Annotated in this window: 52 protein-coding genes (1 of these 52 running past the window's edge); 30 read left to right on the top strand and 22 right to left on the bottom strand. The window is 64.0% G+C overall.

Going from position 1 to position 57,671, the window contains the following annotated elements; all coding sequences use genetic code 11:
• Positions 1–228: 228 nt before the first annotated feature.
• The 4 genes from AC1DMS_RS08450 to hpaI are packed head-to-tail and all read left to right on the top strand — an operon-like array spanning position 229 to position 5,076.
• A complete protein-coding gene (locus tag AC1DMS_RS08450; protein WP_436289133.1) occupies positions 229–1,224 on the top strand; it encodes a tripartite tricarboxylate transporter substrate binding protein in 996 nt (331 codons plus the stop codon).
• Positions 1,224–2,747 (top strand): UxaA family hydrolase, encoded by a 1,524-nt coding sequence (locus tag AC1DMS_RS08455; protein WP_436289132.1) that lies wholly within the window; start codon positions 1,224–1,226, stop codon positions 2,745–2,747. Before AC1DMS_RS08450 ends, AC1DMS_RS08455 begins: the two co-directional genes overlap by 1 nt.
• Positions 2,748–2,769: 22 nt before the next feature.
• A complete protein-coding gene (locus AC1DMS_RS08460) occupies positions 2,770–4,239 on the top strand; it encodes an NAD-dependent succinate-semialdehyde dehydrogenase (RefSeq protein WP_478180846.1) in 1,470 nt (489 codons plus the stop codon).
• A gap of 33 nt (positions 4,240–4,272) precedes the next feature.
• Entirely contained in the window at positions 4,273–5,076 is an 804-nt protein-coding gene (hpaI, locus tag AC1DMS_RS08465) for a 4-hydroxy-2-oxoheptanedioate aldolase (RefSeq protein ID WP_478180847.1), read from the top strand.
• A 25-nt stretch (positions 5,077–5,101) separates the two neighbouring features.
• Here the strand turns inward: hpaI and AC1DMS_RS08470 are convergent, their stop codons facing one another.
• Positions 5,102–6,151: a LacI family DNA-binding transcriptional regulator gene (locus AC1DMS_RS08470; protein WP_478180848.1), complete on the bottom strand. Its 1,050-nt coding sequence runs from the start codon at positions 6,149–6,151 to the stop codon at positions 5,102–5,104.
• A 125-nt stretch (positions 6,152–6,276) separates the two neighbouring features.
• Between AC1DMS_RS08470 and AC1DMS_RS08475 the strand changes: the two genes are divergently transcribed.
• The 10 genes from AC1DMS_RS08475 to AC1DMS_RS08520 all read left to right on the top strand — a co-directional run bounded on the left by AC1DMS_RS08475 (position 6,277) and on the right by AC1DMS_RS08520 (position 19,466).
• The gene (locus tag AC1DMS_RS08475) at positions 6,277–7,305 is read left to right on the top strand and encodes a TRAP transporter substrate-binding protein (RefSeq protein ID WP_478180849.1); all 1,029 of its coding nucleotides are present in this window, start codon (positions 6,277–6,279) and stop codon (positions 7,303–7,305) included.
• Positions 7,306–7,311: 6 nt separating this feature from the next.
• Complete coding sequence (locus tag AC1DMS_RS08480; protein ID WP_436299848.1) at positions 7,312–9,207, top strand: TRAP transporter large permease; 1,896 nt, start codon at positions 7,312–7,314, stop codon at positions 9,205–9,207.
• Positions 9,208–9,244: 37 nt separating this feature from the next.
• On the top strand, positions 9,245–9,784 hold the full coding sequence (locus AC1DMS_RS08485; protein ID WP_436299847.1) for a VOC family protein: 540 nt from the start codon (positions 9,245–9,247) through the stop codon (positions 9,782–9,784).
• Complete coding sequence (locus AC1DMS_RS08490; RefSeq protein WP_436299846.1) at positions 9,781–11,052, top strand: ribulose-bisphosphate carboxylase large subunit family protein; 1,272 nt, start codon at positions 9,781–9,783, stop codon at positions 11,050–11,052. Before AC1DMS_RS08485 ends, AC1DMS_RS08490 begins: the two co-directional genes overlap by 4 nt.
• Positions 11,052–12,416 carry a four-carbon acid sugar kinase family protein gene (locus AC1DMS_RS08495; RefSeq protein WP_436299845.1) on the top strand — a complete coding sequence of 455 codons (1,365 nt, stop codon included), beginning with the start codon at positions 11,052–11,054 and terminating at the stop codon, positions 12,414–12,416. Before AC1DMS_RS08490 ends, AC1DMS_RS08495 begins: the two co-directional genes overlap by 1 nt.
• A gap of 299 nt (positions 12,417–12,715) precedes the next feature.
• Positions 12,716–12,994 (top strand): hypothetical protein, encoded by a 279-nt coding sequence (locus AC1DMS_RS08500; protein WP_478180850.1) that lies wholly within the window; start codon positions 12,716–12,718, stop codon positions 12,992–12,994.
• 131 nt (positions 12,995–13,125) lie between these two features.
• On the top strand, positions 13,126–13,764 hold the full coding sequence (locus AC1DMS_RS08505; RefSeq protein ID WP_478180851.1) for a YjbF family lipoprotein: 639 nt from the start codon (positions 13,126–13,128) through the stop codon (positions 13,762–13,764).
• Entirely contained in the window at positions 13,761–16,739 is a 2,979-nt protein-coding gene (locus AC1DMS_RS08510; RefSeq protein WP_478180852.1) for a YjbH domain-containing protein, read from the top strand. The genes AC1DMS_RS08505 and AC1DMS_RS08510 overlap by 4 nt, the downstream gene beginning before the upstream one ends.
• Positions 16,740–16,770: 31 nt before the next feature.
• A complete protein-coding gene (locus AC1DMS_RS08515; RefSeq protein WP_478180853.1) occupies positions 16,771–17,205 on the top strand; it encodes a low molecular weight protein-tyrosine-phosphatase in 435 nt (144 codons plus the stop codon).
• Positions 17,202–19,466 (top strand): polysaccharide biosynthesis tyrosine autokinase, encoded by a 2,265-nt coding sequence (locus AC1DMS_RS08520; RefSeq protein ID WP_478180854.1) that lies wholly within the window; start codon positions 17,202–17,204, stop codon positions 19,464–19,466. The genes AC1DMS_RS08515 and AC1DMS_RS08520 overlap by 4 nt, the downstream gene beginning before the upstream one ends.
• Positions 19,467–19,522: 56 nt before the next feature.
• On the opposite strand, the gene AC1DMS_RS08525 is transcribed toward AC1DMS_RS08520, so the two are convergent.
• The 18 genes from AC1DMS_RS08525 to AC1DMS_RS08610 form a co-directional block, all read right to left on the bottom strand.
• Complete coding sequence (locus tag AC1DMS_RS08525; protein WP_478180855.1) at positions 19,523–21,517, bottom strand: polysaccharide biosynthesis protein; 1,995 nt, start codon at positions 21,515–21,517, stop codon at positions 19,523–19,525.
• Positions 21,514–21,918 (bottom strand): VanZ family protein, encoded by a 405-nt coding sequence (locus AC1DMS_RS08530; protein ID WP_478180856.1) that lies wholly within the window; start codon positions 21,916–21,918, stop codon positions 21,514–21,516. Before AC1DMS_RS08530 ends, AC1DMS_RS08525 begins: the two co-directional genes overlap by 4 nt.
• A complete protein-coding gene (locus AC1DMS_RS08535) occupies positions 21,915–23,093 on the bottom strand; it encodes a DegT/DnrJ/EryC1/StrS family aminotransferase (protein ID WP_478180857.1) in 1,179 nt (392 codons plus the stop codon). Before AC1DMS_RS08535 ends, AC1DMS_RS08530 begins: the two co-directional genes overlap by 4 nt.
• Positions 23,094–23,095: 2 nt before the next feature.
• A complete protein-coding gene (locus AC1DMS_RS08540; protein WP_478180858.1) occupies positions 23,096–23,758 on the bottom strand; it encodes an acetyltransferase in 663 nt (220 codons plus the stop codon).
• Positions 23,755–24,375, bottom strand: coding sequence for a sugar transferase (locus AC1DMS_RS08545; protein ID WP_478180859.1), 621 nt, complete (start codon positions 24,373–24,375; stop codon positions 23,755–23,757). The genes AC1DMS_RS08540 and AC1DMS_RS08545 overlap by 4 nt, the downstream gene beginning before the upstream one ends.
• A 53-nt stretch (positions 24,376–24,428) precedes the next feature.
• Positions 24,429–25,298, bottom strand: coding sequence for a hypothetical protein (locus tag AC1DMS_RS08550; RefSeq protein ID WP_478180860.1), 870 nt, complete (start codon positions 25,296–25,298; stop codon positions 24,429–24,431).
• A complete protein-coding gene (locus tag AC1DMS_RS08555; RefSeq protein WP_478180861.1) occupies positions 25,283–25,918 on the bottom strand; it encodes a PIG-L deacetylase family protein in 636 nt (211 codons plus the stop codon). The genes AC1DMS_RS08550 and AC1DMS_RS08555 overlap by 16 nt, the downstream gene beginning before the upstream one ends.
• On the bottom strand, positions 25,915–27,162 hold the full coding sequence (locus AC1DMS_RS08560) for a glycosyltransferase family 4 protein (protein WP_478180862.1): 1,248 nt from the start codon (positions 27,160–27,162) through the stop codon (positions 25,915–25,917). The genes AC1DMS_RS08555 and AC1DMS_RS08560 overlap by 4 nt, the downstream gene beginning before the upstream one ends.
• Before the next feature lie 94 nt (positions 27,163–27,256).
• The gene (locus AC1DMS_RS08565; protein WP_478180863.1) at positions 27,257–28,330 is read right to left on the bottom strand and encodes a glycosyltransferase; all 1,074 of its coding nucleotides are present in this window, start codon (positions 28,328–28,330) and stop codon (positions 27,257–27,259) included.
• A 1-nt stretch (position 28,331) separates the two neighbouring features.
• Positions 28,332–29,495, bottom strand: coding sequence for an O-antigen ligase family protein (locus tag AC1DMS_RS08570; protein ID WP_478180864.1), 1,164 nt, complete (start codon positions 29,493–29,495; stop codon positions 28,332–28,334).
• Positions 29,492–30,061 (bottom strand): acyltransferase, encoded by a 570-nt coding sequence (locus tag AC1DMS_RS08575; protein WP_478180865.1) that lies wholly within the window; start codon positions 30,059–30,061, stop codon positions 29,492–29,494. The genes AC1DMS_RS08570 and AC1DMS_RS08575 overlap by 4 nt, the downstream gene beginning before the upstream one ends.
• Positions 30,058–31,287, bottom strand: a complete 1,230-nt coding sequence (locus AC1DMS_RS08580) for an MATE family efflux transporter (protein ID WP_478180866.1) — start codon at positions 31,285–31,287, stop codon at positions 30,058–30,060. Before AC1DMS_RS08580 ends, AC1DMS_RS08575 begins: the two co-directional genes overlap by 4 nt.
• A 2-nt stretch (positions 31,288–31,289) precedes the next feature.
• Positions 31,290–32,387 (bottom strand): DegT/DnrJ/EryC1/StrS family aminotransferase, encoded by a 1,098-nt coding sequence (locus AC1DMS_RS08585; RefSeq protein ID WP_478180867.1) that lies wholly within the window; start codon positions 32,385–32,387, stop codon positions 31,290–31,292.
• Complete coding sequence (locus AC1DMS_RS08590; protein WP_478180868.1) at positions 32,384–32,974, bottom strand: acyltransferase; 591 nt, start codon at positions 32,972–32,974, stop codon at positions 32,384–32,386. Before AC1DMS_RS08590 ends, AC1DMS_RS08585 begins: the two co-directional genes overlap by 4 nt.
• Positions 32,975–32,985: 11 nt before the next feature.
• Positions 32,986–33,933, bottom strand: a complete 948-nt coding sequence (locus AC1DMS_RS08595; RefSeq protein ID WP_478180869.1) for a Gfo/Idh/MocA family oxidoreductase — start codon at positions 33,931–33,933, stop codon at positions 32,986–32,988.
• A 16-nt stretch (positions 33,934–33,949) separates the two neighbouring features.
• Positions 33,950–35,245, bottom strand: coding sequence for a nucleotide sugar dehydrogenase (locus tag AC1DMS_RS08600; protein ID WP_478180870.1), 1,296 nt, complete (start codon positions 35,243–35,245; stop codon positions 33,950–33,952).
• A 158-nt stretch (positions 35,246–35,403) separates the two neighbouring features.
• Entirely contained in the window at positions 35,404–36,477 is a 1,074-nt protein-coding gene (locus AC1DMS_RS08605; RefSeq protein ID WP_478180871.1) for a polysaccharide biosynthesis/export family protein, read from the bottom strand.
• A gap of 432 nt (positions 36,478–36,909) precedes the next feature.
• A complete protein-coding gene (locus tag AC1DMS_RS08610) occupies positions 36,910–37,038 on the bottom strand; it encodes a hypothetical protein (RefSeq protein WP_478181067.1) in 129 nt (42 codons plus the stop codon).
• A gap of 642 nt (positions 37,039–37,680) precedes the next feature.
• Between AC1DMS_RS08610 and AC1DMS_RS08615 the strand changes: the two genes are divergently transcribed.
• The 7 genes from AC1DMS_RS08615 (at position 37,681) to AC1DMS_RS08645 (ending at position 44,355) form a co-directional block, all read left to right on the top strand.
• On the top strand, positions 37,681–38,187 hold the full coding sequence (locus AC1DMS_RS08615) for a Csu type fimbrial protein (RefSeq protein ID WP_369664382.1): 507 nt from the start codon (positions 37,681–37,683) through the stop codon (positions 38,185–38,187).
• A 25-nt stretch (positions 38,188–38,212) separates the two neighbouring features.
• Positions 38,213–38,941, top strand: a complete 729-nt coding sequence (locus tag AC1DMS_RS08620) for a fimbrial biogenesis chaperone (RefSeq protein WP_436299828.1) — start codon at positions 38,213–38,215, stop codon at positions 38,939–38,941.
• A gap of 85 nt (positions 38,942–39,026) precedes the next feature.
• On the top strand, positions 39,027–41,303 hold the full coding sequence (locus AC1DMS_RS08625; RefSeq protein ID WP_244883355.1) for a fimbria/pilus outer membrane usher protein: 2,277 nt from the start codon (positions 39,027–39,029) through the stop codon (positions 41,301–41,303).
• On the top strand, positions 41,300–42,328 hold the full coding sequence (locus tag AC1DMS_RS08630) for a Csu type fimbrial protein (protein WP_062362023.1): 1,029 nt from the start codon (positions 41,300–41,302) through the stop codon (positions 42,326–42,328). Before AC1DMS_RS08625 ends, AC1DMS_RS08630 begins: the two co-directional genes overlap by 4 nt.
• Before the next feature lie 133 nt (positions 42,329–42,461).
• Complete coding sequence (locus AC1DMS_RS08635) at positions 42,462–42,935, top strand: hypothetical protein (protein WP_062362026.1); 474 nt, start codon at positions 42,462–42,464, stop codon at positions 42,933–42,935.
• Positions 42,936–43,187: 252 nt separating this feature from the next.
• A complete protein-coding gene (locus tag AC1DMS_RS08640) occupies positions 43,188–43,784 on the top strand; it encodes a DUF6088 family protein (RefSeq protein ID WP_012747051.1) in 597 nt (198 codons plus the stop codon).
• On the top strand, positions 43,777–44,355 hold the full coding sequence (locus tag AC1DMS_RS08645) for a nucleotidyl transferase AbiEii/AbiGii toxin family protein (protein WP_436299826.1): 579 nt from the start codon (positions 43,777–43,779) through the stop codon (positions 44,353–44,355). Before AC1DMS_RS08640 ends, AC1DMS_RS08645 begins: the two co-directional genes overlap by 8 nt.
• 26 nt (positions 44,356–44,381) lie before the next feature.
• Here the strand turns inward: AC1DMS_RS08645 and AC1DMS_RS08650 are convergent, their stop codons facing one another.
• Complete coding sequence (locus AC1DMS_RS08650; protein ID WP_012747050.1) at positions 44,382–45,035, bottom strand: hydrolase; 654 nt, start codon at positions 45,033–45,035, stop codon at positions 44,382–44,384.
• A 127-nt stretch (positions 45,036–45,162) separates the two neighbouring features.
• Between AC1DMS_RS08650 and AC1DMS_RS08655 the strand changes: the two genes are divergently transcribed.
• The 9 genes from AC1DMS_RS08655 to AC1DMS_RS08695 all read left to right on the top strand — a co-directional run bounded on the left by AC1DMS_RS08655 (position 45,163) and on the right by AC1DMS_RS08695 (position 55,850).
• On the top strand, positions 45,163–46,059 hold the full coding sequence (locus AC1DMS_RS08655; protein ID WP_062362028.1) for a LysR family transcriptional regulator: 897 nt from the start codon (positions 45,163–45,165) through the stop codon (positions 46,057–46,059).
• Positions 46,060–46,136: 77 nt separating this feature from the next.
• The gene (locus AC1DMS_RS08660; RefSeq protein WP_027729922.1) at positions 46,137–47,690 is read left to right on the top strand and encodes a sensor histidine kinase; all 1,554 of its coding nucleotides are present in this window, start codon (positions 46,137–46,139) and stop codon (positions 47,688–47,690) included.
• Between the two features lie 164 nt (positions 47,691–47,854).
• Complete coding sequence (locus AC1DMS_RS08665; protein ID WP_062362031.1) at positions 47,855–49,372, top strand: amidohydrolase family protein; 1,518 nt, start codon at positions 47,855–47,857, stop codon at positions 49,370–49,372.
• A gap of 50 nt (positions 49,373–49,422) precedes the next feature.
• Positions 49,423–50,481 carry an ABC transporter substrate-binding protein gene (locus tag AC1DMS_RS08670; protein ID WP_244883480.1) on the top strand — a complete coding sequence of 353 codons (1,059 nt, stop codon included), beginning with the start codon at positions 49,423–49,425 and terminating at the stop codon, positions 50,479–50,481.
• Between the two features lie 136 nt (positions 50,482–50,617).
• Positions 50,618–51,484, top strand: coding sequence for an ABC transporter permease (locus AC1DMS_RS08675; RefSeq protein ID WP_062362034.1), 867 nt, complete (start codon positions 50,618–50,620; stop codon positions 51,482–51,484).
• Positions 51,481–52,293 carry an ABC transporter permease gene (locus AC1DMS_RS08680; RefSeq protein ID WP_027729406.1) on the top strand — a complete coding sequence of 271 codons (813 nt, stop codon included), beginning with the start codon at positions 51,481–51,483 and terminating at the stop codon, positions 52,291–52,293. The genes AC1DMS_RS08675 and AC1DMS_RS08680 overlap by 4 nt, the downstream gene beginning before the upstream one ends.
• A 29-nt stretch (positions 52,294–52,322) precedes the next feature.
• Positions 52,323–53,183: an ABC transporter ATP-binding protein gene (locus AC1DMS_RS08685; protein WP_027729407.1), complete on the top strand. Its 861-nt coding sequence runs from the start codon at positions 52,323–52,325 to the stop codon at positions 53,181–53,183.
• 37 nt (positions 53,184–53,220) lie between these two features.
• A complete protein-coding gene (locus AC1DMS_RS08690; RefSeq protein ID WP_027729408.1) occupies positions 53,221–54,594 on the top strand; it encodes an LLM class flavin-dependent oxidoreductase in 1,374 nt (457 codons plus the stop codon).
• Positions 54,595–54,629: 35 nt separating this feature from the next.
• Positions 54,630–55,850 (top strand): acyl-CoA dehydrogenase family protein, encoded by a 1,221-nt coding sequence (locus AC1DMS_RS08695; protein ID WP_478180872.1) that lies wholly within the window; start codon positions 54,630–54,632, stop codon positions 55,848–55,850.
• On the opposite strand, the gene AC1DMS_RS08700 is transcribed toward AC1DMS_RS08695, so the two are convergent.
• Both AC1DMS_RS08700 and AC1DMS_RS08705 read right to left on the bottom strand, forming a co-directional pair.
• On the bottom strand, positions 55,851–57,224 hold the full coding sequence (locus tag AC1DMS_RS08700; protein WP_027729410.1) for an LLM class flavin-dependent oxidoreductase: 1,374 nt from the start codon (positions 57,222–57,224) through the stop codon (positions 55,851–55,853).
• 1 nt (position 57,225) lies between these two features.
• Positions 57,226–57,671 carry the 3' portion of a MetQ/NlpA family ABC transporter substrate-binding protein gene (locus tag AC1DMS_RS08705; protein WP_027729411.1) on the bottom strand. It continues 418 nt past the right edge of the window, so the window shows 446 of its 864 coding nt (coding positions 419–864); its start codon lies beyond the right edge, outside the window — the gene reads right to left on this strand; it ends in the stop codon at positions 57,226–57,228.

Here is a 57,671-nt window from a genome sequence, read left to right on the forward strand (position 1 = left end):
TGCCACATTCCGGGGTGCTCGCAGGACTGCGGGTCCAACTACTGAACGGGTTCGCAACACCAAGCAAACGCCGACCTCGTCAGCAGTGCCGAGCTCCATCCTATGACCATGCGTCATCGATCGCCAGCCACGACCCACGCTTCATGCCCAGGGGTCGGGCCTGCCCGATGACAAACTACTGAAGAATGCGCCCAGCTTTCTCGAACAACAATCGTCGGAGACACACGCATGACCTTGCATCGCACCCTGCAGCGGCGCCAACTGGTGCTGGGCGGCCTTGGCGCCGCCGCGCTCGCCACCGCCACCGGCCGCGCCTTCGCGGCCGACTACCCGGAACGCCCCATCACCTTCATCTGCCCGTGGCCCGCCGGCGGCACGGCCGATCGCTCGATGCGCGCCATTTGCCAGATTGCGGCGCGCGAGCTCGGCCAGCCCATTGCGCTGGAGAACCGCGCGGGCGCCTCGGGAATGATCGGCACCAAGGCGCTGGCCTCGGCCCGGCCGGACGGCTACACCATCGGGCAGATCCCCATCTCGGTGACGCGCTTCGCGCAGATCGGCACCGTGCAGATCGATCCGCTCAAGGACCTGAGCTACCTCGCGCGCACCTCGGGCCAGACCTTCGGCATCGCGGTGCCGGCCAGTTCGCCCTTCAAGTCGCTGCGCGACATGGTGGCGCAGGCCAAGGCCAAGCCGGGCGTCGTCAGCTACGCGCATGCCGGCGTGGGCGGCGCCACCCACGTGGGCATGGAGCAGTTCGCGCAGGCGGCCGGCGTCAAGTTCAACGCCATTGCCTACAAGGGCGGCTCGGCCGCGCTGCAGGACGTGCTGGGCGAACAGGTCGACATGCTGGCCGACAGCAGCTCCTGGGCGCCGCATGTCGAAAGCGGCAAGCTGCGGCTGCTCGCGACCTGGGGCGAGGCGCGCACGCCGCGCTTCAAGGACACGCCCACGCTCAAGGAGCTGGGCTACGACGTGGTGGTGGAAGCACCCAACGGCATCGGCGCGCCGCGCGGGCTGCCGCCGGCGGTGGAAAAGAAGCTGCGCGATGCGTTCCGCGTGGCCGTTGCCAGCGAGGAATTCAAGAAGGTGGCCGACAGCATCGACGCGCCGGTCATGTACCAGGACGGCCCCGAGTACCGCAGGTACGTCGAAGCCGTCTACCGCCAGGAGACCGAGCTGATCCGCAAGCTCAATCTCAAGGAACTGATGGAGAAAGGTTGATGGCCGACAGCCCCCTGCTTCGCCTGCACCCGCACGACAACGTGCTGGTTGCCAAGACACCCATCGCCCTCGGCGAAACGATTGCCGAATTCGGCGTGCGGGCGCGCGCGCAGATTCCCGCGGGACACAAGATCGCGTCGCGCGCCATTGCGGCCGGCGAGCAGGTGAAGAAGTACGACACGGTCATTGGCGTGGCCTCGCGCGACCTGGAGGCGGGCGACTACGTGCACAGCCACAACCTCACGCTGGTCGACTCCTACCGCGACCCGGCCTTCTGCCAGGACCTGCGGCCGGTGGCCTACGTGCCCGAGGCCGAGCGCGCCACCTTCATGGGCTTTGTGCGGGCCGACGGCCGCGTGGGCACGCGCAACTTCATCGGCATTTTGTCGTCGGTCAACTGCTCGGCCACCGTCATCAAGCGCATCGCGGCGCACTTCACGCCCGAGCGCCTGGCGGCCTTTCCCAACGTGGACGGCGTGGCCGCCTTCGCGCAGACCAGCGGCTGCGGCATGTCGTCCCCGAGCGAGCACTTCGACGTGCTGCGGCGCACCTTGGCCGGCTATGCGCGCCATCCCAACCTGGCCGGCGTGCTGATCGTGGGCCTGGGCTGCGAGCGCAACCAGGTCGATGCGCTGGTCGACTCGCAGGGCCTGCAGCAGGGCCGCCTGATGCGCACGATGGTCATGCAGGACGTGGGCGGCACGCGCCAGACCATCGAGGCCGGCATCCGCGCCGTGGAAGAAATGCTGCCCGAGGCCAACGCGGCCGAGCGCACCCGCGTGGGCGCCAACCACCTGAAGATCGGCCTGGAGTGCGGCGGCTCCGACGGCTTCTCGGGCATCACGGCCAACCCGGCATTGGGCGCGGCCATGGACGTGCTGGTGCGCCACGGCGGCACCGCCATTCTTTCGGAAACACCCGAGATCCACGGCGTCGAATTCATGCTCACGCGGCGCGCCGCCACGCCCGAGGTCGGCCAGAAGCTGCTCGACCGGCTGGCCTGGTGGGAGCGCTATGCGGCGGGCCAGAACGCGCAGTTCAACGGCGTGGTGGGGCACGGCAACCAGGCCGGCGGGCTGGCCAACATCTTCGAGAAATCGCTGGGCTCGGCCATGAAGGGCGGCACCACGCCGCTGCAGGCCGTGTACGAATACGCCGAGCCCATCGACCAGGCCGGCTTCGTCTTCATGGATTCGCCGGGCTACGACCCGGTGGCCGTGACCGGGCAGATCGCGAGCGGCGCGCAGCTGATCTGCTTCACCACCGGGCGCGGCTCGATGTTCGGCAGCAAGCCCGCGCCGACCATCAAGCTGGCCAGCAACACGCCGATGTTCAAGCGCCTCGAGGAGGACATGGACATCAACTGCGGCGTGGTGCTCGACGGAGAGCTCTCGGTGCCCGAGCTGGGCCAGCGGATCTTCGAGCAGATATTGCGCCATGCCTCCGGCGAGCGGACACGCAGCGAAGCGCTGGGCCTGGGCGACCATGAATTCGTGCCATGGCACCTGGGCATCGTGAGTTGACTTTCTTTTGATACCGACGGACATGCCTCTCAATCTCACCCGCCCCGACCTGCAGCGCACCGCCAACTTCATCGCCGGCGAATGGTGCGCGGCCGCCGGCCGCACGCTCGACGTGACCGATCCCGCCACCGGCGCGCTCATCGCGCAGGTGCCCGACTCCGGCGCCGATGCCGCGCGTGCCGCCGCCGATGCCGCGCACGCCGCCTTCCCCGCGTGGCGCCGCACGCCGGCCAAGCAGCGCGCGCAGATCCTCAAGCGCTGGAACGACCTGGTGCTCGCGCATCAGGAAGACCTGGGCCGCCTGATCTCGCGCGAACAGGGCAAGCCGCTGGCCGAAGGCATCGGCGAGGTCGCCTACGCCGCCAGCTACATCGAGTGGTTTGCCGAAGAGGCCACGCGCGCCAATGGCGACGTGATTCCCGCGCCTGTTCCGGGCCGGCGCATGTTCGCCATCAAGGAGCCGGTGGGCGTGGTGGCCGCGATCACGCCCTGGAATTTTCCGGCCGCGATGATCGCGCGCAAGATCGCGCCGGCGCTGGCCGCGGGCTGCACCGTGGTGTGTAAGCCGGCCGAGGACACGCCGCTCACCTCGCTCGCGCTGGTGGCGCTGGCCGCGCAGGCCGGCGTGCCCGCGGGCGTGCTCAACATCGTGACGGCCTCGCGCGAGCGCACGCCCGAGGTGGTCGACGCCTGGCTGGACGATGCCCGCGTGCGCAAGATCACCTTCACCGGATCGACGCCGGTCGGCAAGCACCTGGCGCGCCGCTCGGCCGACACGCTCAAGAAGCTGTCGCTCGAACTCGGCGGCAATGCGCCCTTCATCGTGTTCGAGGATGCCGACCTGCACGCCGCGGTCGACGGCCTGATGGCCGCCAAGTTCCGCAACGGCGGCCAGACCTGCGTGTGTCCGAACCGCGTGTTCGTGCACGAGGCCGTGCATGACGAGTTTGCGGGGCTGCTCGCGGCACGTGTCGGATCGCTGCGCGTCGGCCCGGCCAGCGACCCGGCCTCACAGATCGGCCCGATGATCAATGCGCGCGCCATCGAGAAGATCGAGCGCCATGTGCAGGACGCCGTTTCGCGCGGCGCACGCGTGCTCGCGGGCGGCACGCGGCTGCCCGCGCTCGGGCCGAACTACTTCGCGCCCACCGTGCTGGTCAACGCCGACGCCGCCATGGCCTGCGCCTGCGAAGAAACCTTCGGCCCCGTTGTTCCGCTGACGCGCTTCGCCAGCGAAGCCGAGGTGGTGGCCCAGGCCAACGACACGCCCTTCGGCCTGGCCGCGTACTTCTACTCGCGCGACGTGCGCCGCATCTGGCGCGTGGCGGATGCGCTCGAAGCCGGCATCGTCGGCATCAACGAAGGCGCGCTGGCCGCGGAGGCCGCGCCTTTCGGCGGCGTGAAGGATTCGGGCTACGGCCGCGAAGGCTCGGTCCATGGCCTGGACGACTACCTGCATACCAAATACGTCTGCCAGGGCCAGCTGGACTGACCCACCCTGCACATCCAACGGAAAAGAAAAAACATGCCCGCCCTCAACGCCTTCAAGACAGCCCTGGCCGCCAAACAGCCGCAGATCGGCCTCTGGCTCTCGATGGCCGACCCCTACATGGCCGAGGTGAGCGCCACCGCCGGCTTCGACTGGCTGCTGATCGACGGCGAGCACGCGCCCAACGACCTGCGCTCCACGCTGGCCGCCTTGCAGGCCGTGGCGCCCCACCGCGCCCAGCCGGTGGTGCGCGCGGTGCAGGGCGACACGGCGCTCATCAAGCAGCTGCTCGACATCGGCGCCAAGAACCTGCTGGTGCCCATGGTCGACACGGCCGAACAGGCGCGCGCACTGGTGTCGGCCACGCGCTATCCGCCGCTGGGCATCCGCGGCGTCGGCAGCGCGGTGGGACGCGCCTCGCAGTGGAGTGCACGCACCGACTACCTCGACATCGCCGATGCGGAGGTCTGCCTGCTGGTGCAGGCCGAAACCGTGGCGGCACTCTCCAACCTGCCGCAGATCTGCGCGGTGGACGGTATCGACGGCGTCTTCATCGGCCCGGCCGACCTGGCCGCGTCGATGGGCCACCGCGGCCGGCCCGGCCATCCCGAAGTGCAGGCCGCCATCGAGGCCGCCATGCGCACCATCGTGGCCTCGGGCAAGGCCGCGGGCACGCTGACTTCCGACCCGAAGCTGGCGCGGCGCTACCTGGAGCTGGGCTGCAGCTTTGTTGCGGTGGGTGTCGACGTGCTGCTGTTCGCGGGCGCGGCTCGCAAGCTCGCGGCCGACTTCAGCGGCGCACCGGCGGCCGAAGAGCCCGCGCCGCGCGCGGCCTACTGATCGAAGGCCTCGGCGCGAGAAAATCCTAGGGCAGGTTCTCGCGGAAGATCACCTGGCTGCGCGTGGTTTCCACGCCGCTGAGCGCCTCGCGCCCGTCGCGCAGGTTGGCGAAGATGCGCACGCAGCTCATCAGCGTGGTGTGCGGGCTCTGCGTGATCACCGCGTCCATGCTGCCGTCGATCAGCAGCGTGCGCGTGTCGGGCGTGAGCCCGTGCCCGATGAACACCACCTTCTGCTCGCGCCCCGCTTCCTTCAGCGCGCGCGCCACGCCGTCGGACGCACCGCCAATGTTGTAGATGCCGCCCATGTCGGGGTATTGCTCCAGCAGCGCGCGTGTCTGCCGGTAGTTCTTGCCGGCGTCGTCCTGCCCTTCGCGCAGGCCCACCACCTCGAGCCGCGGAAACATCTCGTCGATCACGTGCAGGAAGCCGGCCTCGCGCTCTTCATGCGCCTTGTAGCTCAGGCTGCCCGCGATGAGCGCCACCTTTGCCGCGCGCGCACCGATGAAGCGGCCGATGAGGTAGCCCGCGGTGCGGCCGGCCGCGCGGTTGTCGAGCCCCACGAAGGCCGCGCGCTCGGAGTTCGACAGGTCCGAGATCAGCGTGACCACCGGCAGCCCGCGCGCCGCCAGCGCCGCCACCGCCTCGCGCACCGCGGGGTGCTCCAGCGCCATCATCGCGATGCCGTCGCAGCGCTGGCCGTGGCGCCGCAGCGCATCCGCCAGCTCGTGCGGATTGAAGCTCTCGATGAACACCGTGCGGCACTGCACGTTGAACGGCGCCCAGTGCTCCTGCGAATAGCCCACCATGTCGCCCAGCATGCGGATGAAGCGGTTGGTGCCGGCGGGCAGCAGGAACACCAGCCGCAAAGGCGGCGGCGTGAGCGCGGCATAGAGCTCGGGGCCCGGCAGGTAGTCGAGCTCGCCCGCGGCCTTGAGCACGCGCTGCACCGTGGCGTCGCGCACGCCGGGGCGGCGGTTGAGCACGCGGTCGACGGTGGCGGTCGACACCTGCGCGGCCCGCGCGATGTCGACCACGCGCGCGCGCCGCGCATCGGTTGAAGGGTTATCCCGCATACATCAAAAACCATCAAGATCGAGTTTGACCCGGATCATGCATGCTTTTATCTTCGCTGTGGCTCGAATCCAATGGTGCATCAGATTGCATCAACCGCATTCCGAAGATCCTGGAGACAAAAGACATGACCTCGCTCACTCGCCTGACCCGCCGCGGTGCCTTGCGCACGCTTTCCGCCCTCCCCGCCGCCGGCATCGTGTCGGCCGTGCCGCGCATCGCGCGCGCCGCGGAGTTCTCGTACAAGTACGGCAACAACCTGCCGCTCAGCCATCCGCTGAACATCCGCGCGCAAGAGGCGGCCGACCGCATCGCCAAGGAAAGCAAGGGCCGGGTCGAGATCAAGATCTTCCCCAACAACCAGCTCGGCGGCGACACCGACATGCTGGCGCAGGTGCGCTCGGGCGGCATCGACTTCTTCACGCCCTCGGCGCTGGTGATTGCCACGCTGGTGCCGGTGGCCGCCATCAACGCGGTGGGCTTTGCGTTCAACGACTACGGCCAGGTGTGGGGCGCCATGGACGGCAAGCTCGGCGCCCATGTGCGCGGCGCCATTGCCAAGTCGCGCCTCTACGCCTTCGAGAAGATGTGGGACAACGGCTTTCGCCAGACCACCAGCAGCAAGGCGCCGGTCACCAGCGCCAAGGACATGGACGGCCTGAAGATCCGCGTGCCCGTGAGCCCGCTGTCGATCTCGATGTTCAAGGGCCTGGGCGCCGCGCCCGCGAGCCTGCAGTTCAGCGAGGTGTACTCGGCCCTGCAGACCAAGATCGTCGATGCGCAGGAAAACCCGCTCCCCATCATCCAGGTGGCCAAGCTGTTCGAGGTGCAGAAGTTCTGCTCGCTCACCAACCACATCTGGGACGGCTACTGGTTCATTGCCAACGGCCGCGCCTGGGAGGCACTGCCCGACGACCTCAAGACCATCGTCGCGCGCGCCATCAACGACGCCGGCATGCAGCAGCGTGAAGACATCAAGAAGCTCAACGAATCGGTGGTGGGAGACCTGCAGGCCAAGGGCCTCAGCATCAACCGCCCGGTGGCCGAGAGCTTTCGCGCCAAGCTGCGCGAATCGGGCTTCTACGGCGAGTGGAAGGGCCGCTTCGGCCCCGAGGCGTGGGCGCTGCTCGAAGGCGCCGTCGGCAAGCTGGCCTGAGCGGCCATGGTGCATGAATCCACTTTCGAGGCGGCCCCGTTCGTAGGCGCCGGGCCGTCCGCCAACGCACTGAGCGGCATGGCCGGCCGCGCCGACCGCGTGCTCGGCGGCCTGGTCGAGGCCGTGGCCGCGCTGCTGGTGCTGGCCGAGATCTGCGTGCTGTTCGCGGGCGTGGTGTCGCGCTATGTGTTCCATGCGCCGCTGGTGTGGTCGGACGAGCTCGCGTCCATCCTCTTCCTGTGGCTCTCGATGCTGGGCGCGGTGGTGGCGCTGCGGCGCGGCGAGCACATGCGCATGACGGCGCTGCTGCAGAAGGTGCAGCCCTCGACGCGCGCCATGCTCGACGCCTTTGCCATCGCGGCATCGATCGCGTTCCTGGTGCTGATCGTCTGGCCCTCGGTCGACTATGCGCACGAAGAATCGTTCATCGTCACGCCCGCATTGGAGATCAGCAACGCCTGGCGCGCCGCGGCCATTCCGGCGGGCATCGCCATCATGCTGGCAATGGCGCTGCTGCGGCTCGTGCGCGTGTGCACCGGGCGGCAAATTGCCGTCGCGGTGCTCGGCATGGCAGCGCTGGTGGCGGCCTTCTGGCTGGCGGCGCCGCTCTTTGCCACGCTCGGCAAGTTCAACCTGGTGATCTTCTTCGTGGTGGTGGTGGCGGCCACCGTGCTCTCTGGCGTGCCCATCGCTTTCTCTTTCGCGCTGGCCACCTTCGGCTACCTGGCGCTCACCACGCGCACGCCGCTCCTGGTGATGGTGGGGCGGCTCGACGAAGGCATGTCGCACCTGATCCTGCTCGCGGTGCCGCTCTTCATCTTCCTGGGTGCGCTGATCGAAATGACGGGCATGGCGCGCGCCATGATCCAGTTTCTTGCGAGCCTGCTGGGCCATGTGCGCGGCGGCCTCTCGTATGTGCTGATTGGCGCGATGTACCTGGTGTCGGGCATCTCGGGCTCCAAGATCGCCGACATGGCGGCCATTGCGCCGGTGCTGTTCCCCGAGATGGTCAAGCGCGGCGCCAAGCCCGGCGACCTGGTGGCGCTGCTGTCGGCCACGGGCGCGCAGACCGAGACCATTCCGCCATCGATCGTGCTCATCACCATCGGCTCGGTCACGGGCATTTCGATTGCCGCGCTGTTCACGGGCGGCCTGCTGCCGGCCGTGGTGCTGGGCGCCGCGCTGTGCGTGGTGGTGTGGTGGCGCTACCGGCGCGAAGACCTGAGCGGTGTGCAGCGCCACAGCAAGCGCGAGATCGGCAAGCTGCTGCTGGTGGCGCTGCCCGCGGTGCTGCTGCCCTTCGTGATCCGCGCCGCCGTGGTCGAGGGCGTGGCCACGGCCACCGAGGTGTCGACCATCGGCATCGTCTACTCGGCCATCGTCGGGCTGCTGGTGTACCGGCAGTTCGACTGGAAGCGGCTCAAGCCGATGCTGGTCGACACGGCCTCGCTCTCGGGCGCGATCATCTTCATCGTTGGCTGCGCCACGGCCATGGCCTGGGGCCTCACGCAGTCGGGCTTCTCGCAGGACCTGGCACGCGTCATGGGCGCGCTGCCGGGCGGCGCCTACGGCTTCCTGGCCGTGTCGATCGTCGCCTTCATCGTGCTGGGCAGCGTGCTCGAGGGCATTCCGGCCATCGTGCTGTTCGGGCCGCTGCTCTTTCCCATTGCCAAGGCCGCGGGCGTGCATGAAGTGCACTACGCCATGGTGGTGATCTTTGCGATGGGCATCGGCCTGTTCGCGCCGCCCTTCGGCGTGGGCTACTACGGCGCCTGCGCCGTCAGCAAGGTCAGCCCCGACGAAGGCATCAAGCACATCTGGGGCTACATCGCCGCGATGCTGGCGGGCCTGGCGATCGTGGCCGCGTTCCCGTGGTTCTCGACCGGTTTTCTCAAGTTCTGACCACAACAACACACTCACATCAACGGAGCCAACCGCAATGAGTCGATTCCTCGGCGAGATTCGCCAGCTGGGCTATGTCGTGCACGACATCGAGGCCGCCATGGACTACTGGAGCACCACGCTGGGCGTGGGCCCCTGGTTCTACAACCCCAAGGTGCCGATCAAGAACTACCGCTACAACGGCCAGGTGCACGAGCCCCACAACTCGGTGGCGCTGGCCAATTCGGGCTATGTGCAGGTCGAGCTGATCCAGACGCGCAACGACGTGCCCTCGATGTACCGCGACTTCCTCCAGGCCGGCCGCACCGGGCTGCAGCACGTCGCCTACTGGACGGCCGACTACGACGCCGACCTGGCGCGCCTCACCGCGCAGGGCTTCAAGCCCGTGATGAGCGGCGAGGTGGGCGAGCGCGGCCGCTTCATCTACTTCGACACCGAATACCACCCGGGCACGGTGATCGAGCTGTCCGAAGTGGCGGGGCCCAAGGGCAAGATGTTCGACCTGATCCGCAGCGCCTCCGAAGGCTGGGACGGCAGCGAGCCGGTGCGGCCCTTCCCTGACCTGAGCAAGCTGTGACCGTGGCCGAACGCATCCGCGCGCGCTACCTCGTCGAGACGCCGCTGGACCCGGCCGCGGTGGCCGAGGTGATGGCCGGCGAACAATCGTGCGGCACCTTCACGCGCGTCGAGGGAGAGACCGATGCGCTGCGCGAACGTGCGCGCGCCACGGTCGAGGCCATCACCGAGCTCGCACCGGCCGAGGCGCCGAGCCTGCCCAACGCACTGCTGGAGCGCAAAGGCGCGCGCGGCCCATGGCGCCGTGCGCACATCGACATCTCGTTTCCGGTGGCGAACATCGGCGCCAACCTGCCGACGCTCGCAGCCACCGTGTCGGGCAACCTCTACGACTTGGGCGAAGTAACGGGCCTGCGGCTCGAATCGCTGCAGCTGCCGGCCGCGTACCGCGCGCAGTTCGAGATGCCGCGCGCCGGCATCGCGGGCACGCGGCGCATCACCGTCGTGGCGAGCGGCGCGCTGGTCGGCACCATCATCAAGCCCAACGTGGGGCTGTCCGCCGGCGAGACCGCCGAACTCGTCGCCAGGCTCTGCGCCGCGGGCGTCGACTTCATCAAGGACGACGAGGTCTGCGCCAACCCCGCGCACGCCCCGCTCGCCGAGCGCGTGCCCGCCGTGATGGCCGTGGTGCGCGCCCACCAGGAGCGCACCGGCAAGCACGTGATGGTGGCCTTCAACATCACCGACGAAACCGATGCGATGAAGCGGCATGCCGACCTCGTCGAGCGCGAAGGCGGATCGTGCGTCATGGCCAGCCTCAACTGGTGCGGCCATTCGGGCATGCAGACGCTGCGCCGCCACACCGGCCTGGCGCTGCACGGCCACCGCAACGGCTACGGCGCGCTGTCGCGCCATCCGCTCCTGGGCATCTCGTTCCAGGCCTACCAGACGCTCTGGCGGTTGGCAGGCGTCGACCACATGCACGTGCACGGCCTGCAGGGCAAGTTCTCGCAGCCCGACAGCGAAGTCATCGAATCGGCGCGCGACTGCTTCACGCCCCTGACCGATGCCACTGACGACCGCGTGATGCCGGCCTTTTCGTCAGGCCAGTGGGCCGGCACCGTGCCCGCCACCTGGGCCGCCATCGGCAGCGACGATCTGCTCTTCATGGCCGGCGGCGGCATCCTCGCGCATCCCGATGGCGCGGCGGCCGGCGTCACCAGCATCCGCCAGGCCTGGTCGGCCGCGCGCGCCGGCACCGCGCTGCAAGAAGCCGCCCGCAGCGCGCCCGAGCTGGCTCGCGCGCTGGCCTTCTTCGGCAAGCCGTGATGCCGGCCACGCAAGCGCCGGCCATCGTCTACTACGGCGACGACTTCACCGGCGCCACCGACACCCTCGGCACCGCCGCGCGCGCAGGCCTGCGTGCCCTGCTGTTCCTGAAGACGCCCGACGCCGCGCGGCTCGCGCAGGCCGGGCCGCTCGACGTGCTGGGCATCGCGGGCGCCGCGCGCGCCATGGCGCCCGAAGCCATGCAGGCCGAACTGGCCCCGGTCGCCGCGCTGTTCCGCTCGCTGGGCGCACGCGTGCTGCACTACAAGACCTGCTCCACCTTCGACAGCGCACCGCACATCGGCTCCATCGGCGGGGCCGTGCGCACGCTGCGCGGCGCCGTCGAACAGCCCTGGACCGCGATCGTCGGCGGCCAGCCCAACATCGGCCGGCACTGCCTGTTCGGCAACCTGTTCGCCGCGGCCGGCGCGGGCGGCGAGGTGTTCCGCATCGACCGCCACCCGACGATGAGCCGGCATCCGGTCACGCCGATGCATGAGGCGGACCTGAGGCTGCACCTGGCCAAGCAGGGCCTGGCCGGCGTGCGCTCCATTCCTTTCACGGCCGCGTCGCAGGGACCGGTGGCGCTCGGCGAGGCACTCCAACGCGCGCTGCGCACGGACGCCGGCAACACCGCCGAAGCCGTGCTGTTCGATGTGGCCGATACCCCGCAGCTCGCCGCCATCGGCCAGGTGCTGTGGGCCGAAGCCCGGCGCGCCACGCTGCTGGCCGTGGGCCCGAGCAGCGTGGTCGATGCACTGGCCGGCACACTCGGCACGCGAGCCGATGCGCAAGCGGACCCACGCCGTACGGGCCCAGCGCGCGGCCCCGTGCTGGTGCTTGCCGGCAGCCTCTCGCCCGTCACCGCGCGCCAGGTGGCGGCGGCGCACTCATTCGACACCGTGTGGCTCGACGCGCCGCGCCTTGCGCAGCGCGACGCGGCCACGCTGGAGCGGCATGCGCGCGAGATCGCGCAGGGCCTCGCCCGCGGCCGCAACGTGCTGGCCTGCACCCGGCCCGCCAACGAAGCGCCCACCGAGGCTGACAACAAGGTCGATGCCCAGGCCCTTTCGCGCGCCGGCGGCAACCTGCTCGCCAGGGTGCTGGCCATGGCGCCGCTCCAACGCGTCGGCATTGCCGGCGGCGACACCTCGAGCCACGCCGTGCAGGCGCTCGACGCGTGGGGCCTCTCTTACGTGGCCGACATGGGCGCCGGCGCGTCGCTGTGCCGCGTGCACAGCGACGATGCCGCGCTGGATGGCATGGAGATCATGCTCAAGGGGGGCCAGATGGGCTCGGAGGATGTGTTCGAGCGGCTGGTGCATGGCGATGCAGGCAGCGCCGTCTCGTCACGCAATTGTTGAAACAAAACAATTCAATGGTAATAACCGATTTACAGCAACCAAGTTGCAATTGTCAAACATTTTGAAATTGCAGAGCAAAAGTTCTAATTCCGGGCTAAGTTTCTGCCTGTAACACCAAAATAGCCTCGGTACAGCGGCCCGCCACCTGCCCCGCCTCCCCTGTTTTAGGTACCTGTTTCCCTCTGTGCAGTGGTAAGATCGGCCCCGTTGACTAGGGTAACAATGCGCAATCGCCGGTTACTATCGGTTGTCGACGCTGTCGCTCACTTCCAAGCTTCATCCGAACGGGGAAAAACTCAATGAAACATAGTCACCTGATCGCAGCCATGGCTCTTGCAGCCCTGGCCTCTGCGCCGGCCCTTGCACAACAACTGCCTGTGCCCCCGACAACCGCCGCTGATGCCGTGCGCGCAGCCGGCGGTGGCGGCCTGACCACCCAGCAAATCGGTGCGGCAGCTGGCGGCGGCGTGCTGTTGGCAGCGGCTCTCGGCGGTGGCGGCGGCGGCGGTGGTGGCGGTTTCATCCTCCCCGGTGGCCCTGGCGGCACCGGCACCACCGGTACCACCGGCACCAGGTAATGATCGGAGCCCTCCGCAAGGGGGGGTTCCCAGCGAGATTCCAAAGCACCGCCAGCGCGGTGCAAAAACTAGGATGTTGCGTACTCGCATCATCCTTTTTTTTGGGCGGATGCTCCTCGGGCTCCTCGGCAATGCTTGCCACGGCCCGGCACCTCTACAACAACAACGCCTCGCCGTCGGACTCCCACACATTCCGTCCGGAATTCAGCTATTTGCGTGCCACCTTCGAAGGCCGCACCGTGTTTCTTGTGCTCGGATACGTCGACCCCCATCCCGAAGGTCCTACAGAGGTCTGGTACAGCGCCTCGGGTGAAACGGTGCGCCTGCGCCACGGGCGCCTGGTGGCCACCGCCGGCCTCACGACCGACTGGCGCGCCGTGCGCCTTGTCAACGCGCCCGCCTGGCCCTCCGCCACCGCCGCCGAAAGCACGACGACAGCAACAACACGCTTCCAGCGCGAGCGCGACCTGATGCCCGGCTACCGCTCCGGCATACGCGACGACATCGAGCAGCGTCAAATCGCGCCGCCCACCGACAGCATGCTCGCCGGCCGGCCCGCGAGCTCGCTGCGCTGGATCGAGGAGCGCAGCAGCACGCGCCCGGCCTCCGCCTCGCTGCCGCCGGCCCGCTTCGGCCTCGCCCAGGTGGGCGACAAGCTCGAGGCGGTGTATTCCGAGCAGTGCCTTTCCCGTGATCTGTGCTTGAGCTTCGAGCGGTGGAATCCCTCTGTGCCAGCCAACGTTGCCTCGACAAGCGCAGCTGGTTCATGAGCCCCCCGCCCCCGCCCGGCCCCGTCACCAACCCCTTCCGCCTCAGCCTGTTGGCCGCAGCGATCGTGTTGATGACTCCCTCCGCCCATGCCGCAGCCACCGACCGCCCTGTTGGCGACGCTGCGCAAGTGCGCCCGGGCGAGCGGCTCAGCGACTGGCTGCTGCGCCAACCCGAAGATGCAGCCGGCCCCGGCCTTGCATGGCAGGTGCCGCAGGAGCTGCTCGCACAGCAGTACCTGAAAGAGTCGCTGCTGGTGCGGGTGGAAGCGGCCGTTCGATCGGCCTCGCCTGAAGAACGGGCTTCGCGCGAGCAGCTCTTGTCCGTGCTGCAGAGCCTGCCGGCCACCGGCCGCGTGGCGCTGGGCATTGTCGATCCGCGCTGGCTGCAGGCGAACCCCGGGCAAGACCCGGTGCTGCGCGAAGGCCAGCGGCTCGCGGTGCCGCCCGCTCCGCTGCGCTCGGTCACTGTGGTGCAGCCCGACGGCAGCTTTTGCCAGGTGGCGCACGAAGGCGGCCGCTCCGCGCTCGACTATCTGAGCGCCTGCGGTCTGGGCAGCGGCGCCGACTGGGCCTGGATCGCCCAGCCCGACGGCCGCACCGCGCGCGCCGGCATCGGCGCCTGGAACGCCGAGCCCGCCGACGAGCCCGCGCCCGGCGCCTGGATCTGGGCCCCGCCGCGCCGCATGGCCGCCCTGGCGGACCTGTCGGAAGGCCTCATCAAGTTTCTTGCCGTGCAAGGCCCGTCGCCGCAGGAACCCACCACCAACACCACCGCTCCCCCGGCCGCCAACGCACCCGTGTTCGCCGCCCCCACCGTCGCCGCCACGCTGCCCGAGGCCGTGGCCTCGCAGCCGCGGCCGCTCGACATCAGCGGCAACGACTGGGGCGAAACCGGCCTGCTGCAAACGCCATCGGCCCGCATGGGCGTGGCCGGCGACACGCGCGCATCGCTCACGTCGATCTGGCCCTACACGCGGCTGAACGTCATGTTCCAGCCCCTCGACTGGATGGAGGCGGGCTTTCGCTACACCTCCATTTCCAACCGCGCGTACGAAGCCAGCAACACCGGCCAGTCGAACAAGGACAAGAGCATCGACATCAAGTTTCGGCTGCTCAAGGAAACCCCCCTCGTGCCCGAGCTTGCGCTGGGCTTTCGCGACTTGGGCGGTACCGGCCTGTTCTCCGGCGAATACCTGGTGGCAAGCAAGCGCTGGTACGACCTCGACTTCAGCCTTGGCATCGGCTGGGGCTACCTGGGCGCGAGCGGCAACATCAGCAACCCCTTCAAGCTGCTGGGCAGCCGCTTCGACACCCGCGCCAATTCGAGCACCAGCCAAGGCAGGTTCGGCTCCTACTTTCGTGGCCCGGCCGCCCTCTTTGGCGGCGTGCAGTGGCGCACCCCGTGGGACCCGCTCACGCTCAAGCTCGAATACGAAGGCAACGACTACCAGAGCGAGCCGCAGAACAACAACCAGCGCCAGCGCTCGCCCATCAACATCGGCCTGTCTTACCAGGTGTCACCCAAGGTCACGCTGTCTGCCGGCTTCGAGCGCGGGGACAAGTTCATGATTGGCCTCACGCTGTCGAGCAACCTGGCCGCGTCGCAGTCGCCCAAGCCGCTCGACCGGCCGCTGCCGGAATTCAGGCCAGAGGCCGCCCCGCGCTCCCCCGGCTGGGCCACCACCGCGGCCGAGATCGAGGCGCAGACCGAATGGATCGTCGAGCGCATTGCGCCCAAGGACGACGTGCTGCACGTGTGGGTGACCGACAGCAACACCGTCTACCGCACCGCGCGCGTCGAAAAAGCCATTGCGGTGCTCCACCACGATGCGCCGGACGCCATCAAGAGCTTTGTCTTTCACTATTCGGAGCGCGGACTTGCAGTGCATGCACAGGCCATCGACCGCGCCGAATGGGCGGCCGCGCGCATCGAGGCCTTGCCGCCGCATGCCGCGCGGGCCGTGTCCAAGCGCGACTACGAACCCGAGCTGGCCCGCCCCGACGACACGCGCAGCAGCCCCGCCCAGAACACCGCCGCCACCGAGGCCGCCGCTCCTAAAACAAACGCCCCCTGGGTGCGCCCGCGCGACAAGTTCACCTTTGGCATTGCACCCAGCTACGGCCAGATCGTCGGCGGGCCCGACGCCTTCCTGCTCTACCAGCTTGGCATCCAGGCCACCGCCGAATACCGCTTTACCCAGCGCACCTGGCTCAGCGGCGCAGTCAACCTGCGGCTGGCCGACAACTACGACAAGTTCACCTACACCGCGCCCAGCGAGCTGCCGCGCGTGCGCACCTACCAGCGCGAGTACGTCACCTCCAGCCGCTTCACCATTCCATCGCTGCAGCTCACGCACGTGGGGCAGCTGTCGAGCAATCACTACTACAGCATGTACGGCGGCCTGCTCGAATCCATGTTTGCGGGCGTGGGCGCCGAATGGCTGTACCGGCCCGCGCGCTCGCCGGTGGCCTTTGGCGTGGACATCAACCGCGTGCGCCAGCGCGACTTCAACCAGGACTTTGGCCTGCGCGACTACAAGGTGACCACCGGCCACGCCACCCTTTACTGGGACACCGGCTGGAACGGCGTCATGGCCAAGATCAGCGCGGGCCAGTACCTTGCGGGCGACCGCGGCGTGACGCTCGAAGTCATCCGCCGCTTCGACAACGGCTTTGTGCTGGGCGCCTACGCCACCAAGACCAATGTCTCGTCAAAGCAGTTTGGCGAAGGCGACTTCGACAAGGGCATCTACCTTTCGATTCCGCTCGATGCGCTGCTGCCGCGGTCCAGCAAGTTTGCGCTGGGCTTTGCGTGGTCGCCGCTCACGCGCGACGGCGGCGCGCGCCTGGCCCGCAGCAACACCCTTTATGAACTGACCTCCGTGCGCGACCAGGGCGCATTCAACTTTGCGGCCCCGCCAGACAACACGCCGCGTGCCGGAGACAACCTCTTGAATTTCGATCGCAGCCCATGAGCGTTTTTTCCTTCAAAGAAAGGCGAACCCGTTGAAATCCGTTCTTGTCGTTTGCATTGGCAACATCTGCCGAAGCCCGATGGCGCATGTCCTGCTGGCCGATGCGCTGCCGGAGATCACCGTTTCGTCAGCCGGCACCGGTGCATTGATCGGCCACCCCGCAGACCCCATTGCCCAGGAATTGATGGCCGCGCGCGGCCTTGACCTGAGCGCCCACCGCGCGCGCCAGATCACCCAGCCCATGTGTGTGCAGGCCGACCTGATCCTCACCATGGACGAGGGGCAGCGCCGCCACATCGAAAACACCTACCCGCTCACGCGCGGCAGGGTCTTTCGGCTTGCCGAAACCGCCAAGCTGAACATCCCCGACCCCTACCGCATGGGCCAGGAAGCCTTCGAGCACGCACTTCAACTCATCGACGCCGGCGTCAAGACATGGGCCGAACGGATTCGGCAATTCAAATGAACACTCCTGCTGTGACTACTTCCAATGCTGCGCGGGCTGGCCAGGCTGCTGCGACTTCAGCCACGAGGCCGGAAGATGATGAGATCAACTTGTCGGAGTACGTCGACATCCTGCTCGATCGCAAGTGGTTCGTTGCCGCTGTCACCGTACTGGCTTTGATAGTAGGCGTGGCTTACGCACTGCTATCCACTCCGGTCTATCAGTCCAACCTGCTGATCCAGGTCGAAGATGCGGCCCCCGATGCCAAGGGCTTCCTCGGCGAAACCTCCAGTCTTTTCGATGTGAAGACACCTGCCACCGGCGAGATCCAGGTTATCCGTTCGCGGATGGTGCTTGGTGCCGCCGTAGATCAAACGCGCGCATATATTGACGCCAAGCCGCGCTACCTGCCGGTACTCGGCACCTGGCTGGCGCGGCGGGCCGACGGGCTTTCGGAGCCCGGTTTCCTCGGCATTGGTGGTTATGTCAACGGCAAGGAACGCATCAGCATTGCCCGTTTCGATGTGCCATCAGAGCTTGAAGATGAAACGCCGTTCTTGGTCACAGCTCTGGGCGAAGGCAAATACAACCTGAAACACGACGCGCTGGACCAGCCGCTGACCGGCACTGTTGGCCAGCCGCTGCACCATGTGCTGGAAGACGGCGCAATCGATCTGCTGATCGACAAACTCGAAGGAAAGCCGGGCGCGCAATTCGTCGTATCGCGCGCCTCGCAGCTACGCACCATTGAGGATCTGCAAAAACGCCTGCAACTCGCTGAACAGGGCAAGCAATCGAACGTGATCAGCGCAGCGCTGGAAGACAACGACCGCGATCGACTCTCACGCATTCTCAATGCCATTGGCGAACAATATGTACAACAGAATGTCGAACGCAAGGCCGCGGAGGCGCAGAAAACACTGCAATTCCTGGACGAGCAGTTGCCTGTTTTCAAGCGCCAGCTCGAAGCCTCTGAAGACACTTACACGCGCTTTCGGAACAAGAACGGCACCATAGCCTTTGATGAAGAAGCCAAGGGCGTGCTCGCCCAGACCATCGAACTGCAGACCAAGCTGCTCGAGACCCAGCAGAAGCGCCGCGAGGTGGCGGCGCGATTCACCGATGCCAATTCGCGCGTGAAGATCATCGATGGGCAAATTGTCGCTATCGAGAAGGAGATCGGTGGGCTCAATGCGCGCGTAAGCCGCATGCCCACGCTGCAACAGGATGCGCTGCGCCTCGAGCGCGACGTGCGGGTGAATAGTGGCCTCTATCAGTCGCTTCAGAACAATGCGCTGCAACTACGCTTGGTGAAGGAAGGCAAAACCGGCAACGTGCGCCTGCTCGACAAGGCCGTGAAGACAAAGGAGCCAATCAAGCCGCAGAAGCCGCTGATTGTCGCGATTTCGCTGGTGCTGGGCCTGCTGGCTGGCGCGGCGCTGGCCATTATGCGCAGCAGCTTCTTTGCGGGCATCAAGGATCCACAAGAGATTGAGGCCCATACCGGCCTCTCGGTGTACTCGGTTGTGCCCTTTACACCCGAACAGACGACCCTGGACCAGAGCGTTGCGGCCGGCGCCAAGGGCATCCAGCTGCTGGCAGTGACTCATCCAGACAGCCCCCCCATCGAGGCGCTACGCAGCCTGCGGATCGCATTGCAATTCGCCACACTCGAAGCCGGCAACAACCGTGTGCTGATCACGGGCGCGACTCCTGGCATCGGCAAGAGCTTTGTTTCGGGCAACTTCGCGGCCATCATGGCGCATGCCGGCAAGCGCGTGCTGCTGATCGACGCTGACATGCGCAAGGGCCACCTGAACAAGCAGTTTGGTCTGCCGCGTGACGGCGGCCTTTCGGAACTGCTGGCTGGCGAGCTTTCGGCGCAACAAGTCATCCGTTCGCAGGTGCTACCCAACCTCGACGTGCTGACCACCGGCAAGCTGCCGACCAATCCGGCCGACATGCTGATGTCGGAAACCTTCGTGCGCTTGCTCGACGTGCTCTCGGCGCAGTACGAACTGGTCATCATCGATACGCCGCCGGTACTGGTGGCCGCCGACACGGCCGCGGTTGCACCCTACATGGGCGCAGTGCTGCTGGTGGCCCGCGCGGACCAGACCCAGCTCGGCGAACTCAACGAAAGTGCTAAGCGCCTTGCGCACGCGGGCAAGGCGGTCAGCGGCGTCATCTTTAACGGCATCGACCTGACGCGGCGCCACTACGGCAGCCATGGCTACCGCTACGGTGGCTACAGGTACACCACGTACAAGTACAACGAGTAGGCCCGCGCTTCGGGCGAGTGCGATGCTGGGGCACGGCCCAGCACCGCAACAAGAGATCAGACGGAAGCGAGCACCGGCGGGGGCACTGCAACGCCGGAGGCGACGGAATCAGGTGCAACCGATACCGGGGCGGGCAGCAGGTCATTCTGGCGTTCAAGCTCCATATACACCCAGTCGACCACCTCTGCGTGCGGGCGGTAGCCACCCAAAAGCTGCTGCAGCTTGCACTTGATTGCAGGCACGTCGTTGAGCTCCAGCAGCGCGCCCAACTCATCGATCTGCCGGGTCAGCTCTTGCCAGGGCGGGCAGGCCTCATGCGCCTTCATCACGCGCGGATGGGCGGTGGGCATCGCGTTGTCGCCAATCAGCAGCTCTTCATAAAGCTTTTCACCGGGCCGCAGCCCGGTGATCAGCAGCTCGATGTCGCCTTCGGGGTTTTGCGCGTCGCATACGGTGCGGCCTGACAGTTCTACCAGGCGACGCGCCAGGTCGATGATGCGCACGGGCTCACCCATTTCCAGCACAAACACGTCTCCGCCCTCAGCCATGGCGCCAGCCTGGATCACCAATTGCGCCGCTTCAGGAATGGTCATGAAGTAGCGCGTGATGTCTTCGTGCGTGAGCGTAATCGGCCCGCCCGCTTCGATCTGCTGGCGGAACAGCGGCACCACCGAACCGCTGGAGCCCAGCACATTGCCAAAGCGCACCATCGAAAAACAGGTGCCCGGCTTCTGCTGGGCCAGGCCCTGGAGCGTCATTTCGGCCAGGCGCTTGCTGGCGCCCATGATGTTGGTCGGCCGCACTGCCTTGTCGGTGCTCACCAGCACAAACTGGCCTACGCCATGGTCACGCGCCGCCAAGGCCGCGGTGAGCGTACCCAGCGTGTTGTTGATCAGGCCTTCCACAGGGTTGTGCTCCACCAGCGGCACATGCTTATAGGCGGCCGCGTGGTAGACCGTGTGGGGCCGCCACACGCCCATGATCTGGCGCATGCGCGCACCATCGCATACGGAGGCCAGCAGCGGCACCACGCTCAGCGCGGGCGCCTTCTGCTCGAGCTCGCGATGAATGGCATACAGCGCGTACTCGCTCCATTCGACCAGCAACAGCACCGAAGGCTTCAGCTGTGCGATCTGGCGGCACAGCTCGCTGCCAATGGAGCCGCCCGCACCCGTCACCAGCACCACCTTGCCGCGCACATGGCGGTGGAGCAGATGGTCGACTGGCGCCACCGGATCGCGGCCCAGCAGGTCTTCGATGTCGACCTCCATCAGGTCTTTGACCTGCACCCTTCCCTGCGCCAGGTCGGCCATGCCAGGGAGCGTACGCACGTGCAGGCGCAGCGACAAGAGTTCGTTCAGAATTTGCGCCCGGCGCCCTTGCGAAACTGAAGGCAGCGCCAGCAGCACATCCGTAATGCCCTGCGCGACGGCATTGGCCTTGAGCCACGATGGCGCGTAGATCGGCAGCCCGTTCAGGGTGCGGCCCTGCAGATGCGGCGAATCGTCGACAAAGCTATGCACCACCATCTCGGGGCTGTGCGCGAGCGCCGCAGCCAGCTGGCGCCCGGCCTTGCCGGCGCCGTAGATCACCACCTGCGGCAGCGTCTTGCTCCGCAGCAGCTGCGAATACAAGCCGCCCAGCCAGTAGCGCGCAGCCAGCCGCGAAGCGCCCACGGTGAACAACAGCAGCGCAGGCACCAACAGGCCCACAGTGCGCGGAATGCCCTCCACGCCGACCAAGGTGAACATCATGACGTAGCCCACGCTGAACAAGGAGCAGGCGCGCCCAATCGCCATCAACGCCGCACTGCCGGCGTACCGGAAAATTGCTCGGTAAAGGCCCGTGATCACGAACAACGGCAGCGCCAGCATGACCGCGCCCGCTACCGCCAGCCAGTGCACGCCCGCCAGCTCTACACATCTGTCGTAGCGCAGGCTGAGTGCTATCCACACGCACAACACGCACAGGCCAGCGTCCACCGACAAGGCCAACACCCGCTTCAAAGGCCGTGGCATTGCCAACACAGGTTGGGCCAGACGATCGATCATGTGGACTCCCTCGATAAGTTCTTGTCGCTACGCCGGCGCTCCAGCAAGAAGGCCAGGCCCGCGCCCAGCAGCAGCCCCACCCAATCCGCCAACAGATCGGTAGCCTCGGCAACACGATCAGGCGTCAACGATTGCAGCAGCTCGATGAGCCCGCCATAGGCCAGCAATGTGGTCAAGACGATGGCCGTGCGCCCCGGCCAAGCCAACTGGCCCAGCAGCCCCAGCACCGCAAAACCCAAGGCGTGATTGCTTTTGTCCCAACCAGTCGAAGGCAAGGCAGAAGCTACCGAGGCTGGGGCCAGGCTCAACACCAGCAGCGCGAGCATTGCCAAAGCCAGCAGCCAGCTCCATACCGCGGCACCGGGCCGGGGCCACCAACTGGGCGCCGCATGGAAGTTCATGTGGCGCTCGCTTCTTGCAGCACTTGCCCAACGGCCGCGCAGCTGGCGTCCATTTCCGCCGCTGTGAGCGTTGGGTGCACCAGGAACATGACGCTGGTTTCGCCCAGGGCGCGCGCCACCGGCAAGCGCTCCGCCGGCCGCCAGCCGGTGCCATCGAAAGCCTTCTCCAAGTAGACCTCCGAGCAGGAACCTTGGTAGCAGGGCACGCCCAGCGCCTGGACGGCGTTCACGATACGGTCACGGTTCCAGCCGGGGGCCAGCCGCTCGGGCTGAACGTAGGCATAGCACTTGTAGTGCGCATGCACGCTGCCTTCGGGCAGAGTCGGCACGCGAACCGCCGCGTGTGGGCGGCAGGCCGCCCACAGCGCCTGTGCATGGCGCGTGCGCAGCGCGGTCCAGTCGGCCATGCGGCGCAGCTGGATACGGCCGATCACGGCCTGCATCTCCAACATGCGCCAGTTGGTGCCGAAGCTTTCATGCAGCCAACGGAAGCCGGGCGGATGCTCGCGCTTGAACACCGCATCGTGGCTCTTGCCGTGGTCCTTGAATTCCCACATGGCGCGCCAGAGCGACTCGTCGTTGGTGGTGACCATGCCGCCCTCTCCGCCAGTGGTCATGATCTTGTCCTGGCAGAAGGACCAGGCGCCCACATGCCCGATGGAGCCGACCGCCCGCCCCTTGTAGTGCGCACCATGCGCCTGGGCGCAGTCTTCGATGACCTTGAAGCCATGCTGCTCGGCCAACGCCATGATCGGATCCATGTCGCAAGGCCAGCCGCCCAGGTGCACGCAGACGACCGCGCGCGTGCGCGGCGTGAGCACCCGCGCAATGGTGGCTGCAGAAAGATTGCCACTGTCGGCCTCCACATCCGCAAACACCGGCGTGGCACCTGCATTGACCACGCAAGAAACGCTTGCCATGAAGGTGCGCGGCGTCACCACCACTTCATCGTCCGTGCCGATGCCCAGCGCCTTCAAGGCCACGTCCAACGCCAATGTGCCATTGGCTAGCGCCACGGCATGCGCGGTGCCCGTCCACGAGGCAAACTCCTTTTCGAACTCGCGGCATTCCTGCCCAGTCCAGTAGTTGACCTTGTTGGAGAGCAGCACGCGCTGCACGGCTTCGGCCTCTTCAGCAGTGAAACTGGGCCAGGGAGAGAACGAGGTATTCAGCACAATCAACCTTTGGAAGAAAAGAGACGGGCCGGATTGCCGACCACCGTGGCGCCGGCCGGCACATCTCGCGTGACCACAGCGCCCATTCCGACCACCGCGCCGCGCCCTATGAGTAATGGCTTTCCCGGACGGCCTTGCTTGATGACCGCACCCGAGCCGATGTATGCGTGGTCTTCGATGACCACATTGCCGTTGCACTTGGCGCCCGGCGCAAAGGTGACAAAGTCGCCGATCACGCAGTCATGCTCGACGTAGCTATAAAGGTTGGCGTGAAAATGTCGGCCAATACGGATGTTGGACGTGAGCGTGACGAAGGGGCTCAGGGCCGCGCCCTCGCCCAGTTCCACGTCGTCCATGCGCACCACGTTGCTCGCGCTCACCGTCCAGGCGTGCACGCCGTCCGCCTTGCAGCGCTCAGCCAATTGCTCGCGCACCTTGCTGTTGGCAATGGCCAGAACGACATGGCGCTCGCTCGCTTCTTGCTGCAGGAATTCCGCATAGCGCAGCACCCGCTGGCCATTGACCACAGGTTCAGCGGGTTGGTCATCTATGAAAACAAGCCGCGTTCCAGCAATGCATTGCCCCACCAGCTGCGCACGCGCCAGCGGCATCACGCCACGGCCGCAGCCGCTCGCGCCGTAGACCGCGAACAAGGGTTGCGTCATGACTCGCCTCCGTGCGAAGTGGCGGCGGAAGAGCCGGTGAAGCGGGACATGGTGGCCTCGCCCGCCGCAGAGATTCCGTCGCGCACCAGCACCTTGCGCACTGTGAGCCACAGGATCTTGATGTCGAGCCACAGCGTGCGGTTGTCGACATACCAGACGTCGAGCTTGAACTTCTCTTCCCAGCTCAGCGCGTTGCGGCCATTGACCTGCGCCCAGCCGGTGATGCCGGGGCGTACGTTGTGGCGCCGAGATTGCTCGGCGGAGTACAGAGGCAGATAGTCCATCAGCAACGGACGGGGCCCGACCAAGCTCATGTCGCCCTTGATCACGTTCCAAAGTTCGGGCAACTCGTCGAGGCTACTGGCGCGGAGCAAACGGCTGAACGGGGTCAACCGATCTGCGTCAGCCAATAGCTGTCCATCCGGGCCGCGTGCGTCGGTCATGGTGCGAAACTTGACCATGTCAAATGGTTGCCCACTCAATCCGGGTCGTGTCTGGCGAAAAAAAACTGGACTGCCCAATTTGGACCGCACTTGCCATATCAAAATTAATAGTGGAAAACCAACAATTAATAATGCAATAGCAGCCAAAATGAGATCGAAAATCCGCTTTATCAATCGAAGCCTCTTTTTCTGCTTTCCCGTCGCCGTTTTATCAAGATGCTCAAAGATTACCCTGCACGCCGCAGAACTCGCGCCGGATTACCCGCAACAACAAATCCATCAGAGACTGACTTAGTCACATTAGAGCCAATGCCAACGAACGCATGACTCCCCACGCTCACCTTTTGGATAATAGATGTGTTAGGGCCGATCCATGAAAATTCACCTATATCAACTCCGCCACTGATTTCTGCACAGGCAGTCACCATCGCCCCGCGCCGAATGCGACAGTTATGAGCGACATGAACGTGATCATCTATCTTTGAATCACTTTCGATAATCGTTGAACCAAGTGTAGCTCTACATACCGTGGTGAAGCTTCCAATTTCAACTCGATCGCCAATTACCACTGCACCCAAATGCAGCATTCGTACCGGGATTCCATTTTCATCTCGTTCAAATCCAAAGCCCGACTCCCCAATAACCGCTTGCGATTTGACATGGCAATCAGCACCAATTGTGACACCGTCGGCAATCACCACATGGTGACCAATTACAGTACGAGAACCAATGCGAACATCCCGTCCGATCACAGCCGTCGGGCTAACTATTGCATCAGGAGCAATGACAGCGGGTAATAAGGGCTCGTCGAAGCCGGGATTGACAGCCATGACATGCAAAGCTCTTGCAAATGTCAATCTTGGGTTACTTGCCTCAATTACCGCGCCGATACCCGGCTCCGTGCCGAGCGGTGCAATCAACACCGCTGGAATCTTCAAAAATTCAGGCGGAACAATTTTTGCAAAACACAGCGCGCCCGCGTCAATCGTAGAAAACGGCTTAATTTGCGTAATGGCCACATCTCGGCCGTGCCAAGCGAGGCCAAGTGCTTCTGCCAGCAAGCATGCTGACAGGGGACTTTTTAACTGATGACCCATCTCACCACCTCAAATGCTTCCGCATATCGCTTGCCAATTTGCACTCCCCGGGTCAATGCCAAGCTGCGGATAAATTCGGCGTTAGCATAAGTGCGATGTCTTTGAGACTCATACATGCCGATCGCTCGGATCTTTTTTTCCAGATGTTTGTCACCGATATCAAAAAAACAACTCGTACGAAAATCCAGGTTATTCCATGGCACCTCATAGCCCAGCATGGTAGTCCGCTTAAAAGCTCGAAATCCTTCTTGCGCGATAGTTTGATGATCCTGATGGGTATCGTTGGCACTGGGTAGAAACACCATGTCGGGATTAAATTCCCGATTTAATTCAATCATCTTGTCCAAGATCTGTTGGCGCAACTCTGGGAAGCGGCGAACCTCAAAATCGAGAACCAAGCAATCCTCACCGGCTACTCCCAACTCAGCAGTGGCCTGACGTACTTCAGTTCTCAAAATATTACTCGGCAGGTGCGGTAGGACCGATTGTTCAGCTGCAGAGAACGCCACGTAGATGGCACGAGCGCCTTCTGACACATAGCGCGCAATTGTTCCGCCACACCCAAACTCTCCATCGTCGGTATGGGGTGCAAGAATCAGTATGGTCGTTGGCGATTTCATTTTTTGAAGTTAAATTGCAACTCGGAAACCTCGTTCAGCATCACGGCCAATCGACTTGCTAGCTGCCGAAAATCATGATTTTTTTCCACGTATTCCCGGCCCGCACGTCCCATGCGCTTGCGCTCTTCTTGCGGCATCAACGCCATTTTTAGAATAGCGTCTGCGAGTGCGATTGGCCGCCCCGCAACTACGGACAACCCTGCACCAGCATCCGCGACCGGATTATCTGCGGCTCCCGTCGCGATAATAATCGGACGCTCCGCAGCCAAATAATCAAAAAGTTTATTTGGACTAATTCCGTATCGATAGAGCTTTGGCAAATCAGGTACAGGAATAACAAACGCGTCCGCTTCAGAAGCCAACTTCGGAATTTGACTCTTAGGCACCGGGGGTTCAAAACTTACGTTGTCCAGGCCCAGTCGCTGCGCCTGCGCCGTCAAAACTGCCTTTAGCGGGCCATCTCCAATCATGCGCAAACGAATGTGCGGGTTCTGCTGTCGATCCCTTACAAGCTTCATCGCCTCTAACACGTTGTCCAAAGCATTGGCCTGCCCATGCGCACCAAAATACATGAGCGTAAACGGCTCAGATGATCTTCGAGCAGGGAGTTCGGACGGCGGAAACAACGACAGATCAACGCCATTGGGTATCCAAATAATGCGTTCTTTTGGAATGCCGAGCGGGGCGATGTACTCCCAAGCACGCGGCAACAGCACCACAATGTTTGCCGCGCGACGGTAGAGCCATAACTCCAGTTTGCGTAGCGCCCAAGTCATGAAAGCGCGTTCACGCAACCGCCCCATATCCACGAGGGTCTGCGGCCAAAGATCGCGTACCTCAAACACAAATGGCACCTTAAACCGGCGCGCCAACAGTACACCCGCCACCGCAGCAAAGGGATGGACGCTAGAGCCGAATACGACGTCAGGTCTCGGCAACTGTCGAGTCGTTTTTTTCAAGATTGCTTGCCACATATAGGCCAGCATGTTTCGCATGCGGCCACCGCCATTGCCTCGATACTCGGGCGTACGTACCCACAAAAACGGAATGCCATCAATGCGCTCATACCGCAGTGCCTCACCGGGCTGCAGCCGTTGACGACCGCTATTGAGCTCAACGCTAGCAGCGATCAGCGTGGCTTGCCAGCCCAGCGCCTCCAAATATTTAGCAAAATGGAAATGGCGGGTGCCACCCGCACCTCCCGGTTCTTGAGCGTAGTGGTTAAGAATCCAAACCTGTTTCATGTTCAGAGAGTAGTGCATTCACGCGCCGCAAGAGCGGCGTAGATAACTTAAATTGAGTGCTGCATCCAAGGATGCATGAAGATCCATATCAGAATTATTTTTTTGATCCTGATACTTCCTCGTATGCCTGCAGCATAAGATCAACAGATCTCTTCCAACTGTAATTCTTAAGCACATGAGCACGCCCTGCACGCCCCATGGCGATCCGCAAGTCGGCATTACGGACCAATTTTGAAATAGCCTTAGCTGCAGCAATGGGATCGTCTTTTTTTACGATCAATCCTGTCGTCTCGTGAATAGTTACCTCGGCTGGTCCGTCCGCATCGGAAACCACCACGGGTTTTCCGCACGCGCCCGCCTCCAAAATCGCGACTCCGAAGCTTTCCGATCGACTGAGTGCCACGTAGATGTCAAGCCTTTCTAGCATTGCCGGGACTTTCGAATGAGGCACTTGGCCGTGAAAAGTCACCCTATTGGCAATTCCCAGTTCCCCTGCCAATATTTTTAAGTTATCTAGTTCCACTCCGGCGCCGGTAACCTCCAAATACAAAGAAGCATCGCCGCCCAGATCCTTCAGCAAAATAGAGAACGCATTAATTAGAGTATCAATTCCATACTCATGTTTTAAGGATTTGACGGTTCCGACTACCACCGCAGAGCCTCTACACCCAATTTTCGGGGGCGTGAAATCATCTTCATCAATTCCAAACGGCGTTATGAATATCGACCCGCGTCGAAAGTTCTCGCGCACCGCCCTCGACATGCATAAACTTGTAGAAGCCACCGCAGATGCCGCATTCAAATTTCCGCGCAACAAAGCTCGATGAAAAATCGATTTTTTCGGGAACAGATAAACATCGCTGCCCCACACGGAGAGCAGCAATGGCTTAAACCTAGATAATCGAGCCAAAAAACCGTAACCGGTGGCGTAATGAGCATTTAGAACATCGGGATGAATTACCCTAAGCAAACTTCTCAGTTCAAATACTGCCCCAACATAGCCAAGCGGTGCTTTTCTTTGAAGCTCATGCAAAACAACGCGCCGATCAAACCCGCCAATCCCCTTATGCGCACTGATCACGTGCACTGACAGGCCTCGCTCCACTAATCCGTTGGCCCAGCGAATTATGTGAATGCTCGCCGCATTTCCCAGAATGACAATCTTCATTTTATTTTCTTGGATCGCGATTGAGCGAGACAGATGAGAGCGTTGCAATGGACCACAACGACAAACCTGCGCCAAAGTGGTTTTGCGTCATTACGACTTCAAACATCTCCAAGACAATAGCGCCCAAGAGTATTGCAACACTTGCTCCTGCGTCATCTCGACGATGCATTCTTTTTATTAAAAATGCAAAAGTGAGAACGTAGATAGCAAACCCCCAGACACCAAATTGATAGAAGATCTRAAAAAAGCCGTTGTGAGCCGACAGGCCGTCATTCACCCCGTTCTGCAAATCGCCAGGCATGCTTCCAAGTCCAAAGCCAGCAAACCCGTTGGAACTTACGCTGACATAAATAGAAGACCATATTGCATCTCGACCCGAAAGAGCATGCTTCTCACCGATTGCTGGAATTAATTCCGTCGCGGAGCCTATTGCGTCAGAGTCAACATTGAGCAATAAAACAATTGGCGCGCAAATCACTAACATGGCGCCGATCGAGCGAATCCCCTTCAAAACCGGCAATCTGCCGACCTCAATCCAAGCAATCATGACAAAAATCGCGGCCAAAGATGATCTACTGCCCGAAGCGAGAGCTGTTACAAACGGGACGACGAGCAGCGCGATCAGCCGCGCGCGGCCAATACGGCCGTTGCAGGAAATGCGATTTTTAATCGTTATCGCACCCCAGCAAAACGCTGCGACCCCATAAAGGTTTGGATTGGCGGACAAAACTTCCAATCCGTAAATTAGATCGACAAGTGCAAAAACGGATAGCGCAAGACAGAGTTTGGTTGAAAATTTAGCCGCTCGATTTGTGTACGCCAAGCTGGGCCCCTGCCAAATTATCAACGCAATAAGGATAATTTGTAGGGTTTGCACGAGCGCTTGACTGTCAAGCGATGACGCACTGATCACCCCGATTGGAAGCAAACTGAGAAAGAACAAATGAACCAACTCAAATTCATTACGTCGTTGGCGGCGAAGAGGCGCTCTAATTAAGACTAGGAATGCTGCAAACAAACCGACGTAGCCCAGCCACTTGACACCTATACCGCCGGATAGCATTGGCAAAAGTGGCAAGGCAATCAATAAGAGGCTTCCGTTATAAATGCTGATATTTCCAGCAGCGGACGAATATGGCCGCTGATTAATAGGATTTGCCTTCATGTGGAACTCACCATTGACTCGGGAAAACCGAAATTTACATCACGAATTCTTCTGGCTGGCACGCCACCCCATAATTCATTAGGAGGTATTGTTGTCGTAACAACCGCTCCAGCCGCCACTACCGAATGGTCTCCGATGGCAACTCCGCGAAGTATTACTACCTTCGCCCCAATCCATACACCATCGCCGATTGTTGGGGGTGGGACATTTCGAATAGTTATTCCCGCATCTTCTCCTCGATCTTGAGCCTCGTACGGAGATGTCGTCCAATAATCAAGCCGATGCTCAGTCGGCCCGATGAATACATCGGGTCCAACTGAACAATACCGGCCTATGCGTCCGGACTGAAGAACGCCCGAACTGATGTAAGTTCCGGCACCAATCACGACATCGCGCCCAATTTCTGCATTCCCGATGGCGCGAACCCCGTGGAGAATAGCCTTCGGGCTGATCCGGGCACGCCAATCAACGTGCTGAACACCAACGATGCATGCCCTAAAAAAACCCACCCTATAGTAAAACCACGTTGCGAGTGCCTTCACTATATTAAGGAAAAGTCGAATCATATTCTTATGCCGTTGGTCAAAGCGTTTCGAACATGATTTACTCTATAGCTAATGACAATTGCAGCCAACACCTCCACGACAACCCAGCATACGGCCGCAATAGTGGCTGGCTGACCACCATTTAGTTGCAACCCTGCAAGATAGAGCAAACAAATTAGCAAAAAGCTTCGCGCGACCACTATAAATGAATTGAATCTAAATTGCCCAACTGCCACGAGCCTCAAACTTGCCAACCGAAACACCAAGAGAGGCATGATTGCCAAGAGCATAATTTGAATTGCAGGCACTGCGTGAGCGAAACTCGGCCCCAAGATTTGAACAGCGGCCAATGGGGTAACCAAAATCGACGCAATTGAAATCAGCGCCACAAATAGAATAGCCTTCCTCATCTCCTTAGCCCCGGAATGCAAGGCTTGTCGATCACCTTGTTTGCTCCATCTATTAAGTATCATGGGCGCGATAGATTGCAGAGGAAATCCAAATGCATTCAGTGCAACAAGGGCCATACTAAAATAGCCAACTGATGCAAGTCCATCAACATGCCTCAGCCAGGCAAAACAAAAATAAATCTGGAGCGTATTTGAAAGGCCTTGTATGAAAACGTCACCTCCATTGACAATTAATTGCCAAAAATTGATGGGTTTACCACTCAATTTTTTAACCATCCGCCAAGGGAAAATTAGATATCCAAAGCCAAGCGTTATCAACCCGCACGCGACATAAAAATAGGGAAGACTTGTTTTGAGCGAAAGCCCCCAGCTAAGTCCCACCGCAACAACAGCAACTAACATCGTAGTCGGCAGGGCGGTAATTAAATGAAAACGAAACCCATCTTCGATAGTTAACAATATTCCGCGCCAGATGTTGACCAGCACAATGCAAGCTATTCCAATCACCACGACGAAAATCTCAACGAATGGAAGATTTTTGGTGGCACCAAAAAAATAGCAAATCGCGATAAAAATTGGGACGAACATCGCGGCATAGACTGGTGTCGCAACATACAAACTTTTTTCAGCAGAGTCGTGCCGGTTGATGGCAATAATTACACTTTGCGGGAAACCAAAGCAGCCTATTGCAATAAGCACATCCGCCCAAGATTTCAGGGAAATGAAAATTCCTTGTTCTAGAGGGCCAAAAAATCTAGAAATTGACACGGACAGCGCCAAGAGCAGAAGGGGTCCGCATGATTGGAGGGCGATCGCCTGAATCAGACGTTTTTTCACGGTCAAATCTGCGGAGCAAATTGCTTCAATTTTCGCACGATCAATTGCTGCGTAGGGGCCTCAAGATACGGGCCCATCGGAAGGCTCAGTACAAGATCTGCCAATTCATTTCCGACAGGCAGATGTGCAGTTTTATTTTGGACCGCGGGCTGTCGATTGAGTGGGATTGGGTAATGAACGGCGGTAGGTATACCGCTCTGGGTCATCTGGGTTTGCAGTTCGTTTCGATTGGACACCTGCACCGTGTATTGAGCCCAAACGCTTGAATTGTGCGGTTCAATATATGGAAGCGTCGCGACGCCGGATTTGATTAGTAAATTCCCGTAGTTGATGGCTACAGTTTGACGTGCTGCGATTTCGTCATCGAATATCTCGAGCTTCGCCAACAGAATTGCCGCCTGCAACGTATCCAGCCGGCTATTCACACCCACCCGGATATGGTGGTACCGCCGATCCTGCCCATGTCGTGCAATCTGACGCATCACCTTGGCTAGTTCGTCGTCGTTGGTGAAGATGGCGCCGCCATCGCCATAGCAGCCCAACGGCTTACTGGGGAAGAAACTAGCGCACGCAATGGTGCTGAGGTTGCAGCTCTTGCGGCCCTTATAGGTGGCGCCAAAGCTCTGCGCTGCATCTTCGATCACGGGAATTCCGTGCCTCGCGGCAATGGCATTGATGGCGTCGAAGTCGGCGCACTGGCCATACAGGCTCACCGGAACAATGGCCTTGGTCCGCGGGGTGATTGCAGCCTCCAGCAGCGCTGGGTCCAGGTTGTAGGTGCGCGGATCGATGTCCACATACACTGGCTTGGCGCCCAACAGCGCTACGGTTTCGGCGGTAGCGATGTAGGTAAAGCCAGGGGTAATGACTTCATCGCCCGGCCCGATGCCGAGCGCCATTTGCGCAATCTGCAATGCGTCCGTGCCATTGGCCACGGTAATGCAATGCCTGGCGCCCGTATAGGCGGCCAGCTTCTCTTCCAGCTCGGCAACTTCGGGGCCGAGGATGTATTGCCCATGTGCCAGCACGCGCTGAATAGCCGCACCGATCTGGTCCTTGATGCGCGCTTGCTGGGCTTTGAGGTCGATGAATTCGATCATGGCGTCTTGGCTTCCAGCTTGATTACGGCGTTGCCGTCGAGCAAGTAGCGCGCTCCGGTGTGTTCACAAACCGCTTCTGCCCTGCCCTGCAGCGGTAGTAGGAGCTGCTCGCCAAACTCGCTCATCCAGCCGATCTGTTTGGCTGGCACTCCGACCATGAGCGCGTAGGCCGGCACGTTTCTGTTGACTACGGCGCCAGCACCAATGAAGGCGTATTCGCCCACGGTGCTGCCGCAAACGATGGTGCAGTTGGCGCCCAGCGTGGCGCCCCGCTTCACGAGGGTCCGGCGATATTCGTCCTTGCGCGCGACGGCCGAACGCGGGTTGTAGACGTTGGTAAAGACCATGCTCGGCCCGCAGAACACGTCGTCTTCCAAGGTGACCGCGTCATAAACGCTGACGTTGTTCTGGATCTTGACGTTGTGGCCAATGGTCACGTCGTTGCCAACGTAGACGTTCTGGCCGAGGGAGCAACCCTCGCCAATGGTCGCCTGTGCGCTGACATGCACCCAGTGCCAGATGCGCGTGCCGTCGCCAATGCGAGCACCTTCATCGACGATTGCCGTGGGGTGAGCCTTGTAGGTCATTCCAATCTCACTCAAGCCAGGTGCCGCACGAAGGGATGCACTTCGCCTTGTTCGCCTTTGATGGGAACAGCGCTGCGAATGACATTCACGGTTTCGATGCATTGGCGTGCATCGGCCAACCCATAGCCGCGGCCAGCAAGAATTTCCTGGTAGCTCACGGTGTGCAGGTCGGTAAAGCCTTCAGAAAATTCGAGCTTTTCGCCGCGAACGTCGATATTGCGGAACGTCGTCTTCTTGCCTTTGACATCGGCCGGAAGATCGTCAGCGTCAATGGAGAGAAACCACCGCACGCGCGCACGTTCGTATTCAAGGTAACCGGCGGCCTTTGCAACGCCGCTGTAATGCACCACGTTGCGCTGCAGCTTGCCGAAGATGAAGTGCAGCATGTCGTAGAAATGCACGCCGATATTGGTCGCAACGCCAAAGGACTTGCGGTTGTCGCCCTTCCAGCTTTCGGCATACCACTTGCCGCGCGACGTGATGTAGGTGAGCTCCACATCAAACTTGGTGTCCGAAGGCGCCTTGGCTACCTTGTCACGCAGCCTCAAGATGGCTTCGTGGTGGCGCAGCTGAAGGATGTTGTAGACCCTGCGGCCAGTTTCCTTTTCCACCAGCGCCAATTCGTCGACAAGCTCCGGCGTTGGGACCAGCGGTTTTTCGCAGATGACGTCGGCGCCCAGGCGCAGCCCGGCAGCGATATGGGCGTGGTGCAGATAGTTGGGGCTGCAGACCGCAACATAGTCGAGCGCGCTCGCGGGATTGCGCTTGAGCTGCTGGGCATGTTCCTGAAAGCGCTCGAACTCGGTAAAGAATTCGCTCTGCGGAGAGATGCTGTCGATGATTCCGACCGAGTCGTTAATGTCATAGGCCACCGCCAGGTGGTTGCCAGTGTCCTTGATGGCTCGCATATGGCGCGGAGCGATGTAGCCGGCTGCGCCGATAAGGGCAAAGTTCTTCATTGGGTTTCTTCAGATATCAAAGGCGAAAGACGGTAAAGCCAGCTTCGGCAGCGTGGTGCCGGTTGAAAAGGCTCTTGACGTCGGCCAGTACAGGCTTCGTGCCGCGGCACATGGCGCGCAGCGCGGCAGGGTTGGTTTGTCTGTATTCGTTGTGGCCAACCGCTACCACAAGTGCATCCACCGGATGTTCGGAGTCCACGGCGCCCAGTTGCAGGCCATATTCGTGTGCGACCTCTGCGGAATCGGCCCACGGGTCGGCCACCACGACCTGGACACCCCAGGTTTCAAACTCGCGCACCATGTCCACGATCTTGCTGTTGCGAATGTCCGGGCAGTTTTCCTTGAAGGTAATGCCCAGCACGCCGACACGGCAGCGCGGCACATCCATGCCGTTGCGCAACATGTGCTTGATGGTGTTGCGCGCCACGTAGCGGGCCATGTTGTCGTTGATGCGCCGGCCCGCAAGAATTACTTGGGGGTGGTAGCCGACTTCCTCGGCCTTGTGCGTGAGGTAGTAAGGGTCGACACCAATGCAGTGCCCTCCAACCAAACCGGGCCGGAAAGGCAGGAAATTCCATTTGCTGCCCGCGGCCTCCAGCACATCGAGCGTATCGATGCCCAGTCTGTCGAAGATGACGGACAGCTCGTTCACAAGCGCAATGTTCAAGTCGCGCTGCGTGTTCTCGATAACCTTGGCGGCCTCTGCCACCTTGATGCTTGACGCCGGGTAGGTACCGGCCGTGATGATCTCGGCGTAAAGCTGGTCGACGATCTGCGCCACCTTTGGAGTGGAGCCGCTGGTGATTTTCTTGATCTTGGTCAGCGTATTGACCTTGTCGCCGGGGTTGATCCGCTCAGGGCTGTAGCCGCAGAAAAAGTCGACATTGAATTTCTGGCCGCTGTGTTTCTCCAGCACCGGCACGCACACCTCTTCGGTCGCGCCCGGGTACACAGTGGATTCATAGATGACGATTGCGCCGGCCGGCATGACCTTGCCGACCGTCTCGCTGGCCTTGATCAATGGCGTGAGGTCTGGGCGATTGGCGTTGTCGATGGGGGTGGGCACCGTGACGATGAAAATCCCGCAATCGCGCAGGTCGGCCATATCCGATGAGAACGCCAGGCGATTTGCTGCCTTCAACTCTCCTGGGGTGGTTTCAAGCGTGTGGTCGCGCCCTACCCTCAGTTCGGCAATGCGCTTGGGGTTGATGTCGAATCCAACGACATCGCGCTTCTTGCCGAATTCGACGGCAAGCGGCAGGCCGACATAGCCGAGGCCGATCACCGCAATCTTGGAATTGTTCGAGTTCATTCGAGGCTGGCTCCGGACAAGGGCGCTCTGATCAAAAGGAGACAAGGCCGCACGTGGCAGTGCTCGCCAAACTCGTTTTCGAGACTTGGCGCGCGGCCGACAATTCGGCTGGGCCGCCGTGGCAAAAGATGTTCACCACGACAAACCCTGGCCCGCTATCAGCGGAACCGGTCCGCCGTTTCGCTACCCAGGTTCACCACCTGCGCGGCGGGCAAGATCAAGCTGATCACGCGGTTCCACTTCACGAGCGGCACCGGGTCGATGTAAACCACGTCTTGCGGCTCCAGGCTGAACTGCCTGGCTAGCACCATGGCGGCGGGGTTCTTGGCGTCCAGGTGGAAGATCGCGGGCAGGCCGGTGGCACCCTGGCGAATCACATAGATCTGGCCGGGGTTGGAGGTGGTGAGCACCGGGCCGCCTGCTTCGCCCAGCGCTTCGTTCAGGTTGAGGCGGCCGTTGGTGCGCACCGGCAGTGCTGATGGCCGCAGGATTTCGCCCATCACGTACACCTTGGCGTCTTCGCGGGCGCCCACGCGGATGGTGTCGCCGTTTCTCAGCGGAATGTCATTGCCGTCGCGGCCAGCCTGGCGCAGGCGCGTAAGGTCGATGTCGACGGACTTGCCGTCGCGCACCAGGGTGACATCCGCGCGATTGCCGTTGGCGGTGATGCCGCCGGCGCGGTTAATGGCCTCGCTCAGCGTCATGGGCACGTCGGTGAAGATCTGCGAGCCGGGTACACGCACTTCGCCTTCTATATAAGCACGGCGGCTGCGGAACGACTGGATTCGCACGGTCACTTCGGGCTCGCGCACCTGGGTGACGATGAGCTTGGAGATCAGGTCGCCGGCCTCGGCCTCGGTAAGGCCCGCAACCCTGACGCGGCCAACGTAGGGAAAGGCAATTTCGCCGGACGAATCGACGATGAAGCCTGGCGCCACGCTCACGCCGGTGGGGTCGGCTTGCTGGGAGATGACGGCGCCGGCATTGGGCAGCAGCTCGGGGTGGTCATACACGATGACGCCCACCACGTCTCCGGGGCCGATGGTGTAGCGCTGCGGCTTGCCGAACAGGGCCTGCACTTCAGGCGGCACGCCCTTGGGCGAGGTTTTGGCCAGCGTGCGCACCAGGGCCGGGGTGATGGGGGTGATCCGGTCTTCCGGTGCGGCGTCGGGCAGGTACTGGAACTTGGGGGGCAGGTCTTCGGCAACCTGGTACGGCTCGACGGTACCCATGCCCGGAGCCACGGCGCAGCCCTGAAGCACGGCCACACCCAACATTGCAGCGGCAATCCATGCCGCCGCGTTCACTTCTCGTCTCAAAACAGTCCCCTGGTTGTTGCAGCGAGGCCGACCACGGCCCAAACAGGGGTCAGCTGTTGCTGAATGCTCCTCCCTGTACCTATATTTTATCTTTTGTAGCTAAACGTTTGTATTAAGAAAGTGATGCGGATCACTTTTCCACGAAAAGCTAACGGCTTTTACGTTTTGCTACCCATTAGTCTATCAAAATGTGATGGATGCCCTTGCTGGACAAAGTTGATAACCGTTAGCCGTGGGATGCACGAGGTAGTAGGGAGTAACGAACAAGTTGTCATCCCACGTATTGGGGAGGCCGGCGCTTTTATTCAGCGCCGCTGCTGCATTCCTATTGCACTCAGGAGATGGTCAGGTGCGCTCGGTCCAATGCTTCGAAAAGAAGCCTTTGGGAGGGAATTTGCCGCCAAACACCATGCACACCTTCGCAATCGACACCGGAATCTTTGTAGCTGGCGCCTTTCTGGGCGTGGTGCTCATGTGCCTGCTCTTCGTCTCGCGGTCGGACGACTGAAACCACTCCGGCTCCGGATCGGAGCCTGGGTCAGTTAACTGTTGTTGCCACGCATCACCAGCTGAAGCCCTGCCGGGGTCGGTTCAGGCGCCCTGCGCGCCCCTCCCCGCTACGGGAATCCGTGATGGAGTTGGCAAAATCGCTTTTAAAATGTGAGCAAGCTTCTGTGACAACTGGTACTTCAGGCTACATTTTGTAAGTCAGAAGTGACTTAGGTCGCAGCAAAACGGGCATCGGCACTCGAAAAACCGACTCCCGCCCTTGCCGTGCCGATTGCTTCTGCACACCCCGCCTTTTGGGCGGGTTTGTACAGCCAGAAGGAATCCGGCACGTACCGGAGCTCTTGCCCCCGTACAGGGGCGCCTTCGAGCCAAAAACATCCATTTGCCAGGCGGCGGGGTACCCCCTGCCCCGGCAGATTGGGTACCCACGGGAAACCTCAGAGCGTGTCAACACCGCGCGACGACTTGGAGCGCGTCTGTTGACTTTTTGAAACTAAAGTTCCAATAATCTCACATTGAGAACTATAAGGTTACTTTGCTACAGCAAGCCCCGTGGTCCTCAACCCCGTCTTCACAACTCTTTTTTTTAACCAGTCGGCGTTCACCATGAAAAAACTCTCCCTCATCGTTGCAGCCACCCTTGCAGTCACCACCAGCGCTGTCTTGGCAGCCACGAGCCCGGCCACGGCCACGTTCCAGGTCCTGATCACTGTGGCCAAGGCCTGCTCGGTCGTGGCGGGCGCCGGCTCGAAGATCGACTTCGGTACGGTCGATTCGTCGGCCACCAACCTGAGCGGCAACAGCAACATCAGCGTGACCTGCTCCAAGACCACGCCTTACAACATCGGCCTGCTGCCTTCGAACAACAACACCACCGGCGCCGGCGTGATGAGCCCCGCAAGCGGTTCGGACACGGTGGCCTACCAGCTCCGTTCGGTGAGCGCTACGGGCTCGGTCTGGGGCAGCACGGCAACGTCCACCGCCGTGGGCAACGGCGTGGCCGGCACCGGCACCGGCGCGGCACAGACGATTCCCGTGTACGCCACGGTCGCCAGCGCCAACGTGACGCCTGGCGACTACTCGGACACGGTGACGGTCCAGGTCAACTACTGATCGATTGATCGATCGATTGCCGCCCATGCGCCGCCTGCTCCGCCATACCGCCGTTCTCGCGCTTGCCCTGGTGCAGGCGGTCGCATCGGCGAGCGGGCTGCAGGTGTCGCCGGTCACGCTGACGCTGCAGGCCACGCAAAACGCCGAAGGCCTTTGGCTCAGCAACACGGGCGACACGGTGGTGCATGCGCAGGTGCGCGTCTATCACTGGGCGCAGGAGAACGGCACCGAAAAGCTGACGCCCTCGCGCGAACTGCTGGTCAGTCCGCCGATGGTGCAGCTGGCCGCCTCCGACAGGCAGCTGATCCGCGTGATTCGCACGGGCGTTCCGGCCGGCACGGTCGAAGGCTCTTACCGGGTGGTGATCGACGAGCTGCCGGTGGAGATGAAGGAAAAGAAGGGCCTGCAGCTGGTGCTGCGCTATTCGGTTCCGATCTTCATTGCAGCGGCGGGCGCGCAGTCGTCCGAGCCGCAGCTCGCATGGTCGCTGCGCCGCGAAGAAGGCCAGGCCGTGCTCGAAGTGGCCAACACCGGGGGCATGCATGCGCAGCTTGCCGATGTGGAATTTCTCGACACGGTGGGCCGCCGCACGCCGGTGCATGCGGGCCTGCTGGGCTACGTTTTGCCGGGTGCGCGCATGCGTTGGCCACTGAAGACTTCCGCGGAGGCTTTTGCCCTCGGCGGCATCCTGGAAACGAAGATCAATGGCAACGCGACGCAGGAAAAAATCCCGCCGCTCCCACGCGCCCGCTGAGCGCCTGCTGCCACTGCTGCTTCTTTCCGGCCTGATGTCTTTTGCCGCCCAGGCTGAGAATGCCGCAGCCGGCTCGAGCGCATCTTTGGTCGCGCCCGCGGAGGGCGAGCTGGCCGGCCCCACCGGCAGCGATCTTTATCTGGACCTGAGCCTCAACGGCAACCCGCAGGGGCTGGTGCACTTTGGCCTGCGCGGCCAGGAGCTGTGGGCCAGTGCCGCCACGCTGCGGCAACTGGGCTTTGTGCTGCCGGCGGGCGTGTCGGACCCGGTGCGGCTCAAGAGCCTTCCGGGGCTGCAGATCAAGTACGACGCCGCAACCCAGAGCGTTGAAATCAATGCCTCGGCCGAGGTGCTGCGCCTGCCCACCACGGTGGTGGACACATCGACCACCATCGTGCCCAAGGCCAGTGCTTCGCCCGGCCTGCTGCTCAACTACGACCTGTACGGCACGCAGGGGCGCGGCAACACGTCGAGCCTGAACGCGCTGACCGAGCTGCGCGCGTTCACCGGAAGCACGGTGCTCAGCAACACGATGATGTCGCGCTCGACCCGCCTCCCGAGCGAAGGCTGGACGCACGATTCGGTGCGGCTGGACACCACGCTGAGCACCTCGTTCCCTGAAGACATGCTGACGCTGCGCGTGGGCGACACGACCACGGCCTCGCTGCCATGGTCGCGCTCCACCCGCATCGGCGGCGTCCAGCTGTCGCGCAACTTTGCGCTGCAGCCCTATCGCACGACCACGCCGCTGCCAGCCTTCCTGGGAGCGGCTGCGCTGCCTTCGCAGGTGGAGCTGTACATCAACGGGATGCGGCAGTACACGGGCCAGGTGCCCGCGGGGCCGTTCCAGCTGAAGACGGTGCCGAGCATCAACGGCGCGGGCAATGCGCAGGTGGTGTTGACCGATGCCTTCGGGCGCGCGACGACGCTCGACTTTTCCTTGTACGACACGCAGCGGCTGCTGGAAGCGGGCCTGTCGGACTGGTCGGTGGACCTGGGCATGGTGCGCAAGGACTACGGCCTGCGCTCGTTCCAATACGGCAGCGATCCGGCGGCCAGCGGCACCTGGCGCTATGGCGTGAACAACAGCTTCACGATGGAAGCGCACGGCGAAGCCACCAAGGGGCTGGTGAAGGCCGGCGTGGGCGGCGCCTGGCTGCTCGGCCAGAGCGGCGTGCTGGCGGGCGCAGTGGCGCACAGCAGCTACCGCTCGGAGCAAGGCTCGCTGGTCAACCTGGGCTACAGCTGGCGCGACAACCACTTCAACTTTGCGGTCGAGGGCACGCGCACCTACGGCGAGTACCGCGACGTGGCGTCGCTGTACGGCAGCGCGCCGCCGCGCGGATCGGGCCGCGCATCGGTCGGCTACACCACGGGGAGCTTTGGCAGCTTTGGCCTGAGCTACCTGTACCTGCGCTATCCCGCACAGGCGGCAACGCGGCTGGCCAGCGTCTACTGGTTCAGCGCGATTGGCCGCAGCGCCTCGGTGAACGTGAGCCTCAACCAGAACCTGGACAACCGGCGCGAGCGCAGCCTGTACGTGGGCTTTACCTGGGCGCTGGACGGCAAGATCACGGCCAGCACGGGCGTGCAGCGCGATGGCGACCGCACCACCTTCTCGGCCGACGCGCAAAGCTCGATTCCGGGCGAAGGCGGCATCGGCTGGCGCGCGGGCCTGCGCCAGGGCGGCGGCCAGAACGGCGGCCAGGCCGAAGTCGACTACCTGGGCCGCTACGGCCGCGCAATGGCCGGCATCAGCGTGCTGGGCGACAGCCGCTATGCCTACGCGGGTGCCACCGGCTCGATCGCTTTCATGGGCGGCCAGCCCTTTGCGGCGCGGCGCATCGACGACGCCTTTGCGGTGGTTTCCACCGACGGCATCGCAGGCGTGCCGGTGAGGCTGGAGAACCGCGACATCGGCACCACGGACAGCCACGGCATGTTGCTGGTGGCACCGCTGCGCGCCTATCAGAACAACCAGCTGTCGATCGACCCGATGCAGCTGCCGGCCGACGTGCGCATCGAGCGCGTGAAGACGGTGGCCACGCCAAGCGACCGCGCCGGCACCTTGGTGCGCTTTGGCATCACGCCCGTGAATGCGGCGGCGCTGCTGCTGGCGGACGAGGCGGGCAAGCCGCTGCCGCTGGGCAGCCGGGTGCGCGTGAATGGCGGCACCGGCGAGCCCGCGCTGGTGGGCTTTGACGGCGCGGTGTACCTAGAGTCGCTGCAGGCGCGCAACACGCTCGAGGTGCAGACGCCGGGCGGCGGCCGCTGCCGCGTGAGCTTCGACTATCGCAAGGAAGGCGCAGGCATTCCGCAGATCGGGCCGCTGCGCTGCATCAGGGAGGGGAAGACGCCATGAGCTTTTCTTTGAGCCGCACCTTGCGGGCGCTGCGTTTGCCGCTGTTTTGTGCGTTGCTTTGGTGGGTGGGTGCGGGGAGTGCGCAGGCCACGATCACTTGCACGGCAGACATGACGAACCTGGCCTTCGGTTCGGTCGACCTGGTCGACGGGAGCACCCCCTCCTCTCCCACCGCCACGCTGAGCTACAACTGCACCAACAACAGCACCACCGCCGAACAGGTCAGGATCTGCTTCAACATTGGCGACGGCGACGAAGGCCTGACCAACTTCAACCCGCGCGTCATGAAGAGCGGTACGAACAGCTTGAAGTTCCAGCTCTACCAGGGAACGAGCAACGTCATCTGGGGTTCGAGCGGCAACGGGACGGTGCCGAACCCCTTCGTCACCACGTTCACCGTTCCTCGCCGGACTTCGGGCACCATTCCGGGGGTCTTCTCGGGAAGCACGACCATGCGAGGGGATCTGATCGCCCTCCAGGGCGCCGTACCTCCGGGCGCCTACCAGGACAACTTCGGTACCGTTCACACCTCGATCACGTTCTCGTCGAGCACGGGCGCCACGCCGGCAGCGTGCGGCGGCACGGCGGCAGACAACTTTCCGTTCGTGGTGACCGCCAACGTCGCCAAAAGCTGCCTGGTCACGGCCGACCCACTGAATTTCGGCACCATCGACGGCCTGCCGGGCATGGCCGACCGGGACCGGTTCAGCACGATCAACGTCACCTGCACCACGCCCACCAGCTACACGGTGGCGCTGACGCCCTCCAACAATTCGACGACCGGCGCGGGGTCGATGACGCCGACAGGCGGTGTGCCCGGCAACACAGACGCGGTGCCCTACCGTCTCTACAGCAATGCGGGCCGCTCGGTCTCATGGGGCAGCGTCATAGGCACCAACACCGTCGCAGGCACGGGCACGGGTGCAGCCCAGTCACTGACCGTGTACGGCCGCGTCCTTGGCAGCAACGTGAACGTGCGGCCGGACAGCTACCTGGACACCGTGACGGTCACCGTGACCTACTGAACGGCCAAGGCCAGCGGGAAAGCCCTTCCAAAAAAAGCACGGGCGGCCTTAATTTTCCGGCTACTCTGCCGATAACCCAAGTTGGGGCATCGATGCGATGCCCTCCACCGAGGTTGCGAGGAGAGGAGGTCCCATGTCCGGAAACATGTTGTCCCGTGCGGGTTCTGCCGGCCCGCCGCTTCCACCGCGTGCGGCCCGCACGGCGGCCGCCGTCGGCATGATGCTGCTGTTGCCGCTGCGGCTCGGCTCCGCGGAGCCGACGCACGGCCCGCACAGCGCTGCGGCGCGGTTCAACGTGACGATGATCGTGCTCCCGACCTTCAAGGTGCTCCAGGTCACGCCGGTCAATGGCGGGCACGAATACCGCGTCTGGACCAACATGAAGTCGGTGCTCATCAAGGGCCGCGAATACCAGTTCGACAAGATCGGCGAGACGACCTTCACGGTCGCCGGCACCACCGCCGACGGCCTCGACACCCTCGACCCCACCTGGCGCAGCGCCATCGGCGCCATGGCTGCCATCACGGCCCGCGCCGCGCCGCGAACGGCCGGTGCTGCTGCGGAGGGCGACGGGAGCAATTCGATGCGGGTGACGGTGATCTACTGAGCGCTTATTCAAGCGTTCGCCGCAACGCACGCAGCGGCGCGGTGAGGCGCCACGATTTCGATGCTTGGTGCATCTTCAGTTCGCCGCGGGCGGCATTCAGGGCGCGTTCAAAACTCCGCTGGCCGGGCGTTTGCCGCCCCCCGCCACGTGTGAAGCAATGACGTAGTCGACCTGGCGCCCCGCGCATTCGCGACGCCGTCTTGAAAACTGTCAGAAATTCCATCATACTTCTGACACTCAGGATTCACCGCCATGCAGACCCTCGCCAAACAAGTTATGGAGCACGCCGCCGGGTTGCCGGAAGGCACGCCCTTGATCGCGAAAGAACTGCTGCACCTGGGGAATCGCGCCGCCGTGGACCAGGTTCTGTCCCGCCTCGTGCAGCGCGGCGCGCTGCTGCGCGCGGGCCGCGGCATCTATGTGCTGCCAGTTGAAAGCCGCTTCGGCTCCCGGGCGCCTTCGGCTGCCAGGATGGTCGAGGCATTGGCGAGCCAGCGCGGAGAAACCATCGTGCCGCATGGTGCGTCTGCCGCCAACGCGCTGGGTCTCACCACGCAGGTACCTATGCGGGCGGTTTATCTGACGTCGGGCCCAAGCCGTCGCTTGAAGCTGGGAGCACAAACGGTGGAGTTGCGGCATGCGCCGGTGTGGCAGTTGATCCTTCCAGGCCGCGCCGCGGGCGATGTGGTGCGGGCGCTGGCATGGCTCGGGCCGGAGAAGGCCGGCAAGGCGTTGCGTGCGCTGCGCGCCAAACTGCCGCCGGCCGAGTTGAAGGAAGTGGCTTCGGCACGCGCGCGCCTGCCCACCTGGATGGCCCAGGAAGTCAGTGCGCTGGTGCCGCATGGCTGAATTCTTCGAGCTCTCTGCCGACGAGCGCCTTGTCCCGTCGGTGGTCATGCTCGAATTCGGAGCTCGGTCTACCGGCGAACCTGCGGAGTTGCGCTCCGTTCAGTGCGATGCCGCCGCGCATCTGTCGGGAGTAGTGGAGTTCCCCGAAGCAATGCCGCAAGTCATGCGCGCCGAGCGGACCTTCTGGGAGAAGGCCACCGCAATCCATGTCTTCTGCGCGCAGGGCGCCTTCCGCGGTGGCGACCGGTTCGCTCGTCACTGGCACGATGTCACTCGGCTGGATGCCGCCGGCTTCGCCGATTCAGCGCTGAGGGATAAGGCGCTGGCGAAGGCAGTGGCCGATCACAAGAGCATCTTCTTCACGGAGAGGAGCCCCAATGGCGAACCGATCGACTATCACGCCGCCGTCTCGGGTGGTCTTCGCCTGGTTCCCGACGACGGCGCCTTGGCCAAGTTGGCCGCCGACTACCAGCACATGGTCGACGACGGCCTGTTTCTCGAGGAGATCGAATCCTTCGACGCCCTCCTCCAACAATGCCAAGCCATTCAAGAGAAGGCGAATGCGGCATGAAGCGGGATGAGCGGTCCCCCCTCAGATCATCCTGCCTTGGCAGGCACAGGCGTGTTGAGCAACTGCTGCTCCCAAAGATACGCGATGCCGCTGCCGGCGAAGTGCTGGATGAGAATCTCGGTCAGTTCCTCGACGTGCTCGGTGCGCGCCCAATCGCGTTGCCATTCGCCACAGAGCGCCATCACGGTCATCACGTTCGCGCCGGCCGCGATCATTCGCTGGATGGCAACTTCATGGGACTCCTTCGAAATCCCGCCCGATGCGTCGGTGATCACGGTCACATCCCAGCCTTCGCCGGCGGCCTGGATGACAGGCATTGCGACGCAGACCTCGGTCCACAGGCCGGCGATGATCAGCTGCTTGCGGCCAGTCGCCTTGACGACGCTCACCACGTTCTCGTCCTGCCAGGTGTTCACCCAGGTGCGATCGATGACTTCCTGGTCTGGAAATACGTCGGTGATCTGCTTGAAGAGAAGTCCACCGCGCGCCGCGATCACGCTGGTGAGAATGGTCGGAACGTTGAAGGCTTTTGCCAGCTTCGCCAGCGCGGTCGTGTTGTTCACCACGGCCTGCGGGTCATGGCTGTTCAGGTTGGAGAGCTGGTAGGGCTGGTGGTCGATGAGAACGAGTACCGAGTCTTCGGGGCGAAGAAGCGAAGCCAGGCCGTTGCGAAAAGTCATTGATGAATCCTTTGTTTCGGTTGTGAGCGGGACATTGCTTGCCCCGAAGCAGGATTCTGTTGTTCCTCTTTTTGATGCGGTAGTACCATTTCGCGGCGAGCTGTGTCGCGCAATGAGGAACACCAAATTGGACATCGAAGAGCTGCGGACCTTCGTGGAAGTTGCCGATGCCGGCGGGGTTTCGTCCGCGGCGCTGCGGCTTGGGGTGTCCAAGTCGATCGTCAGCCGCCGCCTCTTCAGGCTTGAAGAGGAGCTTGGCGTGCAGCTGCTTGCGCGGTCCACCCGCGGGGCCGCGCTCACCGAAGCCGGGGCCACGTTCCGGGACCATGCAGCCAGGGTCTGCGCCGAGATCGACGTGGCCAGGGAAGCGATCCTGCCCGCCGGCGACCTTCGTGGGCGCTTGCGCATTGCTGCGCCGTTTTCACTGGGCCCGACCCACTTCGCGCCCATCCTTGCGGAGATGGCACGACGCCACCCCGGGCTTCACATCCAGACCTGCTACAGCGACCGCTTCGTCGATCTCATCGCGGAGGGCTACGACTGTGCGATACGGGTCGGCTATCTCCCGGACTCCAACCTGATTGCAAGACGCATCGGCCCGGTGCATGGAAAGCTCGTTGCGAGTCCGGCCTATGTCAAGGCGCATGGATCGCCCGAGACACCGGAGGAGCTCCTCGCCCACGAGGCCCTCATGCAGGGAACCGAAGCCTGGCACCTCACGGATGGCGACAAGACCATCACGGTTCGCCCGCAAGGGCGCTTCAAGGCCGACAACGGCACGGCGCTGGTCGCCGCTGCCACGGCAGGACTGGGCATCGCCTACCTGCCCGATTGGCTCACCCATGAACACGTGGCCTCCGGGGCGCTGGTGCCGGTCATGACGCGCCATCCGCCACCGCCGGCAGGTGCCTATGTCGTCCGGCCGCCCGGCCAGCATCCCGCACGGAAGATTCGCGTCCTCACCGAACTGCTGATCGAGTATTGCGACCGGCCTGCGCATCCTGTGGGAGCCGCCGCGGTTTGATGGGGTGCGTTGGCCGAACAGTGCTTGCCCTCGGCAGGGAGCTATAAAGCACTTTTGGGAACCTGCAGCACATCGCCATGCAAAGCCAACCCGCCTCCCCTGCAAGCGCAACCCTCCTGGAGGACAGCACGGCACCGATCGTCGAGCAGTTGCCGGTCGGCATTTTTCGCAAGGACACCGAGGGGCGCTTCACCTTCGTCAATGCCAGGTTCTGCGAACTCAAGGGCATGCCTGCAGAACGCATCCTGGGCCGCACGCCTGCGGAGATCGACTCCGACGAGGCGGCTTCCTGGCAGGTGATCGAGTCTGCGGTGCGGGGGCCTGACGGCACGGCCATCGGCAGCCAGGGAGTCTTGCTCGACGCGGCCCCGCGCAACCAGGAAGAGGACGACGCCATGCTGGCCAACGAGCGCGAGCTGCTTCGCGCGCTGCTGGACAACTCTCCGGACCACATCTACTTCAAGGACGCGCAGTCCCGCTTCATCAAGACCAGCACGGCGCAGGCGCTGGAGTTTGGAATGGCCACACCCGAAGGGCTGGTGGGAAAGTCGGACTTCGATGTCTTTTCCGAAGAGCATGCGCGTCCGGCGTTCGAGGACGAGCAGGAGATCATCCGCACGGGTGTGCCGATGATCGGCAAGATCGAAAAGGAAACCTGGATCGACGGGCGGCCCGACACCTGGGCCTTGACGACGAAGATGCCCCTGCGAAACCGTGCGGGCCGGATCGTCGGAACCTTCGGCATCACCAAGAACATCTCCGACCTGAAGGAGGCGGAGCGCCAGGTTGCCGAGGTGAACAAGCAGCTGGTCGAGGCCTCGCACCTGGCCGGCATGGCCCGCATCGCCACCAACGTGCTGCACAACGTCGGCAATGTGCTCAACAGCGTGAACGTGTCCGCGGCGCTCATTCTTTCGCGCGTTCGCGCCTCCAAGGCCCCGGGGCTTGCGCGGGCCGTCCAGCTGATGGAAGAGCACGCGGACGACCTGGGCGCGTTCCTCGCTTCGGACCCCAAGGGCAAGGTGCTTCCGGGCTATCTGCGCCAGCTGGCCTCGGCGCTGGTGGCAGAGCAGAACGACGCCATCAAGGAGCTGGCGGCACTGGGCAAGAACGTGGAACACATCAAGGAGATCATTGCCGCGCAGCAGGCCTACGCCGGCGCATCGAGGCTGCTGGAAAAGGTGCAGGTCCGCGAACTGGTGGACGATGCATTGCGCATCAACGCCGAGGCGCTGGCGCAGCGCCGGATGGTGGTGGAAAAAGAGATTGCGCCTCTTCCCGAACTGCTGCTGGACCAGGGGCGGATCTTGCAGATCCTGGTGAACCTGATCAGCAACGCCGAGCAGGCCATGGACGGCGTGACCGACCGCGAGCCCCGGCTCACGGTGCGCGTGGAGCTGGTGGCGGGCCAGCGGCTGCGCATCTGCGTGGCGGACAACGGCGTGGGCATTGCGACGCAGGCCCTGTCCCAGGTGTTCGTGCACGGGTTCACCACGAAAAAGACCGGCCATGGATTCGGCCTGCACAGCGCCGTGATCGCCGCGCATGAAATGGGCGGAACCCTCACGGCCCACAGCGACGGGCCGGGCACCGGCGCGGCGTTCACGCTGGAGCTTCCGGTGGAAACATGAGTACCTCGATGCGCCGCCCGAAACCGAAGTACCGCCCCGCAACATCCGCGCCGAGCTGTGCTCCTTATGCACGCACCGGCTAAGCAATACCGAAAGCCTTCTTTGGCAAGCGCGTGAGCCGCGCGTAGCCTGCGGCGTTCCTTTCCCTTCCAAGGAACCCGCAGATGAACGATCGTTTGAACCGCGTGCATGCCTCGCGCTCCGCCGCCGTGAAGGCCGGCCTCGACCATCCCGTGATCGACACGGATGTCCACGTCAACGACTACGCGCCCGTACTCGAGGATTACGTGGCGCAGTACGGCGGCAGCAAGCTGGTCGACGCGCTGCGCAAGGCGCTGGGCGGACGCTTCGTCACGCGCAATGGCGGCGGCAAGGACTGGTACCAGCAGACGGCCGAGGAGCGCCAGTTCCACCGCACGCTGCGCGCGCCCTGGTGGGCCCGCGTGACGCGCAACACCTACGACCTGGCCACCTACACGCTGCCCGCGCTGCTCTACGAGCGCCTGGGCGAGCAGGGCTCGGACTATTCGATCCTGTTCCCCAACGACGTGCTCTCGCCCGCCGCGGCCGGCAGCGAATACCGCCAGCCGCTGCATCGCGCCATCAACCACTTCCACGCCGACCAGTACCGGCCGTATGCCGACCGCCTGACGCCGGTGGCGGGCATTCCGCTGCACACGCCGCAGGAAGGCATCGAAGAGCTGGAGTTCGCGGTCAAGACGCTCGGCCTGAAGGTGATCAACATCGCAGGCGGGGTGCGCCGGCCGATCCGCGCCATCGCCGAAAAATATCCGGCGAAGGAACACCCGGAGATTGCGAAGCAGACCGGGTACATCGACTTCTACGGCATCGACAGCGAGCACGACTACGACCCCTTCTGGGCCAAGGTGGTGGAACTGGGCGTGCCCGTCACCACGCACTACGGCAGCCAGGGTTGGACCGGCCGGCAGTCGATCAGCAACTACATGAACAACCACATCGGCCACTTTGCCGATGGCTCGCAAGCCTTTGCCAAGGCACTGTTCTTCGGCGGCGTGACGCGGCGCTTTCCCGGCCTGCGCGTGGGCTTGCTCGAAGGCGGTGCCGACTGGGGCTCGCATGTCTACACGCACCTGGTGGACCGCTGGGAAAAGCGCAACAGGAACGCCGTGCGCAACTACGACCCCGCAGAGGCCGACGTCGAACTGCTTGCCTCGCTGTTCGAGCGCTACGGCGGCGACCTGCTCAAGGGCCGTACGATCGACAAGTCGACGCTGCTGCGCGACAGCCTCGGCCTCTCGGCGCTGCCGCACAGCCGAGAGCCGAACGAATCGGAGATCGACGATTTCGCGCTCGCCGGCATCGAGAAGGTGGAGGACATCCGCGACCGCTGGGTGAACAACTTCTACTTCGGCTCCGAGGCCGACGACCGCACGGTGGCCGCGGCGTTCAACACCAAGGTCAATCCGCTGGGCACCAGGATCAACGCGATCTGGTCGTCCGACGTGGGCCACTGGGACGTGCCCGAGTTCACCGAGCCGCTGGCCGAAACCTGGGACCTGGTGCAGCAAGGCGTGATCTCGGCCGCGGACTTCAAGGCCTTTGTCTTCGACAACCCGCACCGCTTCTACACCGAGGCCAATCCGCGCTTCTTCGAAGGCACCGAGGTCGGGCGCAAGCTCGGCCTGAAAGGCGCGAAGTGAACGGCGCGGCACGCTCCCTGTTCACCCGCCTGCGCCGTTGGGCCGCGCCACTGGGCACGCTTGCGCTGGTGGCCGTGGCCGCGCTGCCCGCGCAGGCGGCGCCCGACACCATCCGCATCGGCGTGGCCACCGCGGGCGGCGGCGATCCCGTTACCTGGGGCGGTTCGCCCGGCGGCGTTGCGCGCGTCAACAACTGGCTGGAGGAGGAGTTCAAGGCCACGGGCATCAAGGTCGAATGGCTGTTCTTCAAGGGTGCCGGACCGGCGGTGAACGAGGCGCTGTCGAACAGGCAGATCGATTTCGCCTACCAGGGCGACCTGCCGTCGATCGTCGGGCGCTCCAACGGCCTGAAGACCAAGCTGCTGCTGGCGAGCGGCGCGCGCAACAACCTGTACCTGGTGGCGCCGCCCAAGTCGGACATCCGCTCGATCAAGGACCTGAAGGACCGCACGGTCTCGATCTTCCGCGGTACCAACGGCCACCTCGTGGCCATCAACGTGCTGGCAGCCAACGGCCTGGCCGAGCGCGACATCAAGGGCGTGAACCTCGACACCGGCAGTGCGCAGGCCGCGCTGGTGTCGAGCGGCGTGGATGCGGCCTTCGGCGGCTACGAGTGGTTCAAGGTGCGCGACCAGGGCCTTGCCAAGGTGGTGTATTCCACGCAGGGGCAGGACCCGGCCTTCACGCGCCAGGCCTCGCTGCTGGTGCGCGCGGACTTCGAGCAGGCCAACCCGGCCGAGGTGCAGCGCGTGGTCGACGTGTTCGTGCGGGCGGCGCGCTGGTCGTCGGACGAGAAGAACCGCGATGAGCTCTTCCGCATCTGGGCGCGCAGCGGCACACCGGTGGCTTCGTGGGCGGCGGAGTTCGACCAGCAGCAGCTCGCGGTGCGCAACTCGCCGCTGGCCGACGACTTCATCATCGGGCGCTACAAGGCCGTGGTGGCCGACGCGCTCAAGCTCAAGCTGATCCGCCGCGAGGTGTCGGTCGACGATTGGTTCGACACGCGCTACCTGAAGAACGCGCTGAAGAAGCAGGGGCTGGAGAACTACTGGACGGCCTACGACGCCAAGGGACAGCCGAAGGCGAGTCCATCGGTCGCTTCGCGATGAGGGCGTTGTCTTATCCCCTCTCCCGCTGGCGGGAGAGGGCTAGGGTGAGGGCATCGGCCTTCGCACGAGCACCGCATCTGCAAGCGCCGCTGGCCCTCACCCCAGCCCTCTCCCAGAGGGAGAGGGGGAAAAACCGATGAGCGCCGAAGTCGAATTGGCAGCCGTCCTGCGGCCTCGCGACGACGCGCCCGCGTCCGCGGCGCGAACGATCGCGCCGTTGCTGGCGCGGATGCCCTGGCGGCGCATCGGCGACAGCACGCTCCCCTGGCTGCTGCCCATCGCCCTGCTCGCGCTGTGGTTCACGGGCGCCGAGCAGGGCTGGATCTCGCCGCAGGTGCTGCCGCCGCCGCAGTTCGTGTGGGAAACATTGCGCGACCTGGCCATGAGCGGTGATCTCTGGCTACACGTGAGCACCAGTTTCACGCGCGTGGGTGTCGGCTTTGCAGTGGGCACCCTGCTCGGCCTCGCGCTGGGCTCGGCCATGGGCCTGTCGCGCAGCTTCGAGACCTATGTGCTGCCCAGCTTCAATGCGCTGGTGCAGATCCCGGTGCTGGCCTGGCTGCCTTTCGTGCTGCTGATCGTGGGCATTGGCGAGCCGCTGAAGTACATCCTCATCGCCAAGGCGGCACTGGTGCCGGTGGCGCTCAACACGCTGCAGGGCTTCCGCCAGACCCCGTCCGCGCTGCGCGAAGTCGGCCAGGTCTATGGCTATACGCGGCGCCAGCAGGTGCTGGAAATCGTGCTGCCGCACGCCGTGCCCACGCTCTTCACCGGCGTGCGGCTGGGCTTCACCAAGGCCTGGCTCTCGCTGGTGGTGGTGGAACTGGTGGCGTCGAGCGAAGGGCTGGGCTACCTCATCGTCTATGGCCGGCAGCTGTTCCAGCTCGACCTGGTGATGGCGGCCGTGATCGTGGTGGGTGCGATCGGCTATGCCATCGACCGCCTGCTCGATCGGCTCGAAACCTCGATGCACCGGCGCCAGCCGGGCGGAGCCGCGCCATGAACACCGTCACGCGGGAAGCCGCCGAACTGGCTGCCGTGCAACCGCTGCAGCCTGAGCAGCGCAGCCGCTGGCGCGGCTTCGTGCTGCCCGTGGCGGCTGTCTTGCTGTGGTGGCTGCTGTCGTCGCTCGACGTCGTGAACTCGGCGCTGCTGGTCTCGCCGGCCAAGGTGCTCGATACCGCGATCGACCAGGTGGCAAGCGGACGCCTCTGGCGTGCGCTCGGCGCGAGCCTGGCGCGCGAAGCGACGGGCTTTGCGATCGGCACCGCGTCGGGCCTCGTGCTCGGCGCGCTGCTGGGGCTGTCGGCGCTCTTCAACCGCATCGCCGGTCCGAGCTTCAACACCTTCAAGCAGATCTCGCTGTTCGCGTGGATTCCGCTGATCTCGGTGTGGTTCGGCCTTGGCGACGTTGCCAAGGTGGTGTTCCTCTCGCTGGCCGCGCTGGTGCCGGTGGTGGTCAACACCTGCGACGGCATCCGCACCGCGCCGGCCGGCCTGCTCGAGGTGGCGCGCGTCTATGGCTACACGCGCTGGCAGACCGTCACGCAGGTGGTGCTGCCGGCCGCCCTGCCCTCGATCTTCACGGGCGTCTACCTGGCGCTCATCTATTCCTGGCTTGCGACCATCGGCGCCGAGTACCTGCTGGTGGCCGGCCGCGGCATCGGCAACACGTTGATCGAGGGCAGCGAGCATTTCCAGATGGACCTGGTCATCTTCGGCATGTTCGTGATCGGCCTCGTCGGCTGGCTCATGAACGCCTCGGCCCGCACGCTGGAGCGCCGGCTGGCGCGCTGGACCGGGCGCGCATGAACCACGCACGCAGAAAGAACTCACCTTCCATGACCTCCCTCCTTGCGAACCCCTCCAACGAACTCGACATCCGCGGCCTCGGCAAGCGCTATGCCAGCACGCAGGCCAGCGGCGGCGAACTGCAGGTGCTCGAAGGCATCGACCTGCACATTCCGGCCGGCCGCTTCGTGAGCATCGTCGGCACCAGCGGCTGCGGCAAGTCCACGCTGCTGCGGCTCATCCTCGGCTTGGACGCGCAGTACGAGGGCCGGATCCTGCTCGACGGTGAACCGATCTCGGGCCCCGGCCGCGAGCGCGGCATCGTGTTCCAGGACCACCGCCTCTTTCCCTGGCTCACGGTGGAGCAGAACATCGCGGTGGGCCTGCGCAACGCACCCTTCAGCGCCAAGGAAAAGCGCGACCTGGTGGCCGAGCATGTCGCGCTGGTCGGGCTCGAGGGCTTCGAAAAATCGTGGCCGCACCAGATCTCCGGCGGCATGGCGCAGCGCGTGGCGATTGCGCGCGGCCTGGTGAACCGGCCGCGCGTGCTGCTGCTCGACGAGCCCTTCGGCGCGCTCGATGCACTCACACGCTCGCGGCTGCAGAACGAGCTTCAGCGCATCTGGCAGAAAGAGCGCATCACCATGCTGCTGGTGACCCACGATGTCGAGGAAGCCGTCTTCCTGGGCGATCGTGTGGTGGTGATGCAGCCCTCGCCCGGCCGCATCCGGCGCACCGTCGAGGTCGATCTGCCGCACCCGCGCAACCGCAGCGACCCGGCATTCATTGCCTTGCGCGACGACGTGCTCAGCGACTTCCTCGATGCCGATACCGATCGCACGCCGGCCGCCGCACCGCCACCCGAAACTGTCGGCACCGGCCTGCCGCAGCGGCTGCAGCTGGCGTGGTGATCGCGCTCCTTCTCTCTTTTTCCAAGGCATTCGACCCATGGCTTCATCCACGCGCCAGTTCAAGCTCGGCGCCTTCCTCATGCAGACCGGCCACCATATCGCGGCCTGGCGCCATCCGGGCGCGCAGGCCGATGCCGGGAGCAACTTCCGCCACTACGTCGAACTGGCGCAGAAGGCGGAAGCGGCCAAGTTCGACGCCATCTTCCTGGCCGATTCGGTCGGCGTTCGCAACAGCGACCTGGCGTCGCTCTCGCGCACGGCGCGCGCCGACCACTTCGAGCCGCTCACGCTGCTTGCCGCCATTGCGGCGCTGACCGAGCGCATCGGGCTCATCGCCACGGTGTCGACGAGCTTCAACGAGCCCTTCAACGTGGCGCGCAAGTTTGCCTCGCTCGACCAGATCAGCGGCGGGCGCTCGGGCTGGAACCTCGTGACCTCCAGCGGCACCGGCGAGGCGCAGAACTTCAACCGCGACGAACATTTCGAGCACGCGCTGCGCTACGAGCGCGCGGCCGAGTTCCACGACGTGGTCACGGGCCTGTGGGACAGCTGGGAGGACGACAGCTTCGTGCGCGACAAGCCAAGCGGCCGCTACTTCGACGAGCACAAGCTGCACGTGCTGGGCCACAAGGGCACGCACTTCTCGGTGCGCGGCCCGCTCAACGTGGCGCGCTCGCCGCAGGGGCGGCCGGTGGTGGTGCAGGCCGGCGCCTCCGAAGCGGGCCGCGACCTGGCCGCGCGGACGGCCGAAGTGATCTTCGTCGCGCACCAGACCTTCGACGAGGCGAAGGCCTTCTACGCCGACATCAAGGGCCGGCTGCCGCGCCATGGCCGCCACCCCGATGACGTGAAGATCATGCCCGGCATCTTCCCCGTGGTCGGCCGCACGCAGGCAGAGGCCGAGGAGAAGTTCGAGCAGCTGCAGCAACTGGTGCACCCGGTGGTCGGCGTGTCGCTGCTGTCGAACGTGATCGGAGGCTTCGATTTCTCCAGGCTGCCGGTCGACGGCCCGCTGCCCGAACTGCCGGAAACCAACGGCCCCAAGAGCCGCCAGCGGCTGCTGCTGGACCTGGCGCGGCGCGAAAACCTCAGCATCCGCGATCTCTACCTGCGCATTGCCGGCGCGCGCGGCCACCAGCAGGTGGTGGGTACGCCCGCCCGCGTTGCCGACCAGCTGCAGCAGTGGTTCGAGGAACGCGGCGCGGACGGCTTCAACATCATGGCGCCGTGGTTCCCGGGCGGCCTGGACGATTTCATCGAACTGGTGCTGCCCGAGCTGCGGCGGCGCGGCCTGTTCCGCACCGAGTACGAAGGCCGCACGCTGCGCGAGCACCTCGGGCTGCGGCGACCCGCGCATCCGGCGCATCCGGCGCATTCGGCGCGCGAGGCGCATCCGGCCGCCATCGCGTGACCGCCTTCTCCACCTTTCCTGGTACCTCATCGTTCATGCCCCCACCACCCCCTGCCTGCGAACAGCTCGCCGAGCGCTTCCGCCCCGTCTTCGCCCGCATCGCCGAACATGCCGCCCAACGCGAGAACGAGCGCGCACTGGCCTACGACGCCGTCACCTGGCTGCGCGAAGCGAACTTCGGCGCGCTGCGCGTGCCGCGGGTCCACGGTGGCCTTGGCGCTTCGGTCGAGCAGTTGTTCGACCTGCTCATCGAGCTTGGCGCCGCCGATTCGAACCTGCCGCAGATCCTGCGCGCGCACTTCGGCTTCATCGAACGGCTCTATGCCGAGATCGATCCCGAGCTGCATGCACCCTGGCTGCGGCGCGCGGCCGACGGCGCGATCTTCGGCAATGCCACCACCGAGTTGGGCGAGGCCGAGCTGGGCACGCTGCAAACCACGCTCACGCGCGACGGCAAGGGCTGGCTGCTCGATGGCGACAAGTACTACAGCACAGGCACGCTCTATGCCGACTGGATTCCCGTGACCGCCCAGCGCGCGGACGATCCGAGCAAGCAAGGCCGGGTGCTGGTGCTTGTGCCCGCGGAAGCGAGCGGCGTGGAACGCATCGACGACTGGCGCGGCTTCGGCCAACGCCTGACCGGGTCGGGTACCACGCGCTTTCGCCGTGTCGCTGTCGAGGCCGGCAATGTGCTGACCTACGACCGCGACCGGCCGACGCCGCTCACGGCCCATTTCCAGCTCACCCACCTGGCCACGCTGGCCGGCATCGCGCGCGCGATCGAGCGCGACGCGGTCGCCTTCGTGCAGCCGCGCAAGCGCGTATACAGCCACGGCAGCGGCACCACGCCGCGGGAAGATCCGTTGGTCCAGCAGGTGGTGGGGCAGCTTTCCAGCGCGGCCTTCACGGCCGCCGCAACGGTGGCTGCAGTGGCCCGCGGGCTGGGCGACATCGACCGCATGCACCAGCGCGGCGAGCCCGTTCCCGAAAGCCTGCTCGTCGACGTGGAGCTGCGCACCGCCAAGGCGCAGGTCGGCATCGTCGACACCGTGCTGAACGCCGCGACGCGCCTGTTCGATGTCGGCGGCGCCTCGGCGCTGCAGGAAGACCGGCGGCTGGATCGCCACTGGCGCAACGCGCGCACGCTGGCCTCGCACAACCCGGTGATCTACAAGGCGCGCGCGGTCGGCGACCACGCGATCAACGGAACCCGGCCGACCTTCTATTGGGCAGTGGGAAGCCGGGCCGAAAGTTGATCAGGCCTCGCCGGCGCGATGGCGGAACTGCGCCGCCGCATGGCGCGCAGGCAGCCGGTCGCCGGCATCGAACAGTTTGCGGCGCAGGCTGCCCTCGGCATAGGCGGTCTTGTAGACGCCGCGGTCCTGCAGCTCGGGCACGACCAGGTCGACGAAATCCTCGTAGCTCTCGGGCACCACGGTGCGGCTCAGGTTGAAGCCGTCCGCGCCGGTCTCGTCGATCCACGACTGCAGTTCGTCCGCCACCTGCGCCGCATCTCCGACGATGGCCGGGTAGCGCCCGCCGAGCTCGAACAGGTCCAGCAGCTTGCGGCGCGTCCAGCCCTGCTGCTCGGCGGTGCGGGTGGCCGATTCGATGGCGTTGGTCTTTCCGTAGTCGATCGGCTCGTCCAGGCCGTAGCGCGCGTAGTCGATGCCCGTGCTGGCCGAGAAGTGCGCCAGGCCCGCCTCGCGGCTCGCGTAGTCCCGGTAGTCCGCGTACTTTTCCTGCGCCTCCTTCGCGCTCGCGCCCGGCACCACCGCCGCGCCGACGAACACCTTGACGTCGTCGGGACGCCGGCCGGCCTGCACCAGCTGTTCGCGCAGTGCCTGCACGGTCTGGCGCGCTGCTTCCTTGCTGGGCGGCGAGATGAAGACGCACTCCGCGTGCCGCGCGGCAAAGCGCTGGCCGCGGCCGGAGCTGCCGGCCTGGAACAACACCGGCGTGCGCTGCGGCGAGGGCTCGGCCAGGTGGTAGCCCTCGACCTGGTGGTAGCGGCCGTCGTGCCGCACCTTGTGCACCCTGGCCGGGTCCGCGAAGACGCGCGCGGCCTTGTCGCGCCGCACCGCCGCGTCTTCCCAGCTCCCTTCCCACAGCTTGTAGAGCACTTCCAGGTACTCGTCGGCCCGTTCGTAGCGCTCGTCGTGCGCGATCTGCTCGGCCAGGCCCATCGCGCGCGCGGCGCTGTCGAGATAGCCGGTGACGATGTTCCAGCCGATGCGTCCGCGCGTGAGATGGTCCAGCGTCGAGAAGCGCCGCGCCAGCAGGTAGGGCTGCTCGTAGGTCAGATTGACCGTCACGCCGAAGCCCAGGTGCCGGGTCGCCGCCGCCATGGCCGATACCAGCATCAGCGGGTCGTTCACCGGCAACTGGATCGACTCGCGCAGCGTCACGTCTACGTTGTGCTGGTAGACGTCGTAGACGCCCACGATGTCGGCAATGAACAGGCCGTCGAACAGGCCGCGCTCCAGCGTGCGCGCGATGCCGGTCCAGTGTTCGAGCGTGTTGTATTCGAGCGAGTGGTCGCGCGGATGGGTCCACAGGCCATGGTTGATGTGGCCCACGCAGTTCATGTTGAACGCGTTGAGCAGGATCTCTTTCTTCTTCTGCGCCATGTCAGAACGCCGGCAGCACGCCGCCCGCGAAGGTCTTGACGATGAAGTCGCGCACCTCGTCGGTCTGGTAGGCCTTGACCAGCTGCTGCACCCAGGGCTGTTCCTTGTCCTGTTCGCGCACCGCGATCAGGCAGGCATAGGGGCCTTCCTTGTCCTCGACCAGGATGCCGTCGCGCGCCGGATTGAGGCCGGCCTTGTTGGCATAGTCGGCGTTGACGGCCGAGGCATCGGTGTCGTCGAGCGTGCGCGGCAGCTGCGCGGCCTCGATCTCGACGAAGCGGAACTTCCGCGGGTTCTCGGTGATGTCGCGCGGCGTGGCGTTGATGCCCGCGATCGGGTCGATGCCGCTCTTGAGCTTGATGGCGCCGGCCTTCTGCAGCAGCAACAGCACCCGGCTTTCGTTCGACGGGTCGTTGGGAATGGCGATGCTGGCGCCCTCGGGCAGGT

It is taken from the genome of Variovorax sp. 05T418, assembly GCF_056396385.1.

Excerpts from the sequence above, each read along its gene's own strand:
- AC1DMS_RS08450 (WP_436289133.1), top strand. The coding sequence starts at position 229 with ATGACCTTGCATCGCACCCTGCAGCGGCGCCAACTGGTGCTGGGCGGC.
- AC1DMS_RS08455 (WP_436289132.1), top strand. The coding sequence starts at position 1,224 with ATGGCCGACAGCCCCCTGCTTCGCCTGCACCCGCACGACAACGTGCTG.
- AC1DMS_RS08460 (WP_478180846.1), top strand. The coding sequence starts at position 2,770 with ATGCCTCTCAATCTCACCCGCCCCGACCTGCAGCGCACCGCCAACTTC.
- hpaI (WP_478180847.1), top strand. The coding sequence starts at position 4,273 with ATGCCCGCCCTCAACGCCTTCAAGACAGCCCTGGCCGCCAAACAGCCG.
- AC1DMS_RS08470 (WP_478180848.1), bottom strand. The coding sequence starts at position 6,151 with ATGCGGGATAACCCTTCAACCGATGCGCGGCGCGCGCGCGTGGTCGAC.
- AC1DMS_RS08475 (WP_478180849.1), top strand. The coding sequence starts at position 6,277 with ATGACCTCGCTCACTCGCCTGACCCGCCGCGGTGCCTTGCGCACGCTT.
- AC1DMS_RS08480 (WP_436299848.1), top strand. The coding sequence starts at position 7,312 with ATGGTGCATGAATCCACTTTCGAGGCGGCCCCGTTCGTAGGCGCCGGG.
- AC1DMS_RS08485 (WP_436299847.1), top strand. The coding sequence starts at position 9,245 with ATGAGTCGATTCCTCGGCGAGATTCGCCAGCTGGGCTATGTCGTGCAC.
- AC1DMS_RS08495 (WP_436299845.1), top strand. The coding sequence starts at position 11,052 with ATGCCGGCCACGCAAGCGCCGGCCATCGTCTACTACGGCGACGACTTC.
- AC1DMS_RS08500 (WP_478180850.1), top strand. The coding sequence starts at position 12,716 with ATGAAACATAGTCACCTGATCGCAGCCATGGCTCTTGCAGCCCTGGCC.
- AC1DMS_RS08505 (WP_478180851.1), top strand. The coding sequence starts at position 13,126 with ATGCTTGCCACGGCCCGGCACCTCTACAACAACAACGCCTCGCCGTCG.
- AC1DMS_RS08510 (WP_478180852.1), top strand. The coding sequence starts at position 13,761 with ATGAGCCCCCCGCCCCCGCCCGGCCCCGTCACCAACCCCTTCCGCCTC.
- AC1DMS_RS08520 (WP_478180854.1), top strand. The coding sequence starts at position 17,202 with ATGAACACTCCTGCTGTGACTACTTCCAATGCTGCGCGGGCTGGCCAG.
- AC1DMS_RS08525 (WP_478180855.1), bottom strand. The coding sequence starts at position 21,517 with ATGATCGATCGTCTGGCCCAACCTGTGTTGGCAATGCCACGGCCTTTG.
- AC1DMS_RS08530 (WP_478180856.1), bottom strand. The coding sequence starts at position 21,918 with ATGAACTTCCATGCGGCGCCCAGTTGGTGGCCCCGGCCCGGTGCCGCG.
- AC1DMS_RS08540 (WP_478180858.1), bottom strand. The coding sequence starts at position 23,758 with ATGACGCAACCCTTGTTCGCGGTCTACGGCGCGAGCGGCTGCGGCCGT.
- AC1DMS_RS08550 (WP_478180860.1), bottom strand. The coding sequence starts at position 25,298 with ATGGGTCATCAGTTAAAAAGTCCCCTGTCAGCATGCTTGCTGGCAGAA.
- AC1DMS_RS08555 (WP_478180861.1), bottom strand. The coding sequence starts at position 25,918 with ATGAAATCGCCAACGACCATACTGATTCTTGCACCCCATACCGACGAT.
- AC1DMS_RS08560 (WP_478180862.1), bottom strand. The coding sequence starts at position 27,162 with ATGAAACAGGTTTGGATTCTTAACCACTACGCTCAAGAACCGGGAGGT.
- AC1DMS_RS08565 (WP_478180863.1), bottom strand. The coding sequence starts at position 28,330 with ATGAAGATTGTCATTCTGGGAAATGCGGCGAGCATTCACATAATTCGC.
- AC1DMS_RS08575 (WP_478180865.1), bottom strand. The coding sequence starts at position 30,061 with ATGATTCGACTTTTCCTTAATATAGTGAAGGCACTCGCAACGTGGTTT.
- AC1DMS_RS08585 (WP_478180867.1), bottom strand. The coding sequence starts at position 32,387 with ATGATCGAATTCATCGACCTCAAAGCCCAGCAAGCGCGCATCAAGGAC.
- AC1DMS_RS08590 (WP_478180868.1), bottom strand. The coding sequence starts at position 32,974 with ATGACCTACAAGGCTCACCCCACGGCAATCGTCGATGAAGGTGCTCGC.
- AC1DMS_RS08595 (WP_478180869.1), bottom strand. The coding sequence starts at position 33,933 with ATGAAGAACTTTGCCCTTATCGGCGCAGCCGGCTACATCGCTCCGCGC.
- AC1DMS_RS08600 (WP_478180870.1), bottom strand. The coding sequence starts at position 35,245 with ATGAACTCGAACAATTCCAAGATTGCGGTGATCGGCCTCGGCTATGTC.
- AC1DMS_RS08605 (WP_478180871.1), bottom strand. The coding sequence starts at position 36,477 with ATGGGTACCGTCGAGCCGTACCAGGTTGCCGAAGACCTGCCCCCCAAG.
- AC1DMS_RS08610 (WP_478181067.1), bottom strand. The coding sequence starts at position 37,038 with ATGAGCACCACGCCCAGAAAGGCGCCAGCTACAAAGATTCCGGTGTCG.
- AC1DMS_RS08615 (WP_369664382.1), top strand. The coding sequence starts at position 37,681 with ATGAAAAAACTCTCCCTCATCGTTGCAGCCACCCTTGCAGTCACCACC.
- AC1DMS_RS08620 (WP_436299828.1), top strand. The coding sequence starts at position 38,213 with ATGCGCCGCCTGCTCCGCCATACCGCCGTTCTCGCGCTTGCCCTGGTG.
- AC1DMS_RS08630 (WP_062362023.1), top strand. The coding sequence starts at position 41,300 with ATGAGCTTTTCTTTGAGCCGCACCTTGCGGGCGCTGCGTTTGCCGCTG.
- AC1DMS_RS08635 (WP_062362026.1), top strand. The coding sequence starts at position 42,462 with ATGTCCGGAAACATGTTGTCCCGTGCGGGTTCTGCCGGCCCGCCGCTT.
- AC1DMS_RS08640 (WP_012747051.1), top strand. The coding sequence starts at position 43,188 with ATGCAGACCCTCGCCAAACAAGTTATGGAGCACGCCGCCGGGTTGCCG.
- AC1DMS_RS08645 (WP_436299826.1), top strand. The coding sequence starts at position 43,777 with ATGGCTGAATTCTTCGAGCTCTCTGCCGACGAGCGCCTTGTCCCGTCG.
- AC1DMS_RS08650 (WP_012747050.1), bottom strand. The coding sequence starts at position 45,035 with ATGACTTTTCGCAACGGCCTGGCTTCGCTTCTTCGCCCCGAAGACTCG.
- AC1DMS_RS08660 (WP_027729922.1), top strand. The coding sequence starts at position 46,137 with ATGCAAAGCCAACCCGCCTCCCCTGCAAGCGCAACCCTCCTGGAGGAC.
- AC1DMS_RS08665 (WP_062362031.1), top strand. The coding sequence starts at position 47,855 with ATGAACGATCGTTTGAACCGCGTGCATGCCTCGCGCTCCGCCGCCGTG.
- AC1DMS_RS08675 (WP_062362034.1), top strand. The coding sequence starts at position 50,618 with ATGAGCGCCGAAGTCGAATTGGCAGCCGTCCTGCGGCCTCGCGACGAC.
- AC1DMS_RS08680 (WP_027729406.1), top strand. The coding sequence starts at position 51,481 with ATGAACACCGTCACGCGGGAAGCCGCCGAACTGGCTGCCGTGCAACCG.
- AC1DMS_RS08685 (WP_027729407.1), top strand. The coding sequence starts at position 52,323 with ATGACCTCCCTCCTTGCGAACCCCTCCAACGAACTCGACATCCGCGGC.
- AC1DMS_RS08690 (WP_027729408.1), top strand. The coding sequence starts at position 53,221 with ATGGCTTCATCCACGCGCCAGTTCAAGCTCGGCGCCTTCCTCATGCAG.
- AC1DMS_RS08695 (WP_478180872.1), top strand. The coding sequence starts at position 54,630 with ATGCCCCCACCACCCCCTGCCTGCGAACAGCTCGCCGAGCGCTTCCGC.
- AC1DMS_RS08700 (WP_027729410.1), bottom strand. The coding sequence starts at position 57,224 with ATGGCGCAGAAGAAGAAAGAGATCCTGCTCAACGCGTTCAACATGAAC.